Below are 57,671 nucleotides of genomic sequence, written 5' to 3'. Positions count from 1 at the left end.
TATTTTCCGCTCCGCGCAGGTGAAGCCGTCTTTATCGAATCCGGTGATATTCATGCCGCCTACGTCCTGAAGGAAGGCCCTTGCCGGTTCTGTGCGCTCGTCTTCCACCCCGACCTTCTGGCCAGTGCCCAGTACGATACGATCCAGCAAAATGTGATTCTTCCGCTTCAGGAGAAGCGCCAGAGCTTTCCCCGTCACATTACACCCGCTGTTCCCTGGCAGCAGGAGCTGCTGCACCACCTGGAGCGGATGATGGAAGCATATACTAATAAAATGCCCGGATTCGAAGCCTTTATGAAAGGAACGTTGCTCATTATGCTCTCGCAGATTGCCAGTCCGGACCGGTCCGTGAACCACAGCCAGTCAGAGAGCGCTGATTCGACCAAGATCAACCGGCTCAAAAAGGTCATTCTGTATATCCAGGACAACTATCAGGAGCCGATCCGCACCCGCGATCTGTCAGAGCTGATTCCGATGAGCGAGGGCCAGTTCTGCCGCTTCTTCAAAGCTATGACCCGCAAGACGCCCGTCGATTATATCAACTCCTACCGCATCCGCCAGGCGGCTGAACTGCTGCAGCAGAGTGAACGTAAGATATCGGACATCGCCCTTGCGGTCGGCTTCGACAATGTCAGCTATTTCATTAAGGTGTTCCGTAAGGCGATGAAATGCTCACCCTCGGAGTTCCGCAAAGGGGCCGCGCTGGGAGCCATGCAGGGAGCAGGGCAAGGGCAGCTGTATCCGTGAGAGGGCAATTTCCCGGAACCTATGTCTGTTAACAAAAAAAGCAAACACCGCTCCCTTTCTTGGCTGCTGGTGTTTGCCTTACTGGCGTTAATCCCTTACTTTGCCGCGCTGCCGACCTTGCGGATTACCATGAAGCAGGTGCTGTCCGGCAAAGCCGTCTCATTACCGTGCTCATCCATGATAACGACCCGTTCCTGAAGTGCCAGCGTATACCCTTCCTGCAGATAGTGGCGGAACACTTCAATCTGAGCCTGCTCTCCCAGATGATCCCTGATAAACTTCACATACTGCTCGGGTGTAAAATAACCAAACTGCTCCTGGACCTCGTGGACGTAAGCTTCTTCACCCCATGTGTAGGTATATAGAAATTCCATGGCATCGTTAACAGGCATCAGCACCTCCTGCTCACCGACCACCTCATAGTGGATTTTGCGTCCGGCAAAATCCCCGGCATACCGTTCCAGCCACGCCAGGCCGCTCTGTTCCAGAAACCGGATTCTCCGCTGCAATGCCTCCGGTTCAGTCATGATCCCGTCCCGGATAATGATCCTACCGCCAACGGCAAGTACCTCAAATGCGCTTACCAGCGCTGCGGCTACCGTCTCCTGATTGAATTTCACGCCATTCATCGGCACATACGAATACAGTTCATGCAGAATGGATGAGAAAATCACCGTATCCACGCTGCCCGTCTCTACAAAATCCTTCAGGTTCAGAGCATCACCCTGCAGCACCTCCCAGCGGCGGCCCTCACGCTGCTTACGCTGCCGCAGCGCTTCCACTACATTGCTGGAAATATCAATGCCGACCGGAGTAACAGCAGGCATCCGCTCTTCAATCAGATCAAGCAGCACACCGCCGCCCGGGCCGATATCCAGCACCTTGCTGCCGGTGACATAATCCAGAATAACAGTTTTATAATCAGCCGTATCGTTCATCTGGCTCAGGTAGCTATCCTCGTTATGGAAGCGGTCGAATGCGTCGCGGCGCAGATCGAACAAATCGAATAAGAGCAGCACCGCCCGCTCGTACAGCGCTGACTTCTCGGCTTCAATACAGAATTCAATCAGCTTCTCTGCTGCGGGAGAGAATTCAAAGTCAAAGAACACCGTATCCGGCAGATGCCTCTGCCGCCGCAGCCGGTGAATCAGATGGGGATTGCCGGAAGTGCTGTTTCCGGCGGCAATATCCTGCCAACCAAGCTCAGACAGATACTTTTCGATAATCCGTTTCTTATATACGTTGATTTTTTTAACGCCTTTATAGTCATAGTAGATTGAATTCATGATTGCTTCAAAGCTGATATGGTTCAGGCCGCTAATGCCGCTGCCCTGTGCGGCCAGCGCCAGCACTTTAAGAAATTGCTCAAGCGAGAACGTCTGCAGTGCCGACTCCACATACCAGAACGTTACCGGCTGCATGGCTTCGAGCAATGCAGAATCCATTCCCTCCTGCTCCAGTCTGCTCCACTCCGCCGTGAAATCCTCGCCCCGGGAGATTGGGCCGGAGCGCATGCGGTGCAGCCGCTCTTTCATTGGCAACGGAGTGTCCAGACTTCCCGAAGCAATCAGGGCTATCAGCTCCATCACCTCGCTGCGCACCTCCTGCCACAATACCGGCGAGACAGCACCAATGATGCAATGATTCAGCGCAAACAGCAGCCGCTCCATCTCGTCAGAGGTCAGCAGCCCCTCTTCGACCATAACGGCCAGCGGGCGGTTAACACTTGGCGGAACCTCGCCGCGGATCTGCTGGCCGAGGAGGCCATGCGTTTCAATCAGCCGGTGCACAATCAGAATCTTCTCCGCATGCGCGACACCTGCCGCCTTAAGCAGCGCCGCCTGCGGCGCGGAGGCTACAGCGGCTGCATTGCCTCCGGCATGCTGCCAGTACAGCTGCGCTGACCCTATATTATGGGCAAAGCAATTAATGCCTTCCTCCTGCCACTTCCGGCGCTGGCGGGAGGTCCCGCCTTTGGCCGTCTCCGACCAGACCAGCGTCTCTTCGGCTAATTCCTTAATCCAGTAGGACAACGGCAGACTATCCAGCAGCCGCAGACTCCGTTCCACATAGTCCAGCACGGGATTCCGATGGTCCAGCTCCCGCAGCGATTCCACGCGCTCCAGATTGACTATTGGCATTTCAGCCTGAACAATATATTTCAGCCACACAAGCTCCTCCTCAGGCAAATAATCCCCTTCACGGTATGCTTCAATAGCCTGCAACGATTTCAGCATCCTGCACCTCCTGGTATGATAATCTCTTGTTTGAATGGCGAATGTGGATAAGAACCTATTAATACGTAAACGGTCCAATGATTATACAAAAATCGAATGCAAAGGGCCGCCTTCTGAATCGATTGTACACGATTACACTAGATTCAGGAGGCGGCCGCATGGATAAGTCTACCATGTTTCTAACCCTGTTTCAAAAACCACATTACCGTACAGGAGGTTGAATCCTCATTCTTCAATGCCTTGGAAGCTTCCTATCAATCAAGCAAAAAAACAGACCAGACAAAGGTTACTCTGTCTGGTCTGTTTTGTATTTCTTAACCTTAATCATTTCCTGTAAGAATCCTTCAGCAATAGCCTCACTTGGATGAAGCCTGACCGCACGGACTACATTTCGTTGCTGGTCAGCGTCTTCACCCAGACTTCCTCGTCGCCCTCACGTTTCGATTCATGGGATTGTGTCGCTTCCTGTATGTCGCCAAAGCCCCAATAGGTGGCCGGTACATCAGGGAACTGCGGCTCAAGTCCCGTCAGCGGTCCGCGGTACAGCATCCGGTTGATCATCGTTACGGCCTCAACCCGCGTAATTTTCAGGTCCGGCTTGAACGTAGCATCCGGGTAGCCCGACAAGAATTTGCTGTTATAGAGCTGCTCGATGGCATTCGCTGCCCAGTGGCCGCCAAGATCGGTGAAGTGCGCCGAAGCGGGCGCCGTGAGGTCTAGCTTCAGGAACTTCGCCATGACCGCCGCAAGCTCGCCACGCGTCACCGGCGCTTCCGGACGGAAGGTACCGTCCGCATAGCCGCTGAAGTAACCTTGGTTGGTCGCGATCATGATATAGTGCGCCGCCCAGTGGCTGCCCGGCACATCCGTGTATGACTTATTGCCGCTGTGAGCCGCGTTCTCTGTCAACCGGGCGACAATCGCCGCCAACTCAGCGCGTGTCAGGCTCTTCGCCGGCTTAAACTGCCCGTCCGGGTAACCCAGGATGTAGCGTTGATGCTTCAGCTCGCCATACCGGCTTGAGAATACCTTCAGCTTGGCAGAGGATGCTGCTTTTGCCGGCTGTGTCTGGCTGCCGGCAGACAGCGCAGCCGTTACCTCATACTCCTGCTCCGCCTGGCTGAGCTGCGGCCACTTCACTTCAATCCGGTGCGTGCCGCTCTGGTTCGGAGCCAGGGTACCGACAGGCCACGTTACCGTATTGCCGGCTACTGTTCCGCCATCCGCATTTACGACTACCGCGCCTTCCGGCAGTGTCACCGTAACCGTACCGCCGGTCAGTGTTCCGTTTCCAGTCTGGGCGTATTCGACCGTAATGGCCGAGGTCCCGCCCTCTTCAATCAGGTTCCGGTCCAAACGGACTGCCACCACCGGTGTGATGGTTGCATTAACCGGTGAGGAACCCGGGATGGCGGCTGCTCTTATCGGATTCAGCGAGATATCATGGCGGACAATTTCCAAATCCACCGCGATTGTCGGGCTGGTATAGGTCTCATAGCCGGACTTGGTCACAACCAGATAATAATCCGTATGCGGATAGACCATGTAGGCGTATAGACCCTGCGCGTCACTGATTTGCTCAGGGCTCGCGTTGTCGTTAGGTGCAAAGCCCGGGATTGCCGGCAGCGTTACGGGCTTACCGCCCTTGCTGCCGTTGCGCGCTGTATTGGCATAGTACAAGGTCACGTTCGCGCCTTCCACCGGGATTCCCGTCAAGCTGTTCGTAATCGCACCGTACGGGTCGATCAGCTCCTCTGAAATATTCATTTCCCCGTTGGCCGTAACGTTCACTTCGCTCTTCTGGACAATAATCTCCTGTCCAGGCTCGACTTCATAGCGGATCTCCATCACGTATGTGCCGAGCCCCAGCCCTTCGGCGCTGAATACACCGTTCTGCTGGGCCGGGAAGGCCTTAGGTGATCCGTTCTCCAGAATATAGAGACCCGTTGCCGCGTCTTTCAAATACACTTTCGTCTTCTTTACCAGGTCTCCGGATATCGTTCCGGTGCCGCCTGCCGGCTGCTTCATCAGGATGATGCCGGTTGCTGTTTTCGTTGAATCGTAGCTCTCCTGACCGGTACCGCTGACCGAGCCGACTACCGCCGTTTGAGTATATGTCACCGGTGTTAAAACTCCGCCTACATTTACTGTCTGTGTCACTGCGATGGTGTACAGCGCATTGCCCTTCGGCACCGGCAGCGAGTAAGATCCGTCTGCGCCCGTCACCACGGTCTCGTCAAAATCAACGCCAGGTGTAATGATGTTATCGCCGTTTAGATCTAGCGTTACCCGTACATTCGCGCCGGCGACCTTCTCGCCCGCGGCACCGCGGGTGATAACCCCGCTGATGAATGCCGGCTGGAAGGTAACCAGAATATCGTCCTTCGCATATAGTCCTTTTGTCAGGTCAATTGCTTCGGCCTCAACCCGTACTTTCTGCTCCTGATTGGAGGAGAGGTCAGCCGAGCGGTAAGTCGTTGCCGCCCGGCCTTGGGCATCCGTCCGTACCCGGTCAGCTCCAACGAACGTACCCAGGCCTGACGGGACCGAGAACACAACCTCGGTGTCCGGTACGGGTTTGCCGCTACTGTCAGTCAGCACGGCGGTCAGCTCGGTCGTCGAGCGGCCGTCACCGACAATCCGGTCCGGCGAAGCTGTCAGCGCCAGTGAGTGCGCCAGCACCTGAAATCCGTTATCGGCCAGGCGGGTCTCGGCGGGCAGCGGCGTGCCATCGGCCTTAAACGCCTGGAATATTACCGTATAAGAACCTGCGGCCAGCGGTGTGGTAAGCAGATAGCCCGTATTCTCCCACCGTTTGTAGCCGTCCTGAAGGAAGGTAGCAGGATTGGCTAACTCAAGGCTGACAGTGCCGCCTCCGATAATTGCCTTGACCTCATGGGCCGACAGCGGGCTAACGGCCGAGAACTTCAGCGGATAGCCGGGCACTGCATTCACGACAGACGGATCGCCTTCAAGCTTATTGCCGACCCAGCCGTTCAGCGCCTTGTTCATCTGAATCGTCACCTGAACCGGCGGACTACTCTGGCCATCCCCGTCCGTCACGGTGAAGCTGAAACTGTCCGTACCCGATGTAAAGCCCGGGGCCGGTGTGTACAGATAGATATTGCCGCTTTGTAAGGTAAGGGTACCATGTGACGGCTGAGCGGTGATCTGGTAGACCAGTCCGGTGATCGTTTCGCGGTCGGTGCCTTCAAGAATAACCGTTACTGCTCCGGCCCCTTCGTTGAGCTCAACGAGCTGCGGTATAGCCGCAGGAACTCCGTTGGCTGCTGTCACCGTCACGCTCACCGTGGCCGGGTTGGATTCCGCTCCGTCCGTATCCTTAACGGTATACGTGAAGCTGTCGCTGCCGCTGTAGCCAGCGTTCGGCGTGTACGTCACCTGGCCGTTCGCGCCTACAGTAACCGTACCGTGCGATGGCTGCATCTTGATCGCTACCGTCGACGGGTCAAGCCCGTTCTCGGCATCCGTATCGTTCGCCGTTACTGTTACACTTCCCGAGCCGTTCTCGGCTACGGTCAGCGTATCCGCTACGGCGCTTGGCGCCGTGTTCAGGATCGGAGCTGACGTCACCGTCACGCTCACCGTGGCCGGGTTGGATTCCGCTCCGTCCGTATCCTTAACGGTATACGTAAAGCTGTCGCTGCCGCTATAGCCCTCGTTCGGCGTGTACGTCACCTGGCCGTTCGCGCCTACGGTAACCGTACCGTGCGACGCTGGTGTCTTAAGTGTTACCGAGGAAAGCACAAGCCCGTTCTCGGCATCCGTATCGTTCGCCGTTACTGTTACACTTCCCGAGCCGTTCTCGGCTACGGTCAGCGTATCCGCTGCGGCACTTGGCGCCGTGTTCAGGATCGGAGCTGCTGTCACCGTCACGCTCACCGTGGCCGGGTTGGATTCCGCTCCTTCCGTGTCCTTAACGGTATACGTGAAGCTGTCGCTGCCGCTGTAGCCAGCGTTCGGCGTGTACGTCACCTGGCCGTTCGCGCCTACGGTAACCGTACCGTGTGATGGCTGCGTCTTGATCGCTACCGTCGACGGGTCAAGCCCGTTCTCGGCATCCGTATCGTTTGCCGTTACCGTTACGCTTCCCGAGCCGTTCTCGGCTACGGTCAGCGTATCCGCTGCGGCGCTTGGCGCCGTGTTCGGAATCGGAGCTGCTGTCACCGTCACGCTCACTGTGGCCGGGTTCGATTCCGCTCCGTCCGTATCCTTAACGGTATACGTAAAGCTGTCGCTGCCGCTGTAGCCGGCGTTCGGAGTGTACGTCACCTGGCCGTTCGCGCCTACGGTAACCGTACCGTGTGACGGCTGCGTCTTGATCGCTACCGTCGACGGGTCAAGCCCGTTCTCGGCATCCGTATCGTTTGCCGTTACTGTTACACTTCCCGAGCCGTTCTCGGCTACGGTCAGCGTATCCGCTGCGGCACTTGGCGCCGTGTTCAGGATCGTACCCGTAACATTGACGGGGGGCGAAAAGACCCCAAGATCCTTCCACGTCGTAGTATCATTAGTACTTATGCCCTGCGTGCCCGCGATGTCCTGGTTGAAGGAGTTGTCCTGGGCAGCAGTGCCGATAATATATTGCAGAGGGGAGGTAGCAGTCACAGTAATCCCCTTGCCCGCCATTGCCGTATTAATGTCTGCAACCTTGATTTTGAAGGTTACAAAATAATCACTGTCCCCCGAGAAGCTGCTTCCCGCGGCCTGCATCAACGAATAGTTCTGATTAGCGCCCGGCACATAGGAGATAAGCGCAGGATTGATAATGCCCGTCGTGCTGGGCGAGGTATTCGCCTTGTTAGGATCAGCATTATAGATACCGATCTTCCCGTTGTTGTTTGTCGGATTATAAACGCCAAGAAAAAGTCGATACCCCCGTTCCCGTTGGCATCCACACCCACAAACGCAAAGCTTGTAAACTTGTCCTTCTGGGTGCCATCCAGATTGTTCACACGGATCCGGAAGCCGATTTCACCCGAAGCTGAATCATAGTTAACGTAAAAAGGAGGATTGTTCGCATCCCCGACGATGTCTTGCGCTACACTGCCGCTTCCGGTCTGCTGGTCACCGACGTAATCAAACTGGCTGTTTTTAGGATAGACGGTCAACCATCCGTTTCCAGTCCCGGTAAGGTCCAATCAGCTGGCATAGACAGAACGGACCTGGGGCAGGAAGGTCATGGTCAGCAACATGAGGGCCAATAAGGAGATGGCTGCTTTTTTGATAGTTCTAAATTTCAATAGATGACTCCTCTCATATAACATAATAATCAACCCAAAATATGGGATTATACGGACAATTACCCTCCTTTTGATGTCCTAAACTAAAAAAATATAGATCTTTTTACCTATTTATCGAATATATCGACCTATTAGCGTTAAAATTTTAGTATTTTATATTTAAATATTAATTTTAAATTGTTTGGAATGCGGTTAGATATGGAAGCAATTTCGGGGGATGATTACAGGAACCCGCCGTTAATAGGTAATATGGCCTATGAAAGCTTAAGCCGGACTCAGGCAGAGTACCACTTACGGATTAAAGCGGGCAGGACGATGAACGTTTAGGGTACCAGGTTCAGTCTTGATCAGGCCTCTTTTCGCGGGACGTCATCCCGCAACACGCCAAACAGCAAGCTTCCGCTGGAAGCTTGCTGTGGTTTGCTTATCTAATGGCAAAGCAGCTGCTACTCTCCTATTGCTGCCAGCTAAAGATCTACTGGCTACGGTTACTTAGCTGACTTGCTGCTGGCTGCGTCTCCACCGTACCTCCAGCCTACGTGCCGAACCGTTGCCGGTACCCGCACTTGCGGCACAGCTCCTCTACAGCTTCCCTGCGGGAGAAGCCGTAGAACAGATTGTTGGCCCGCTCGCCTTCGACAATCTCGGAGAACGGCCGCTCATGGATGTTGCCGAGATTGATAACCCCCTCGCCATCCAGACAGCACGGCACCACCGTGCCGTCCACCAGCACCGCCGCCTGGCTGCGCAGCGCGTGGCAGAAGCCTTTGCCGTCATCCTCCGGCTCATGCAGTGCCGGCCATTTGAACTCGTGGTCCTGGTTCAGATAGATACGCGGCGCAATGCGGACGCCGCTGCCCGGAACGACCTTCTCCTCAATCTTGAAGTCCAGATTGAACGCCTCCTCCAGCACAGCCAGCGTCTCGCGATTGCGGCTCCGCGTCAGATTGGTCTGGTTGTCCTCCGTCAGATTCCAGAGCCGGAAGGAGATGATGACCCCTTGCGCCGAAGCTTCCTGCACAAAAGAAATAATCTCCTTCAAATACCCCTCCCGGTTCTCCGAGCCTTCGTGCCCGTCAAAGCTGTGCAGGGAGAAATTCATCTGGCGCAGCGCCGGCTTGCCGATAATTTTCGGCCCCGCCTTATGGATCAGCGTTCCGTTGGTCGTGATATTGACCTTGAAGCCTTTGGCATCTGCAATGTCCAGCAGCTCACCAATCTTCGGATGCAGCAGCGGCTCGCCCTTGACATGAAGATAGATATGATTACTGTGCGGTTTAATCTCATCAAGAATAGTACTGAAGGTATCCGGCTTCATGAAGTTCTTCTGCCGCTCGGTTGGCGGGCAGAAGCTGCAAGCCAGGTTGCAGACGCTTGTAATCTCGATGTACACCTTTTTAAAAGTCTTCAAGTGCTGCTCCCCATTTCACTATATATCCGAGGCATAGCGGAGGCCGATCTGCCGTCTCGCTTCCTCCATGATCTCTGCTACCGCCAAGGAATTGGCGTGACTGTTGACAGTGCTCTCACGTTGTCCGTTTTTGAGCAGATTAATAAACTCATACGCTTCATAGTACATCGGCTCGAACACCTGCGGCAGGGTGAGCTCCTCCACCGTTCCGTCGCGGTATTGGATTTTGACCTGGTACGGCTGGTTTATCTTATCAATCACCATCGTCCCGTTCTCCCCCTGAATTTCTGCCGGCAGATAGGAATCGGTAATCTTGGAATGCATCACGACAGCATCCATATGCGGGTAGCGCATCACCATGCTGCCTTCACCGTCCACCCCGGAAGAGAGCATAATGCCCGTAGCCTTTACCGAATCCGGTTTGCCGAATAGCGCCACCATCGGATACAGGCAGTAGATCCCCAGATCCATCAGTGAGCCGTTCGAATATTTCGGGTTAAAAGCATTCAGCACCGTTCCCTGCCGGTACGCATCGTATCTGGACGAGTATTGACAATAGCTGGCGAAATAACGCCGTACTCTGCCCAGCTTATAAAGATTATCTTTAATTACGCCGAAATTCGGCATAAAGGTCGATTTCATCGCTTCCATCAGAAGCACATCATTGCTGCGCGTAGCCTCGATCATCTTCTGCAGCTCGCTGCTGTTGGAGGCAGCCGGTTTTTCGCACAGCACATGTTTGCCGTGATTCATGCAGATCAGCGCCTGCTCGGCATGCATCGAATTGGGACTTGCGATATACACGGCATCCACTTCTCCGCTGGACACCATATCCTCCAGATTGGTATAGATGGCGGCTCCCGCGTATTTGGCGGCAAAAGCAAGGCCCTTTTCCTCTGTACGGGAATATACCGCTGTCAGAATAAATTCCTCATTCTCCAGCCCAGCTTGAATAAAGCGGTCTGTAATCCAGTTGGTGCCTACGACCCCGAAACGAATTGTCATGAGTGATCCCGTCCTTTTTTTAAATATACGACTGATGCCGGATGATTATAAGTTCCTTCTTTTCCCGCGGACACGCTTCCGCTTCTTTGCTGCTCTCTACCTGCTATTTTCTCATTCCGTGATAGGTATGTCCACTTTTCAATCAGAATTTACGACAAATCCTGCAAGCCTATTTATGTGAAAAAAGTAACGATGTTCTGCGGGCCCCCCCGCAGTTACAGGCTAACTCCAGCTATACGACCAAAAAGGCCTCCGTTCTTCTCGAGAAACGGGGCCTTTTGCGTGTACTTTCGTATAGGGTGCAGAAGCAGGTTCAACCGGTGAACATCCCGGCGCTAGTTATCCGTAAAAAGCCTGCAGCTCGCGCACAATCGCCGCCTTGTCATGCTCCACAACCGTCATATGCTGCGGCATCTCGAACAATGCGGAAATTGGCGCCGGGAATTCCTGCTTGATGCCGGTCAGGGCAATCGCTTCATCGAACTTCGCAGGGTGCGCGGTAGCAAAAGTAACCGTCACTTCATCCGGTCCGCCAAAAGCCTCATATGCCGCGATCCCGCAGGCTGTATGCGGATCAAGCAGATAGCTGTATTCCTGCTCATATTTGCTGATTGTTTCGAGGCACTGCTCGTTCTTCACGCCAAGCGCGGCAAAATCAGCCTGCACCTGAGTGAACAGCTCGCCATCCACCGTAATTTTGCCCTCTGCCGCAAGCCCCGCCATATACTCCGAGAGCTTGACCGCATTCTCGTCCAGCAAATAATACAGATAGCGCTCAAAATTGCTCGCCACCTGGATATCCATCGAAGGGCTGTATGTGCTCGTAAAGCCGCCTGGTTTGTATTCGCCGGTCAGCACGAAGCGTTCGAGGATATTATTTTCATTCGTGGCAATGATCAGCTTGTTGATCGGCAGCCCCATCTTTTTGGCCAGGAAGCCGGAGAAAATATTGCCGAAGTTGCCCGAAGGCACGCTGATATTGATCTTCTTTCCGCCGCTGTTCTCGATTTGCAGGTAAGCATAGAAATAATAAACCGTCTGGGCCAGAATACGCACGAAGTTGATCGAGTTGATCGCCCGCAGGTGATATTTGCCTTTGAAGTCCAGATCCGCGAACAGCTCCTTGATCACCTTCTGGCAATCATCGAAGTTGCCTTCGACGGACAGATTCAGCACATTGCTGTCATCCACAGTCGTCATTTGCAGCTCCTGTACCTTGCTCACCTTATTATGCGGATGCAGGATACAGATCTTGATGCCTTCTTTACCGCGTACGCCCTGAATCGCCGCTGCACCGGTATCACCTGAGGTCGCCCCGAGAATATGGATAATCTCGCCCCGCACCTTGGCAATGTAGGAATACAGCTCGCCCATAAACTGCAGCGCCACATCCTTGAACGCGAACGTAGGGCCATGGAACAGCTCAAGCACGTATAAGGAATCATTCACTTTATGAAGAGGTGTCACCTCCGGCGCACGGAAATTGCCGTAGCTGGTGTACACCATTTCTTTGAGATCATCGTAAGGAATTTCATCGTTAGTATAATGGGAGAAAATCTCCAGAAACAGCTCCTGGAAGCTAAGCTTCCGCCATTCCTCCAGCGTGTCCGGGGAAATTACCGGGATCTGCACCGGAACCATCAGCCCGCCGTCATCCGCCAGCCCCATCAGAACTGTATCAATAAAGCCTCTAGCTTCCACATTTCCTCTTGTGCTTATATACTCCATACCTGTCTCATCCTCCTGAACCCCTCTTTATTTACCCTGTGTAGAACGTGAATACCATATATAGAATGTGAACTTAAGAATGTAAACTGAATTCATTCACAAGTTCATCTTACATATTAACACGTTTAAGCGTTAAAGTCCGTTACTTCCGTGTCAACTTTAGTGAAAAAAATGCGGCTGCCGCGCCTCACTTATGCTGAAGCTGCTTCCAGACGGTTTTGTTGCTGTACTGCTTCGCTACGCTGACATCCTCGCCGAACCATTCAGGGGCGGTGAAGCCCTCTGCTTCCTCCAGCGAATCAAATTCAACCTCGATCACCGTAAGCTCAAGCTGAGTGTAAACATCGATTTCTACCGTGATGCCGTTCCATATGGCAGTAGTACGGGTTTTGACCAGAGGCACGGCCTTCACGGCCTCAATCATCTGGTTATATAAACCTTCGGAGATGTCGTATTCGATCTCCTTCCGGCTGATGCCCTTACCGTCCTTGAAGGTGTGCGTGAAGGTAACCTCACCCGAATCCAGATCGGTTATTTTGCGTACCCGCAGCTCCTGCCCGTCCTCAATCGCCAGATACGTCTGGTCAATGCTGTGCCGGGTAAGCACCTTGAGCTGGCCTCCCTCAATCAGTTGCTCCGGATATTCCGGCAGCAGAAACTTCCGTTCAATCTCCATCCCCATGCTGTCCGCTCTCTCCTCTTCGTACGTTCCGTGTATATTTTTATATTATTTATCATCATAGGGGCAGGTCATACGTTAGTCAATCGGTGACGGTGAAACTTGGCGCCCGGGGGACATGGCTGGCAGGTGGGCTGACACATTTAGTTGGATTTTCACCACTTAATCCCATCGTTTTTAGACATTTGTAGGTAGCGTCAAGAAGTTTGTGTAAGAGAGCAGAATGTAACTTCTCGGGTGTTCGTTGGTAAGTGCAGATGTTCTTTGGGGCGGGGGAACCCCGCCCCAAAGAACATGGGGAATTGGGCTACTTCTCTTGCCCTTCACGCACCGGATATCGCGCTTCAAACATCTCGTTCAGTTTCTTCTTTACCTCCAGATCACCAAAGCCGCGAATGACCCGTTCGGCAAAACGTTCATTGTAGTCTATTACATCGAGGTAGACAATTTTCTCTGCCGCATCCATATTGGTGAGACTGTTCATCGGCTTCAGGCGTTTCCGAATTTCCTTATTCATTCGTTCAATCGGATTGGACGTGTAGATGGCTTCCTTTATGAGCGCCGGAAACTTGTAAAAGGTCAACAGCGTTGGCAACTGTTCTTCCCATGACCGCATTTCTTTCGGGTAGAGCTTGCCCCATTTGGCCTTTACCGTGTCAAACGCAGCCCGGGCCAGATCGTGGTCTGCAGCCGTGTAGATCGTCTTCAGATCTTCAATGAACTCCGTTTTGTGCTGAACCCGAATTTTCGGAAAGGTCGAACGCACTTTGTGGACGATACAATGCTGCACATCCGCCTTCGGATAGGTTTCACGGAACGCTGCATCCAGTCCTGGCAGTCCATCAAACACCCCCAGCAAGACTTCCTGGACACCACGGTCGTAGAGGTCTTTGAGCACCTCGCGCCAGCCGTTTGCGCTCTCTTGGCCGCCTACGTAAAAGCCAAGGATCTGGCGGTGACCGTCTTCGTCGATCCCCATGGCGAAATAAACGACTTCTCCGCTCACGGTGCTACGCTTGAGCTTCACATATAAGCCGTCCAGGTAGATGACGGAGTAGCGTTTGTGTAACGGGCGTTTCTGCCACTGGTGAATGTCGTCAAGCACCGTAGCTGTAATGTTGCTGACGGTCGTGGGAGAGTAATGGCTGCCGAACATACTTTCAATGAACCGGGCCACATCTCGCGTTCCCATACCACTTTTGTACATCTGGATGACAGCCTCCTCTAGCCATCCATCTCGCCGCTGGTAGGGCTCGAACAACTGCGTTTGGAAGGCTCCCTGACGGTCCCTAGGAACGGCCAGATCCTCAACATTACCGTATTTCGTGTGCAGATCCCGGGTGTAGTATCCGTTACGGCTGTTGTGATTCCCTGCCTCATCACTGGTCATGAATTGCTGGATTTCCGCTTTCATAATGGACTCCAGATTATCTTTTACAAACTGGGTGACAAGATTTTCAAATAGATTATTTAACATGTTTTCGGGTAGAATAGTCATCGAGTAGGGTTCCTTTCTTGGTGGACTTCGCAATCCCGAGAATACCCTACTTTTTTGTTGCCTGACTAGGCTCCAAATCTTGGTACACAACTTACTTTACGCCATCCATATCCGGTAGCTGGTCCAGAAATAGGCGACGGATTTCCACTTAGTTCAATCAGCAATCCACTGTAGATCATTCTCCTAAAGTAGATAATCAAAATAACTGCGCTTTGTACAACTAAAGTTGTATTTTCCGGCGTTATTCTCGAAATAACTGCACTCTGTGCAACTAAACAGGACTGTTTCGGGAAAAAGGAGCCTTTCTGTCCTTATAAGTGTACGAACTACAGCTATTTCTAAAAACCATGAGCCACCTCTCATTTTAGCTGCAGAAAGTACACTTATTATTAATGTCCGTGAATGGTTTGCAGGTGTCATTACCGAGCAACATATGCCTGGCAGAGAGCATGGAGGCCTCTATTCCGCTGCAATTACTGCATTTAAAAAAAGGGGCATCCCCCCATGGGACGCCCCTCTTCTATATCCGCTTCGCCACAATCCAATGGCAGCAGCTATTGCTTACGCTTCCCCAAGCGGGAACAGCAGTGGCACGACCTTACCAGCGCCGACATCAATCAGCCCAAGGTCCGTGATCTTCAGCGCCGGGCTGACCGGCAGCGAGTGCGTGCTGATCGACATGATCGGGTTGTAATGATCATAGCCCAGCGACTCCATCGCTGTGCGCAGCTCAAGCACGCGTTCCGCCGTCTCTGCCAGCGGCGCTTCGGTCAGGATGCCGCCGACCGGCAGCTCAAGCAGTGCAAGCACCTCACCATCGCAGACGACGCAGAAGCCGCCTTGCGCGGCAATCACTGTATTGGCTGCAAGCACCATATCCCCGGCGTTATGGCCGACCACGAGCAGATTATGATTGTCGTGCGAATACGTGGTTGCAACCGCGCCGCGCTTAATCGTGTCGCCGCCGATCAGGCCGTAGGCACGGTTGCCGTTCTTGCCGTACCGCTCGAAGGTGGCGATCAGACCGTAGCCGCTCTCCTGCCACTGCAGAAGGCCGTCCTTCACTTCAGCCTCCGCATGCTGCTCTTCGGTAAACGTGGACACGTTGTTGACCATCATCACGCGGGCACCATAGCGGCCGTCCGGCAGCTCTGTAGGCACCGCGAAGTCAGCAGCCGCAAGCGGCGCGAGCTGCACGCTCTGGTAGAAATGAGCCGGGAACTGCGGCTCCTGTTCTGTCTGAGGCAGCGGTTGCTTGCGGTCATAGACCTGAGTGCCCCGCTTATAGACCGCCTCAATCGTGAAGCTGCTGAGGTCCGAGAGCAGCAGGTAATCGGCGGTTTTGTTCGGCGCGATCACGCCGCGGTCATCCAGCTTCATGCGCCGGGCCGGCGTGAATGTAGCCGCATAGACCGCGTCCTCCGGTGCCATGCCCATGGCGATGGCCTTGCGGACCAGATGGTCCAGATGCCCGGTCGCTACCAGCGAATCGGTCATCACATCATCGGTCACGAAGCAGAAATGCTCGCTGACCGGATGGTGAATCAGATAGTCGACAACCTCCGGTGTCATCGACTTCTCCTGAATCTCGATGAACATCCCGGCCGCAATCCGTGCAGTCAGGCCCTCAATGCTCTGGTGGGTATGATCGGAATCAATGCCGGCAAAGATCAGCTGATGCAGATCGAGGTCCAGCAGCTTCGGCGTATGCCCCTCGATGACCAGCCCGGGATACTTGCTGCGGACGTGCTGGAGAATCTGGTTGCTTTTGCAATCGGGATCACGAATAACATCGACGAAATTCATCACTTCACCCAGACAGATCATCTGCTCTGTCTCCATCAGCTCATCGATATCGGCAATTTCAATCGATCCGCCTGTAGTCTCCAGTGGAGTCGCAGGTACCGAGCTCGGAATCGCGTAGAACATGTCTACTTTACAGTCCCGGCTGGCCCGGATCATCTCATGGACACCTTCTACACCAAATACGTTAGCCATTTCATGCGGCTCGGGCACAATTGTCGTTACCCCGTGCTGCAGGACGCCGTAAGAGAATGTCTCCGGAGTAATCATTGTGCTCTCAATGTGCAGGTGGATATCGATCAGCCCGGGCACCAGATACTGCCCCTTAGCCTCAATTATCTCTCTAGCCTCGAACGTTTCCGCCCCTAGCTGGCCGACATAGAGAAAACGCCCGTCTTTTACAGCAACATTCGCCGTCTCAAACCGTTTATAGTAACTGTTGTACACTTTAGCGTTCAGTATAAGTTGATCTGTAATCATCATGTCTGCTCCTTATGAAGCGCTACTGCACCAGCACCAGCTTCTCTTTTGGAAAATAAACCGTGACCTGCTGTCCTTGAATGAAAGGCTGCTCCATTTCCTGATTGACGGTGAATACACCGAGTTCCGTCTCCACCTGGTACTGATAGCTGCGGCCGAGATACGTGCTGATCTGCACCGTTCCGGGCAGTGTGTTAAGGGTTGTACCCGGCTCAGGCATAGCAGTAAACAGCTGCAGATCGTCAGGGCGGATGGCCCCGAGCAATCCGGTGTTGCCCAGCCCCTCCGGCCGTTTAGCCGCAAGGAACTTCAGCGCTCCGCGGCTGAGTTCAATGTCTGTACCTTCATCATGTCTGCCCTCAAAAGCAATAAAGTTCCCGAACCCGATAAACCGGGCCACAAATTCGCTGGCCGGATACTTGAAGATGGAGGACGGCTTGTCGAGCTGCTCAATTTTGCCGTTATTCATAACAGCCACCTGATCGGAGATCGAGAAGCATTCCTCCTGGTCATGGGAGACATAGACGGTCGTGATGCCCAGCTCCTGCTGGATGCGGCGGATTTCCACGCGCATGTTCACCCGCAGGTTAGCGTCAAGGTTACTAAGCGGTTCGTCGAACAGCAGCAGATCCGGCTCAATGACGAGCGCCCGGGCAATAGCTACCCGCTGGCGCTGCCCGCCGGAGAGGGCTGCCGGAAGTCTTTTCTCGAAGCCGCCCAGGCTTACAATTTCCAGCATCCGGGTTACCCGCTTCTTGACCTCCGCTTCCTTCAGCTTGCGCAGCCGGAGGCCGAACGCCACATTGTCATAGACCGACAGGTGCGGGAACAGCGCATAGCTCTGGAACACAAAGCCGAAATTACGCTTTTCAACCGGGATCTTGGTGTAATCCTTCCCGCCGAACATGAATGCCCCAGCCTCCGCGTTCAGGAATCCGGCGATCAGCCGCAGCGTGGTTGTTTTGCCGCAGCCGCTGGGACCGAGCAGCGAGAGAAGCTGACCTTTGGCGAGCGACAGATTGAAATCCTCCAGGATCAGACGGTTATCATACGCAACCGATACATGCTCAAGACTTAAAAGTGACATTACGCTCTGCCCCCACTATCATTTAATAGGTTATCGTTTGGTAAAATAGGTGAATCCCATCAGCCGCTCAATGATGAACATCAGCGCTGCCGTCAGCACCATCAGAATGACCGAGATGGCGGCAATCGTAGGATCGAAGTAATTTTGCACATAGGTCAGCATTTGAATCGGCAGGGTACTGATCCCCGGACCGGTCATGAATACAGAAATATCTACGTTGTTGAACGATTCCAGAAAAGCGATCAGAATCGCTGCCAGAATCCCGGAACGGATATTAGGCAGAACCACTTTGAAGAACGTATATAACCTCGAAGCCCCTAGGCTCTGCGCCGCTTCTTCCACCGCGAAATCGAAATTCTCCAGACTTGAAGCGATCACCCGGATAATAAAAGGCAGCATAATCACCGTATGTCCAATGAGCAGTCCGGCGACAATCGGCAGCCCGTACACCACAATCAGATAGCGCAGCAGCGTGAAGCCCAGCACAATCCCGGGAATCAGCACCGGCGACAGAAAAATCGCATTCAGCGTATCCCGCCCGCGGAACCGGTAACGGCTCAGCGCGTAGGCCGCAGGCACACCGAGAAGGAGCGCCAGCAGATTGCCGAGCAGCGAGATGATAATTGAAGTCTTGAAGGTCTCCATAAAGGCGCTGACCTCGAAGATATTCTTGTACCACTTCAGCGAAAAGCCCTCAGGGGGGAATTTCAGGACCGTGCCCGGCTCAAAGGAAGTAATGGAGATAATAACGAGCGGACCCAGCAAAAATATAAAGACCAGCAGCGTGTACAGTGACAGCATGCGGTTCCCTTCCTTCATGTTCTCACCCCTTCGGATTTAAGCGGTTGGCCCAGGCATTCATCAGCCCCACCACCACAAATGTAATAACAATCATAATGACCGCGATGACCGAGGCTGCCTGCCAGTCGTTCAGCGTCATGGCGTTCTGGTACAGGAAGGTGGAGACCACCCGTTCCTTACCGCCAAGCAGCGCCGGCGTTGTATACGCCGTAAGGCTGCCGACAAAGACGAGAATTCCGCCGATGATCAGCCCCGGCACCGTCAGCGGGAAGGTGATTTTGCGGAATGCGGCAAACGGGGAAGCACCCAGACTGCGGGCCGCCCGCACCAGCTCGTGATCCAGATTCTCCATCACTCCAAGCAGAGTGATAATAATCAGCGGCAGGAACAGATGCACCAGACCGATCATCATAGCCGCAGGTGTATAGAGAATGTCCAGGGGCTTCGCGACCAGTCCGGTATTGACCAGAAAGGAATTAATCAGCCCTTTTTTGCCGAGAATAATCATCCAGCTGAAGGATCGCACAACGGGACTGGTCAACAGCGGAAAGATCGACAGGGCCAGCAGAATACTCTTTTTGCGGGCGCTTGCCCGTGAGATATAATAAGCCGCCGGATAGCCGAGCAGCATGCAGACCAGCGTCGTCACCACACTCACCCGGAGTGTAGTCAGCAGGATGCGGTTAAAGTAGCCGTCGCGGAAAAAATGCAGATACCCTTCCAGCGTCAGCTTCCCGTCCTGCACGAAAGTGGAGGCGATGGTCAGCGTAATCGGGACCAGCATGAAGGCCGCCAGGAACAAGAGGCCCGGCAGCAGCAGATATATGGCTCGTTTGTTCATTCTATTGACTCCCGTCCTTCTTCGGCTCTTGGTTCAAGCTGTTCAAGCTATTGCTGTTCAAGCTATTAATGAAGCATTCCAGAAAAGCGGGCGCGTCCACCTCCAGGCAGACAGCGGCATTCGCGGGCTTACCCAGCCGGTCCTGGAAATCACAGACCGTCTGTCCGTCGCATAGTTCGCTGCGGGTTTCCACATCTACGTAGTAATCATGTACGGTGACAAAAGAGCGGTTCAGCGCGACACCTACCGCCAGCGGGTCATGCAGGGCACAGGCCTGAACACCGTTGCGTTCAAAGTAGCGCGTACGATAGTCCGCCGTACTTCTCTCCACATACTCGCGGATGGCCGGAATCTGCAGCTTCTTTATATCATCTGCGCTTAGCAGCGCCCGGCGGGTAACATCCAGCCCGACCAGCGTCAGCCGGGGGAACCCGGCAGCCAGCACCAGCTTGGCCGCTTCCGGATCGACGTACATGTTGTATTCCGCCGTCGGCGTAATGTTGCCGAAGCCCTGCACTACACCGCCCATCACAATGACCTCGGCGGCATGCTGCGTAAGTTCGGGACATTTATGCAGTGCGCGCGCCAGATTGGTCAGGGGCGCGGTCATAATCAGCGTGACCTCGCCAGAATGTGCCTGCACCTGGCGGATGATGAAGTCTTCCGCCAGCTCTGCCTCAGCCTGTTTCGTTACAGTCATATCACCTAGTGCGCCGCCGATACCATCCGAGCCGTGTACACGATGCTCGAACACGCTATCGCGTACCAGCGGCTTGTCAGCTCCGCGGTAGACCGGAATCTGCCCGGACACGCCGAGCAGCTCAAGTATTTTGCAGGTGTTCAGGGTCGCCTGATCCAGCGAGACATTGCCGCTGACCGTGGTGATTCCGACAATGTCGAGCTGTCCGCTTGTCACCGCCAGCATAATGGCCAGCGCGTCATCCACCCCTGTATCTACGTCCAGAATAACTTTTTTACGCGCCGTCATCCTTAGCCGCCAATCTCACGGTTGAAGCGGTCAGTCCACTCCGTAATGTGCTCATTCACGAACGACATATCCAGCTTGCGCAGCTTGCCGATGACATCCGTTCCGTAAGTCACGCCTGCCGCTTCTTCAGCTGTCAGTACTACTTTTGTGTTTACCGGTGAATCCACCTTAGCTTTGGCGGATGCTGTCTGCACTTCCTCGCTCAGCTGCCAGTTGATGAACTCTTCAGCAAGCTCCTTATTGTCGCTGCCTTTAACGACGTTAACAGTATTCATTACGGCATAGGCACCGTCAGATGGTGCTACGAATTTGGCATCAGGCACAGCAGCCTGCAGATCCTTGAAGTACATTTCCATAATCGGGCCGCCGGCAATTTCCTCCTGTCCGAACATGTTCACATACTCGGAGGTCTGGCTGTAATATTTCACAACATTCTTGTCCAGCTCTTTCAGCTTTGTGAATGCAGTATCTTCATTGAAGTCCGCATTGCCTGCTGCAAGAGAGGCCGCATCTACTACCATCGGACCTGCTGTAGCGGTAATTGCCGGCATCGCCAGGTTCTTATCGAACTTCGTCCACAGATCGCTCCAGGTCGTTATGTCACCTTGGGTGAGAGCTGGATTATAGGCAATTCCCAGGCGCCCGATCGTGTACGCAGGGCCATATTCTGGACCCAGCGGCGCTTTGGCGATATCATAAATATTCTGGATATTCGGGATTTTGCTGCTGTCGATCGTTTCGAACAGCCCTTCATTAATCGCCTGCTGCGCATAATAGTCTGACAGATATACCACATCCACATCGGAGCTGCCTTGGCGGATTTTGTTCAGGCGCTCGGCGTTGTTGCCGATTTCCACTACAATTTTCACATTGTGCTCTTTCTCAAACGGTGCATAGACCGATTCTTTGAAGAAGTCCTCCGAGAAGCCCCAGGTGGAAATCACCAACTCCGCCCGGTCTCCCGCTGCTGTAGCTTCCGGTGCAGCCGCATTATTGGTGTTAGTGTTGTTCGTCGCAGCATTGTTTGCGCCGCAAGCGGCCAGCATAGAAGTCAGGGCCAGTGCAAGGCCGGTAGTCATGATCTTTTTCATTAGTAAATAACCTCCCGAATGTAGTCCTAATAGGTATTACAAATCCAGCGTTCATCCGCAAATCCGGCATGTTCTGTCAGTCTCTCATCTAAGCAATCGGCAGCGTAAAACGGATCAGCAGCACCCCCTGTTGGTAATAAACCTCTGATTCCCCTTATTTTTTCATAAAAAAAAGAAAAGCATTCTTGTAGGAACAAGAACACTTTCCTTTGTGTAAACAAAGCAAAAGAGCTACCCCGTTATAAAAGGACGGTCTTCGCTTAAGATAGATCAAAAGCAAAAATCCGCGAATATCATGTTTACATTGTCATTCTCCGGCCAGTATCATGTTCGTAAAAGCCCACTGGGTCGGTGCATCGTAATCCCTGAGCAGAACCTCAATCGTTAAGCCCATTTCTGCTTCAAGTCTTTCCTTGAATCTCTTCTTAAACAGCATCGACATCCGAAAATCCACTTCCTGCTTAAGCTCCGGCGCTTCCCCTTCCAGGGCGGTCGACCGGGGAGATCTGCGGTGCTTGGCGTGAAAGGTAATGACCCGCTGATCGACAGTTACACGGAGCAAGGTCGTCCCGAAACCAAACAATTCCTTGGAGATCTCATTGTAGATCTGGCACATCTTTTTCTTCTGCTCGCTGTTTTCCAGTTCTGCCATGAAACCACCTTCGAAAACAGAATATCGTACAATCACATCGAGATTTATTGCTATTATACATAACTATCGTATTTCCAGCAAGAAAAAAGCTAAATCTGACATGAAAGTAACGCCAAACACGAACATTAACCGTTATTTTATTGTGGATTGATCAGGAAAAACCGTCCCCGTATGCCCATAAAACCTGTATTTTCACCGCTCGGTCGCCATCTGGCTGCATTCGCCAGATTCAAAAGCACTTTTACCCTTCATTTCACCATAATGCCCGATCATAGCGAATTCAAACGCACTAATACCTTTCATTCCACCATATTGTTCAAATGCGCTGAAATCAAAGGCACTTATACCTTTCATTTCACCATATTGCCCTCTTGTGAAATAAAAGAAGCCGGGTTTCCCCGGCTTCCCTCATACCTAAAATTCCCTCTTAAGCTTGTGCCTTCAGATGGAAGCATCCGCTCACATAGTCGCGCTGGATATCCGGCAGCGCCAGCCCGGCCTGCATCAGCCGGTCACCGCCAAAGACCTCACCGCTAGCCACCACCGTGTAGTCGAGGTCCGGATTCAGGCCGCGGACAATAAGCGTCCGGCGCGCCGGATATGGCACAGCCATTACCCGGAAATAATAGACCAGCGCCTCGCGTTGATCGTCCGAGACGAACATCCAAGCTGTTTCATTACCCTCGAACGGGCTTTGCAAGCGGTACAGATTTCCCTGCTGCACAAGGCCGCGGATTTCCTTGTAATTCGCTACCTGCTCTTTAACGAGCTCTTTTTCCTCGTCGGTGAATTTCGTCAGGTCAAGCTCATATCCGAAGTTACCGGACATGGCCACATCCCCGCGGAAGGACAGTGGCGTAACGCGGCCAACCTGGTGATTCGGCACTGCGGAGACATGCGCCCCCATTGCGCTCACCGGATACACCAGACTGGTGCCGTATTGGATCTTCAGACGTTCCGCCGCATCGGTATCATCGCTCGTCCAGGTCTGCGGCATGTAGTAGAGCATACCTGGATCGAAACGTCCGCCGCCGCTGGAGCAGCTTTCGAACAGAATATGCGGGAAGTCCGCCGTCAGGCGCTCGATCAGCTCATATAGCCCCAGCACATACCGGTGGGCGGTTTCTCCCTGGCGCTCCGCCGGCAATTCTGCCGAGCCGATCTCTGTCAGGTTGCGGTTCATGTCCCATTTGACATAGGCAACCGGCACTGTGGAGAAGATTTTGCTCAGTGCACTGTATACGTACTCGCGCACTTCTGCACGCGTAAGATCGAGCACCAGCTGCCAGCGGGCTTCGGTGCGGCGGCGTCCTGGCACATGGAGGCACCAGTCCGGATGGGCGCGGTACAGATCGCTATCCGGCGAGATCATTTCCGGTTCTACCCAAAGGCCGAACTGCATGCCCAGGTCGTTGACCCGCTTCGCCACATCGGCCAGTCCACCCGGCAGCTTGCGCAGATCCTCGGTCCAGTCGCCGAGCGAGGAGTTGTCGGCATCGCGCTTGCCAAACCAGCCGTCGTCAAGCACGAAGAGCTCAATGCCCAGCTTCGAGCCTTCGGCGGCAATGTCCACCAGCTTGTCGGCATTGAAATTGAAGTAGGTCGCTTCCCAGTTATTCACGAGGATTGGCCGTTCCTTATCACGGAATGTTCCTCTCACCAGGCGCGTACGATACAGGCGGTGATACGTCCGTGACATGCCTCCAAGACCTTCATTCGAGTAGACCATAACGACTTCAGGAGTCTGGAAGCTTTCGCCCGGGGCCAGACGCCAGGAGAAATCAAAAGGATTCAGACCCATGCACAGACGTGTATGTCCGAAGGCATCCACCTCGGCTTCAGCCGCGAATCCGCCGCTGTAGACCAGTGAGAAGCCGTACACTTCGCCCTGGTGCTCGTCGGTACCTGGCTTAGCCAGTGCGGCAAACGGGTTGTGCTGATGGCTGCTCATTCCCCGGCGGGACTGCAGCGCCGTTGTGCCCTGTTCCAGCCGTCTGCGGGTCAGGTTCGCCTCACGCGACCAGCCGCCGGAAAGATAGATCAGGTCAAACTGGCTGTCCTCCGGAAAATCAACCGAGGCACTCAGCGCACGCATCAGATCGAGCGGAGCGTTGCCGTCATTAACGAATTCTACTGAACGGGCAATAACATCCGTGTCACGGTATACGGTGTAACGCAAAATAACATTCAGCAACGCGAAATCATCGCGCAGCGTAATTTCCAGCGTATCCGCTTCATCCGGGGACTCCACATACACGGATGGAAGTCCGGCAAGCTGCGGCTTGCCCGGCAGTACACGGTATCCGGTGTATTGCAGCTCCGTAATCCGCGTGCCGTCCTCCAGCTTGACCTGATAAGCCGGTACACGGTAATCGCCTGTGCCGTACTGCGGGTATTCCTGCGGAAGCCGGTCCAGCGCCGTCCCTGCTCCCAGATGCGGCAGGCCGTCCAAATTGCCGTCCTCGCGCAGCTTTTTACCCCAATATACATGCATCGGATAGTTATTGTAGAGACCGATAATATAACTCATACCCTTGCTCTGTAAATGAAATGTTCCCTTGTCTTCCTGTACCCAAATGGCCATAGTCCGGTTCCTTCTCTCCCGAATATTGTTAGTTGTGGTTTAATAGTAGTGTGCAATACGTGTAGCTACCTCTCATCCCTCTATTTCCACCAGTTCGCCTAAAGATGCATCCTGCTTTCGCATCGACCCGGGCCAGGAGCATTAGGCTTCCTTCATATAATCAGCCATCGAGCGGACTTCAAGGCCTTTTGGCGCAGCCGGAATAAAGTCCTGCTCTCCGTTGCCGCGCAGCGAGAACTGCACTGTCTTCGGCTCGCCCGGAAGCAGATCGAAGAAGTTGTCAGAGAAGATGCCTTCCTCTTCCGCCGTCAAATACACCCCTCTGGCCAGCACATCGCTGCTGACCGTGAAGCTTAAGCCGCCGCTGCCCCGTACTTCAGCCACCGTAAGTATCGGCTTATTCAGCTTGATCTCTTTAGCAGCAGCGAAGTAAAGCTCTTTCTGCTCCAGCAGGGAGCCCTCTGCCAGAAGAGAAGCTACCAGCACCACCTGCTTCGGATCATAACCCTCCAGCAATTCCGCAGCCGGCACGGTAAATACCACCGCCGCCGAATCGGCAGCCAGCTGCACGGGCTGATTCCATTCCTTCAGAACCGAACCGCTGAAATCATGCAGCCGGAGCACCAGCTTCCCGGACAGTGTTTCCCGCAGATCGGAAACCGCATGTACCTTCACGTTCTCCCCGTCCATTTCCTCAATGGAGAGCAGAATATCCTTGAAGCTTTTGCGCGCGGTATATTGCAGTGCCTTCCAGCGGCCGTAGTAATCCATCCCTGCCCAGGAAGCTACAGGCCAGCAGTCGTTCATTTGCCAGTACAGGGTACCCATGCAGTACGGCTTGTTTCTCCGGTGGCTTTCAATCGCGACCCTCATGGCCTCCGCCTGAAGAATCTGGCTCATATACAGGAATGACCTGAAATCCTTGGGCTCCGGAAGATAGATGTCCATATATTCTTTAATCAGCAGATTGCCGCGTCCGTTCTTCTGGTGCGCCAGCATCACTTCCGATTCCAGCTCCATATCCGCTTCTTCCGCATAGCTCAGCACAGATTTCAGCTCCGGGAAGGACTGGAAGCCGTATTCGCTCATGAAGCGGCCCACTTTGACGTTATAGTTCTCAAAAGGCTCAATCCCGTGCCATACACCCCAATAATGAACATCCCCTTCGCCTGTAACCCGCGTCGAATGCTGGTCTATAGTATTAGTACGTTCACGGAGCGGGGAGGACGGCCAGTAATCAACACCCGGATGATAGGCTGCTACCGCCTCCGGCAGAATGCGGTGGAAAATCTCCTCGTAAGCTGCCCATAGCGTGTCGCGGATCTCAGAACTGAGCTTTTCCTTCCAGCCCCAGCCCATATTCTCCTCGAAGTGGGCCCAGGCAGAGTCGATCTCATTGTTACCGCACCACAGTGCGATGCACGGATGATTGCGCAGCCGCTTCACATTATATTCAGCTTCCTTACGCACACTCTCCAGGAATGCTTCATCCCCCGGATACATGCTGCAGGCAAACATGAAGTCCTGCCAGACCAGCAGGCCGTATTCATCGCACAAGCGATAGAATTCCTTCTCCTCATAGAAACCGCCGCCCCATACACGCAGCATGTTCATATTCGACTCTACCGCTGAGGCAATCTCATGACGGTAGCGGTCACCGGTAACCTCAGTGATGAAGCTGTCGTTTGGGATATGATTCGCACCCTTTGCGAACACCGGCACACCGTTCAGCTCGAACTGGAATGAGGCACCCTTCGCATCAGGTTTGCGGATAAGCTTGATCTCCCGAAGGCCGGTAGTCACTTCTGCAGTACTTTGTACCGTCCCGTTCTGCAGCAGCTCCGCCTGAAATGAGGTTAATTCAGGCGCCCCGAGTCCGTTACACCACCATAGACGCGGATGATTAATTACCAGCTCCAGTTCCACAGTCTGTATCCCGGCCGCCAGCGCAACTGCCTGCGTCCACTCCTGGCCGTCCGCTATAATCCGCAGCGTTCCTTCCCATACCTCCGGCGCATTCACTTCAACAATTGCCGTCAAACGCGCCTCTTCCTTTTTTATAACGTCCTGACGGATATACACATCCGCAATCGCAGGAGCATTTCGTCCCGTAAGCACCGCTTCCCGCCAGATCCCGCTGGTCAGAAATCTCGGGCCCCAGTCCCAGCCGTAATGATAAGGCGCCTTGCGGGCAAACACGCTAATTCGCTTCTCCTCAAGTCCGCCCAGCTCAGACTGGTCATTGGGTGCGGGCAGGTCATACCCGAGCTGTTCCAGCTTCGGCAGATCCTCACTCACCACGGAGCGGAATTTCACCAGGATCTCATTGTCTCCGGTCCGCAGCAGACCTTTGACATCCACTGTCCAAGCCCGGAACATATTGTCTGCTGAAAGCGCATGCACATTATTCACATACACATCGGCATACGTATCCAGCCCTGCAAAGTTCAACTCCGTAACAGCCAGGCTCTGCCAATCTCCGTCAAGCTGCAGCTTCGTTCTGTACTCCCAGTCTTTCTTATCGATCCATTGCAGCTCATGCTCATTCTTTCCATAAAAAGGCTGCGAAATCAGCCCATTGCGTAGCAGATCGGTATGTACCGTTCCCGGCACCACTGCCGGCAGCCACGCTTCATCCCCGCTAGCCCTAAATTCCCAATTCGTCAAATCAAGCCGTTGTTGAGTCATGAGTCCTCCTAAAAGTTTTGTGAGCTTATGCTTCCTTGAGTCGCTTCGTACAAAACTCGCTTCGAAAGCATACACTTAAGTTTTGTGAGCATATGCATCCTTGAGTTACACTCCAGAAGCATACGCTTAAGTTTTGCTGTCCTCTTCCCCGGAAGCCTACACGCTAATTCACCGGTTTGCACCGCATCCTCAAAATAGCATGTGTACGCTTACTTTTCATTACATTCATTTTGGATTCATTGTACTTTGTTATAATATTGTTAGTAATAAACCAATTATAATCCTACAAAGAAAACAAATAAAGACAATAAATAATAATTGAATACATTTATCCGTCCGAAAAATCGCGTTATAATGTTCATGTAAACGCTAACATTAACACAAAAAGGGGACAATGCAATGAGAAACAAGTTATTTTCGTTATGTTTTGTTATCATTATGGTTTTCTCTCTATCCCTAACAGGCTGTGGTTCGAACAACAATAATAATAATGCAGCCACAACAACTGATGAGCCTGCAGCAACAACAGCGCCAGAGAGCACCGATGCAGCAGCAACCACTGAACCGGCTGCAGCCAGCGGCTCTGACATCAGCGGCAAAATCATTTTCCTGACCAACAGAACCGACATGATCGGCAAAGAGTATGACGAATATTTAAAGCGCTTTAATGAAAAATATCCGAACATCAAGGTTGAATTTGAAGCTTCCCAAACCGACTACAACCAGCAGGCTAAGGTCAGAATGGCCAGTGGCGAGCTTCCTGATGTCATGTTCGTTCCTAACATCCCTAACTCCGATCTGCCAAAATATTTTGCACCACTGGAAGATCTCGGCCTAACCGATAAAATTACGTTTAAAGACTTCAAATCCTATGAAGGCCAGCTGTACGGAATTACCACTGGTAACTCCACTACAGGGATTGTCTATAACAAAAAAGCCTTCGCCGATGCCGGCATCACAGAAATCCCTAAGACCTGGGATGAATTCCTCGCTGCCTGCGAAAAGCTGAAAGCCGCCGGTGTAGTGCCGCTCGCTTCCAACTTCAAAGACAAATGGCCGCTTAACGACTGGGTATACTCCGTTCCCCGGATTATTGCCGGAAACCCTGATTTCCCGAATGAGAAGCTGAATTCCGACACGCCTTTCACAATGGATAACGGCTATGGCAAATCGCTTAGCCTGCTTAGAGAGCTGAATGAAAAGGGCTATCTGGAAAAAGACATCAACTCCACCAACTGGGAACAATCGAAGAAGGACATCGCCTCCGGCAAATTCGCCATGTACTTCCTGGGCAACTGGGTAATCAACCAGGTTATCGGCGCCGGCACCACTTCGGACAATGTAGGCTTCTTCCCGCTTCCTTATGACAACTCAGGCACACTTACAGCTCCGCTGAGCCCTGACTTCTTCTATGCGGTTGCTAAGAACAGCAAAAATGTAGACGCTGCCAAAGCCTTCGTAAAATGGATGATCGAAGATTCCGGATATGAGGATTTTGCCGGATTCATCTCCCCGCTCAAGGGCAAAGAATCCAACCTGGCACAGCTTAAAGAATTCCAGGCTACTGGCGTAGTTCTGCAAGAAGGTACCGTGGATGACGCGAAAGTAACTGAAATCACCAACAAAGCACAGCTCGACCTGCCGGCTATGGCTCAGGAGTTCGTCCTGGCTAAAGATCCGCAAACCGTCTTCGACAAATGGAACAAAGCATGGGCCAAAGCGAAAAAAGACCTCGGCTATTGATCCAATAAACTCGCTGCAGAGTAACTCCGCATAAACTTCGGCGCAAAATGGATTATGCCTTCTCTGGATAATCCATTTTGTCGTCAATCTTAAAGAGAGCTTTTTACGGAAGGAAGGCTGAGAAATGTTCGGGACATTATCCTATAACAAACAGAAGACCATTATTATCGTATCCTTTCTGCTGATTCCGCTGCTGCTTCTGGCAACGTTCACCTATTACCCGGCGATTAAGCTGGTTTACTATAGCTTCACCAACTGGGACGGCTACAGCCCCGAGAAGCCATGGGTCGGCCTGGACAATTACCGCGAGGTATTCAGTAATCCCGATATTTTCAAAGTGTTCACCCATAACTTTGCCTACTTTGTGATGGGGATCGTCCAGAATATCGTCGCCATTTACTTCGCCGTCGTGCTGAGCAGCAAGCTGCGGGGCAAAAACGCCTTCCGGATTATGCTGTTCCTGCCTTACATTATGAACGGCGTCGCAGTGGCCTTCATGTTCGGCTATGTGTTTGACACCACTAACGGATCACTGAATCTGTTTTTAGATAATATCGGCCTTCACCATCTGGCCCAGACCAGCTGGCTCGGTACCGAAGGGCTGGTTAACTACTCGCTGGCATCCACCGGCTTCTGGCGGTTTATGGGCTACAACATGGTTATTTACATCGCCTCTTTACAGGCTATTCCCAAAGATATTTATGAAGCGGCCAAAATCGACGGCGCAGGCTCCTTCCAGACCTTATGGAGAATTACGCTGCCGAATATGAAGCCTGTGATTCAATTGAACCTGTTCCTGACGGTAACTGGCGCACTGGAAGTTTTCGATCTGCCGTTCGTACTGACGAAAGGCGGCCCTGCAGGTGCCAGCGAGACTTACGTGCAGAAAGTAGTCGATACGGCATTTGCTTTTAACAATTACGGGCTGGCCTCGGCAATGAGCATCATCCTGCTCTTCTTTGTCGTCATTGTGCTGCTGGTGCAGCAGCTGGTACTTAACCGGGGAGGAGACAAATAAACATGGCACATACCAAATTTCGCCTTGTAGATTTCATCAAATACATCACGCTGCTGATCGGGGTATTTGTCGTCCTTTTCCCTCCTTATGTGGTCATCGTTAATGCCTTTAAATCTACCGACGAGTTCAACTCCAGCAGCTCCATGGCTCTGCCCAAAAGCTTCCTGAACTTCGACAACTTTACCGCCGTCTTCCAGCGCGGGGGTCTCCTCAGCGGGTTCGGCAATGTGCTTGTGATCATTATAATTACATTGACCCTGAACATTCTGTTTGGCACAATGGTGGCATACGTGCTGGGCCGCTTCTCTTTTAAGCTGAAACCGGTTGTATTCGGAGCTTATCTGGTAGCCACTATCATTCCAAGCATTACCACACAGGTCGCCACCTTTGGCATCATCAAAAATATGGGTCTCTACAACACACTCGGCGCCCCTATCGTGCTCTACATCGGCGCAGACGTGATCCAGATCATTCTGTACCTGCAGTTTATCCGCAACATCCCTTTTGATCTCGATGAAAGTGCCATGGTGGAAGGTGCCTCCCTGTTTAAAATCTACCGTTCGATCATCTTCCCGCTCTTAACTCCGGCAACAGCTACGCTATTGATTCTGAAGACGATCAGCATCTACAATGACATGTACATCCCTTACCTTTATATACCCAAACAAAGCCTTGGCGTGGTAACCACCATTCTCATGCGCTTCCAGGGAGTCAATTCGGGCGAATGGAACCTGATCTGTGCCGCAATTCTGCTGATTCTGCTGCCGACGGTCATCCTGTACTTTTTCCTGCAGCGTTATATCTTTGAGGGGGTAACCAGCGGGGCCGTGAAATAGGGGGATGTGCGGAAAGGATTACTACATTGGTATCATACATCCTGAGTATCCCGCGCAGGCTATGGCTGTTTCTGGCCAACCTGCCGATGGAGCGCAAGCTGATTGTCGTATTCGTCTTTCTTCTTTCCCTGCCGATCACTTATGTCAGCTACCTCTCCTCCCGCTCCACCTTCAATTCGGTGCTGCAGAACTCCACGACGAGCGCGGGGCAAATGGCGGGCAGTGCTTCGGATACCATCGACAGGTATGTCGCCGATTTGAAGAGATATACAGCGCTGCCGCTGTATAATACCGATGTCCAGTTCTATCTGGAGCAGCAGAATACCGACTGGGAAAAGAACACCAGCATGTCGATGTTCCTAAGCTATTTGAACCATACGAAAGACGAGATCATTGCCGTATACTTGGTGGACAAATACGGATCGGTCTTCTATGATAGGGCTCCCGGCATTAATGAACTATTCCCGGAAGAACGGATGGCGCAGTGGCAAAGACTGACCGAAGGGGCCGGGGTAGCTCCTGTTGTGCAAGGCCGTCACTTCATCCGGGTGAACGACAGTGATCACCGGGAAGTATTCAGCGTCCTGCGCACGATTACCTCGGTCAGCTCGCTGAAGCCGATCGGGATGCTCGTCTTCGATATCGACATCAGCCTGTTCAAGGGCATCGCTGAGCCGGTCAATACCGTCACCCAGGGGAATACCCTGATTGTGGACGATCAAGGACAGCTTATCTATGGCGGTTTAAATACAGATCCGCAGAGCCGCGTTCTGCAGCAGCATGATATCCCCCTGCTGCTGCAGAATACGGATCAGGCGGAGGGGCATTTCCAGATTCACTTGGAGGGCCGGGATTATCTGGCAGTATATACTGTTTCCCCAAAGACCGGATGGACGACCATGGTCACCATTCCGCTGGAACGGATCCTTACCCCGGTGCAGAAGACCCGCAATACGCTGATCTTGACGACTTTGGCGATTGTAGCCTTTGCTTTGGTTGTGGCAACATTCATTTCCTATGCGCTGACCAAACCGCTAAAATCGATGGTCCGCCTGATGAAGCAGGTGCAGCATGGCAATCTGGATGTCTGGCTTTCACCCAAATATAACGATGAAATCGGGATGCTCGGCAGCCACTTCAACCGGATGATCATCCGGGTCAAAGACCTGCTTCAGGAAGTGTCGCTTACGGAAAAACGGAAGCAAAAAGCCGATATGCGGGCCTTGCAGAATCAGATCAACCCGCACTTCATTTACAACACGCTGGAATCCATCCGCATGCTGGCAGAGGGCAGTGATGATCCCCGTGTAGCCAGGCTGACTTACCTGCTCGGCCTGCAAATGCGTTACGGAATTGTCCGCAGCGATGAAATGGTAACCATCCGGCATGAGCTGGATCATGTGCGTAATTATCTGCATCTGCTGCAAATCCGCTTCCCGGACAAATTCAGCCTGAATATTGAAGTGCCGGAGGAGTTCCTTCCGCTTCCGGTCATTAAGCTGGTCTTCCAGCCGATTGTCGAGAATGCCGTATTTCATGGCCTGGAGGCTAAGGAGGGCCCGGGTGCCATAATTATTACCGCTTGGGCTGAGGATGGCAAAATCGTATTTTGCGTCAGTGATGACGGTGTCGGCATGGACGAGGGTACCCTGCGGCTGCTAAACAATAACCTGATGAACGGGGCCGATGGCGAAATGTTCGGCATCGGCCTGCGCAATGTAAATGAGCGGATTCGCCTCCATTACGGCAACGCCTTCGGGCTGCGTGTATACAGCGAGCTTGGCCGGGGCACCCGCGTCATTCTAAGAATTGACGACCTCTCGGGCGCCCGCGTTGAGGAATAGTACTATATATGCTGGACTATTAGTCAGGAAAGGGGGATATCCAGATTGCTGCGTATTGCGATTGTAGATGATGAGGTTCTGATCCGCGAAGGCCTGGCCCGGATGATCAGCAAGGAGAGCAGCGCCTTCTGTGTCGTTGGTACTTATCCCGACGGCAAGCATCTGCTGGATGAGCTTCCTTCCCTTCAGCTGGACGTTGTCATTACCGATATCCGTATGCCGCAGGTCGGCGGTCTGGAGCTGATCAGGCGGCTGAAAGCGAGCCACCCGCAGATCCGCTCGCTGCTGATGAGCGGATTCGTTGAATTCAATTATGCCCGGGAAGCCATCCGCAGCTCAGCCGTGGATTACCTGCTCAAACCGATCAACAAAGAACAGCTCTTCGAAGTGCTGTACAGACTGGAGCAGGAACGCAAGCTGCAGCATGACAAGGAAGAATGCCAGCGCTCCGGGCTGCTGCTCTCCCTGCTGCAAATCGAGCAGCCTTCTGCTATTCTTTTAGAGGGTCTGGGTTTACCTCAGCCGTATTTCACGGTCTATGTCCTGAGAGGCGGAACCCGGGAAACGGCCCTAGCCTATGCCGAGCGTCTGCGGCAAGAGAAAGGAGCCTTATTTGACCTTCTGGAGATTCATAAAGGCATTCAGGTATGGGTCCGTTATTCCCCGCAACCGTTAACCCCTGAGGAGCAGCGCGATCTCATAGATTATGTCGGTCCGCCCGGCAGGAATCAGCGCCTGCACATCGGGGTAAGCCGTTCCTATTCCGATCCGGCCAGACTGAGAACCGCTTATCTCGAAGCCAAGCAGGCCTGTGATGCGGGAATTTATAATCCGCAGCCGCTGCATTATGCTGCTATAGAGGAGCTTAATGTTGCGGAGAAGTCTCCAGCCGATCCTTTCGCTCCGTTCCGGGAGCCGCTGATCCATGATCTGCAGATTCTAAATACCGCCGGAGCTCGGGAGTGGATCCGCAAGATGTTCCGCGTGCTTGAAGCGGGGCAGGCCAATCCGGACCTGATTCTCCGCTCCCTGCAGCAGGTGGAGGAAACTGCCCGCAAAGAATTACCGGAATTCGAAGCCGTCTACCGGATAGAGTCCCGCCCAAGGCTGGAGGAGCAGATCAAAGCCTGCATGAGCCTTAGCGAAATGGAAGAGCTGTTCACCACTCCTTTCTCCGCAGCATTAAATGAAATCCGCACCCACCGGCTCGAGATGTCCGGCACGGCGGTGGAAACGGTGAAGCGCTGGGTATCGGCCAATTATAATCAGCATGCTGACCTGAATACGCTCGCGGGTATGGTATTCCTAACGCCAAGCTATCTCAGCAAATTGTTCAAGCAGGAGACTGGGCTCACCCTAACCGACTATATTATTGAAATCCGCATCCGTAAAGCCAAACAGCTGCTGAAGAGTGCCCACGACCTGAAGGTGCATGAAATCGGCACCGAAGTCGGCTATCCCGATCCCGCTTATTTCAACAAGCTGTTCAAAAGAATCGTCGGCGTCACACCGAACGAATACAAACGAATTTCCCTCGTATAAGGAGACCGATATTTTGCAGACACAGTTCCCGGCATCACGGAATAACAATGAGATCCAGGTGTATGAAACTACAGAGCTATATGGTGAAAAGGGACGTTTTCGCGTTCTCCAGTTTTCCGGCGATGCCATTCAGGGTGTGCTTGATCTGGAGCATCCGCGGCGCGTTGTCTTTGAATATCCGCGGGCCATGATTCATTTAATGGAGTGCAATGAGCCCTATTTTCAGGATGTGTTCCTGATCGGACACGGAGTCGGAACGATTGCCGGTTATTTTGCGGAGAAGAGCTTTAGGGTAGCAGAGGTGAACGCTGAAGTCGTAAATTATAGCAGAACCCACTTCGGCTATAATCAGGACAACGTCATGATTGGGGATGGCCGGAGCCTCCTGGAGCATGAGCAAAACGGACGTTATGATTACATCCTGCTGGATGCCTTCACAGCCGCCGGAACCCCGCCGCATCTAACCTCCAGCGAGTTTTTCCGTCTCACCCGTTCCAAGCTCCATCCGCGCGGTGCGATCGTGATGAATCTGATGGGCAGAATTGACAATGACCGGCTGATGAACGCCATCCATACTACACTTAGCGAAGAATACCCTTATGTCAAAGCTTTCGCCCTTCCTGCGGAAGGCTCTGCCGATATCCGCAACATTGTTATTATGGGCAGCGGCAGGCCGATCCGCTATCAAGCCCGGCATATGGCCGGGTTTATTGAGGTCACCCTCGGTCAGGGCCATGTGATCAGAGACTAATAGCGGAGCAGATCAACGGCAATGGATGGCTTGGACTCCCGGCCGGCGTCCCTTGATGAAAGAACATTTGCCAGCGGCCGTTTTGTAGCTTCCAAACCGAGCTGCGCAGCGTCGCTCCCCCCGTTTCTTCGTTCAGAATCCGGTAAGTAGTAAGAGCGGCCGTCTCAGACAACAGATGAAGTTCGAACCCGCTCAAGCTCATCCGGACCTCACCTGCCCCGTCCTCCCCCATTAAATCCTTCTTATACCACACTCTTCCCGAGCTTCCGAATTCAAAAAAATCATCTGCGAGCAGCCCGGACAGCTCCTCCGGGCAGGTCCGTACCTCCGCGCTCAGCAGTTTTTCTTCCAGTTCGCAGATATGCCTCTTGAGCACTGCTTCCTTGTTATCTTCCATAGTAACTTCCCCCCTTCTGCCATAGACTTCCTGCCAGCATGTGGAACCGGATGAAAACCAGTTCGTCTCCTAACAGGCTTGCTCATTCCGTATTTATCCGCATACATTCCCGCAAGTGTACTCTTGCCTGCACAAGCTGAGCCGCCAATCCAGTAGACAGGTTGCGGAAGCATCCAAGAATCCCCTTCCTCTGCTTCAATTTCCATTTCTACTTCTTCTCCTCTGTTGTCTGCTACTCCTGCTTCCTATACCTCTGCGCCAAAATATCATACATTCACGCTGCCCGTCGCCAATTCCAGGCCTGTTTCCCTTTTGTCCGCTTTTTTTGCTAAAATAGAAGAGTCGGCGCATGCTTCGGCTTGAAAGCGCCAGTCACTGAAACGGAGGCATTACCTGTGGATTATATTATTCTGGACATCGAATTCAACGGCCGCAAATTTGCCAGCGAGCATCCTATGGAGGTCATTGAGATTGGAGCCGTCCGGTTAGACGCTTCATTGCAGCTTAAGGATGAGTTCTCCGCCTTAATCAAACCTATATATTTCTCTACCCTGAATTCGTTTATTAAGAAAAAAACCGGCATCCCCCAAGAGGATATCGATGTCGCTGACCGGTTCCCCAAAGTCATTACCGCGTTCCGGGCCTGGCTCGATCAAAGCCCTGACGGCGTTCTGCTCCTGACCTGGGGCGGCGAGGACATGAAACGGATCATTCAGGACATCCGGATGCACAAAATGGACGACGCCTACTGGATGGCGGCAACCTATTTTGATCTCCTCAAAGGGGTGCTGCGTGCACGCGGACTCAGCAATGACATCAGCGTTGAAGGTGCGATGGCGCTGTTTGGGCTTGAGCCTTCCGGCTCCGCCCACCGGGCGCTAGACGATGCCAAGATGACTGCAGAGATTTTCCGTGCAGTCTTCCCGGAGCTGGACTTTGAGCGGTCCCAGCACTATGTGGACACCTTCTCCAATGCCAGAGAGCGCAAAACGGTCAAAATTGCGATCAAAGCCATGACCTCGCAAAAAATCGTCCCCACCTGGGAGCTGGTTGCCGAGCACTACTTCCCGGGTGAAGACGCTTTGGCCGATCCCCGCAAAGCGGCGGAACTGCAGGCCTATTTTGCAGCACAGCTGGGCAAGAAGTAATCTATAGCTTTAGACGGTATGGATAGCGGCAGTTTTCCAGTTGGGGTTTCCCCGCGGGGACTGCCGCTTTTTCGTATCTTTTGCCTATCTGATACTAAAGATGGTAACAATAAAAATAGCGTTTGACATTGCCGTTACGTGAAGGTGTAGAGTGGTCTTGTAAGCAGCAGCTTACCGGCGGGATGAGCAGTCATACAGAGGAATCTAACGCTGAGAAACTGTTACAGGAGGCAGTCATTATGGAATATACCGTACAGAAGCTGGGGGCGCTTGCGGGGATCAGCACACGGACGCTGCGTTATTACGATGAGTTCGGACTTCTGAGGCCTGCAAGAATTAACTCCTCGGGATACCGTATTTACGGCCAGGCTGAAGTAGATCTGCTGCAGCAGATTCTGTTTTACCGCGAGCTCGGCCTAACCCTGGAGGCAATCAAGGAAATCGTAACCTCACCGTCCTTTGACAGTGCACAGGCTCTGCGGGAACACCATGAGAAGCTGCTTCAGCGGAGGAATCAGCTGGATGAGCTGATTGCGAACGTCGAGCAGACACTGGCCCAATCAGAAGGGAGAATGACCATGAGTAATGAAGAGAAATTCGCAGGCTTTAAGCAGAAGCTTATCGACGATAACGAGCAGAAATACGGACAAGAGGTCCGGGAGAAATACGGCGGGGAAGCCGTAGAGAAGTCGAACCGCAAGCTGAGCAATATGACGGAAGAGCAGTACACTGCCCTTCAGCAGCTCGAAGCAGACATGTTCGAGTCACTGGAGCAGGCGATGGAGGAAGGCGATTCTGCCAGCGAGCTGGCGCAAAAAGCCGCTGACCTGCACCGCCAGTGGCTCAGCTTCTACTGGGACACTTACACGAAGGAAGCCCATGCCGGAGTTGCCCAGATGTACGTGGATGATGAGCGGTTTACCGCATACTATGACAAGGTCCGTCCCGGCATGGCCAAGTTTCTGAGGGATGCCGTTCATGTGTATACCGGGACCGGGCAAGAGTAGACCAGATTTCAGCTTCAGGGTTCACCTGCCCTTATTATAGGGCGTTCTTTGACCATGAAGCGGCAGCGGCAGCGGACATTCGCTGCCGCTCTTTTGTATCTAAGCTTCCGCCTCTTCCTCCATTTCTTTGTAGTATTGAATCTTGCCCTCAATCTTCCCGAGATTATCGCCGAGCTTCTGCATCTGCTGCTGGACCCTGCTCTGATGGGCCTCCAGCATCAATCGTCTCTCATGGACGGTGGAGAGACCCTGGCTGCGCAGATCGGAATAACGCTTCATTTCCCGGATTGGAATATCCAGCTCCCTCAGAATGACCAGAAACTGAACCCAAGACACATCGGCCTCGGAATAGGCACGGTATCCCTGTTCATTCCTGGACACGCCCTCCAGCATGCCTACCTTCTCGTAATACCGCAGCGTATGCGCGGATAGTCCCGTTAGGCGGGACATTTCCTGAATCGTAAGTAACTTGTTCATGCTGAAATCATACCACAGCAAATGAACAGTTGCATTAGAGCGCGCTCTAAGCTGTACTCTGTGTGTAGAGCATAAAAATTTTATATAAACGGAGGTTTACTTATGACTACAGAACGTTATAATCGCGGTTGGGAAAAGCTGATGGAGGTGGATGGTACCGGGGGAGCCAAAGTGATTGAATCGTTGAAAGACATCTCTCCCGATTTAGGACAATTTGTAATCGAGTTTGCTTTTGGCGATATTTATACCCGTGATGGGCTGGATTTGCGGCAGCGCCAACTGATCACCATCTCCTCACTCACCACTCTCGGCGGCTGTGAACCACAGCTTAACGTTCACATCAATGCTGCGCTTAATGTAGGACTCTCTCCTAAACAAATAGTAGAAGCCATCCTGCACTGCGCGCCTTACGCCGGATTTCCGCGTGTGCTGAATGCAACCTTTGTGGCTAAGGACGTATTTAAGTCACGGGGAATCACGGTGGAGGATCAGCAAAAAGACAGCTCCGACTGATGGAGCTGTCTGTATTCTCCCGGTTTATTCAAGACTCAAGGCTCACAGGCTGCGGTGCAGCAGCTCCAGCACTCTGCGCAGCTCTGTTACCGCTACCTGGCCCGGAGCCGAGGGCTTGTGTGCTGCACCAAAGGTCAGCGCCGAGCCGAAGATTTCTCCGGCCAGGCGGCTTATTACCCCTTCTCCGGCCATGGACATCGTAATGATGGGACGGTCCGCATATTGCTCCTGCATCTTATTCGTTGCTGCCAGCAGTGTCAGCACATCCCCCGGACTGCCCGGCATAACGGCAATCTTCGGCAGATCGCCTCCAAGCTCCTGTGCCCTGCACAGCCGGGAAACAATCTCCTCTTCGGACGGCGTTCCCTCAAAATCATGATTGGACAGGATTACGAACACCCCGCAGGCATGGGCAGCCGCAATTAAATCACGTACGACAGTCTCCTCGTTGAACAGCTCCACATCGATAATATCGACCCAGCCGCTCTCAGCGGCCGCTTTATTGAGCTGAATATAATATTCGGTGGAGATCTCCTTCTCCCCGCCTTCCCTGGCGCTGCGGAACGTGAAGATCAGCGGAATGTCCGGCAGAATGGACTGAATCCGCTCCAGTGCTTCCATAACTGCTGCGATATCGTCCACTCCGGCCCAATAATCGCTCCGCCACTCGACTACATCCGGTGCGAGAGCTTTCAGCGCCTCAGCCTCTTTTTCCAGTTCAGCCAATGTGCCACTAACCAGCGGTACACAGATTTTAGGTATTCCCTCACCCAGCGTTACATTTTTAACCGTTACAGTACCGCTCATTATGTTCAGCTCCTTATGTATCTCAATATGCTTATAATATACCTTAGGCTCCGGCCGATTCCTTGAGGAGCTGTTCAACCTCCGCCAGCTGCGGCAGTGATGGAATTGCCCCGTGCTTGCCTACCGCCAGCGCACCGACAGCATTAGCGAAACGGACGGCTTCCGCAAGCGTTTTTCCGGAGGTCAGCTGATAGGCCAGCGCACCGTTAAAAGAATCTCCGGCAGCAACCGTATCCACGGCTTGTACCGGAAATCCCGGAATGTGCTGGCTGCCGGTATCATTCACAATCAGTGCCCCTTTGGCACCGAGCGTAACGATTACATTCGCTACGCCTTTTTGCAGCAGAATCCGCGCGGCCTTCCCGGCATCCGTGATGCTGTTCACTTCCATTCCCGAGAGTATGCCTGCCTCCGTTTCATTTGGAGTCAGGTAGGCCACATGCTGTAACAATTCATCGTTAAGGGCGCGGGCCGGGGCAGGGTTGAGAATCACCGGGATCCCATAGCTATACGCCATAGACGCAGCCTGTTCACACATACGTAGATCCGTTTCCAGCTGCATGACCACCATTTCCGCTTGGCTGATAACCGGTGCCAGTGCTGCGATATCCTCACGTCCCATTTCAAGATTCGCCCCAGGCACAACGATAATCCGGTTCTCCCCTTCTTCATCCACTACGATGGAAGCTACACCTGTAGCCTGGGTTTCACTTTGCCCTATATACTGCGTATGGACCCCCTCGTGCCGCATGACCTCAAGCAGTTCACGGCCAAAACCATCCTTGCCCACTCTGCCGATCATCGTCACCTCTGCGCCAAGACGGGCGGCGGCTACAGCCTGGTTAGCCCCTTTTCCGCCTGGAGACAAGGCAAAGGCCTGTCCAAACAAGGTCTCTCCGGCCTCAGGAGCCCGGCTTGTGCGCACGACCATGTCCATATTCAGGCTGCCAATTATCACGATTCCCAATCTTTTCACCATCCTACACTTGTTACTCTCTATCTTACTCGGATTTCCCCGGATTAATCAAACGATGACGTGATCTATTTCTATCCTTATACGCTAAAAGACACGGCAGTATCTGCCGTGCCTTAGCAAATATTGAAATGTACTACTCTTCGTAGATAACTACTGATTGGGATACCGGCTCCCATTTGACAGTGGCCTTCAAGGCTTCACTGACAAAGCGGGCAGGCACCACAGTATTGCCCTTAACGATGGCAGGCGTCACCTGGAGAATGATTTCCTGACCGTTGACATATGCAGTCTTCTTATCGATAAACAGCTTCACGGTAGTCCCTTCCCGGGTCATGGTAACAGAGCGATCCTTCGCGTTCCAGACCACCTCAGCCTGGAGGGCCTCCGCAATAGCCTTGAACGGTACTAAAGTAGTTCCGGCTTTAAGAATTGGAGCAACTGCTGAGGTAGACTCTTCGCCGTTAACATACAGCTTTATCCCGTTTTGACCGGTTTGTGCATACAGCTCACCAAGCTTTTTGTATGAATTCAGATTCTTGACATTGGCCAAAATAGCTTCCTTCTGAACATACACTGCGTCAGTTACACTTCCCCGCTCCTTCAGCATATCCGCAAGTGCCGACAGCGCAGCATCCTTATCTTGAATGGCCTCCAGCTCAGCTTTCATTTCCGGTGTCAGCTCAGTATTATATTTGGTCAACAACAACCCGGCTATAACAGCCCCTGCCGGCTTGTCCTTCACATTTTCAATGGCATTCAGAAGCCCTTTATATCCATTATGACCCTTGTTTTCATATGTAGCATATGTAACAGAAGTAACGCTCTCTTTAGCCTTTTCATTGCCCTTCTCTTTTTCCTTTTCTTTCGCTTTGTCGGCTGCAGGTGTTGCAGCAGGTGTTGCAGCAGGTTTCACAACAGCTTCTTTAGTGCTGTTACCGTTGCTGTTACCCTTTCCGTTACCGTTTTCAGATTTTGCCAGTGCCGCTCCCGACATCATGCTGACTGCCACAAGACAGCTTGCAAAGATACTAAGGAATTTTTTCATGTGTTCGCGTTCCCCCTATGCTGTGATGTATTTCATCATATATTTCGGTTGCCGTCCTCCGCCTGATGAGCAAAAATGAATATTTGGGAGGTTTTGCTCAGTCCGGAGCTTGTGATACTCCCCTGGCACTAGCCAAGGATACCTACTTTGTGCAGTCCCGGCTTACGGAATCTGTATGCTTTTCCAGGTCGAGTTGTTTTTCAAACTTCGCTATGCTTTTGTTCAGCAAATGTGCTAGAATAGATGTGCAATCGCTTCCAGGGAAAGCTTCACTGTTTTGAGCAAACGTTTGCACCTTAGATGTAGCTTACAGCAACACCTGATTCCAAACTAATTCGTATTTAGGAGGCTTATCAAGTGAACCAGAACAAATTACCGTCTGTCGCTTATTTCAGCATGGAGTATGGCTTGCATTCCGACTTCAAAATGTATGCCGGCGGCCTGGGCATCCTTGCTGGAGATTACATCAAAGGTGCAAAGGACATTGGTGCCCCAATCATCCCTATCGGACTGAAGTGGAAGCAAGGCTACACGGACCAGAAAATTGATGCGAATGGCAATCCCTATGACTCTTACCACAATTATGTCTATGATTTTCTAGAAGATACAGGGGTTAAGGTTACTGTAAAAGTCAGAAAAACCGATGTGGTCTGCAAAGTGTGGAAAACCGAGCAATTCGGCAATAGCCCCCTTTACCTGCTTGATACGGATATCCCGGAGAACAGTGATGCCTGGATTACCGGCCAGCTGTACGGCTGGTTTGGTGAAGAACGGATCGCACAGGAGATTGTGCTCGGCATTGGCGGGGTGAAGGCAATGCGTGCGCTGCAGATTCCGATCGATGTCTATCATTTCAATGAAGGCCATGCTGCGCTGGCTGCAATCGAGCTAATCCGTGAGAAGATGTCCGGCGGCAGCACCTTTGAAGAAGCCTGGAAAGCGACACGCGAAGAAGTTGTGTTCACAACCCACACACCGATAAAGGAAGGCAATGAGACCCATCCGCTAGACCGTCTGGAGTACATGAGTGCCTTTAACGGCTTAACCCGTGACCAAATGGAGCGGATCGGCGGTGAACCGTTCAACATGACCGTGGCCGGCCTACGCCTGTCCCGGATCTCCAATGCCGTTGCCCAGCTGCACGCCGATACTGCTAATAAAATGTGGAAAGAGGTTGCCGGCAGATCGGAAATCATCGGCATCACCAATGCCATTCATACCCCTACCTGGGTAGACGAACGGATGACCCGCGCCTTCGAGGAAGGCGGCGATCTATGGGCTACACATCAAGAGATCAAGAATGAACTGATCGGCTTTATTGAGGAGCGTTCCGGCATTGCCTTGAATCCCGACAATCTGCTGATCGGCTTCTCCCGCCGTGCCGCACCTTACAAGCGCAGCGACCTGATTTTCTCCCAGCCGGAAGTGATCGAGCCTTACCTGAGAGACGGCAAAATCCAAATCGTCTTCTCCGGCAAAGCCCATCCGCTGGATGACAACGGCAAAAAAATCGTCAGCAACCTCGTCGCTATGATGAAGAAGTATCCGAAGAGCGTAGTTTTCTTGGAAAACTACGACATGACGATCGGTGCACAGCTGACCCGGGGATCCGACATTTGGCTCAACAATCCGCGCAGACCGCTGGAAGCGAGCGGAACCTCCGGAATGAAGGCTGCGATGAACGGGGTGCTGAACTGCTCCATCCTGGATGGCTGGTGGCCGGAAGCCTGCATTGACGGGGAGAATGGCTGGCAGATTGGCGACGGTTTTGAAACTACTGATTTCGCAGTGCTCGACAAGCATGACAGCGACGCACTATATGATACCCTCCTGAACCGGGTAGTCCCGACCTTTTATGAGAACCGTGATAAATGGGTAGAAATGATGCACAAGAGTATCGAAACTACCCGCACCGAATTCGCAAGCAAACGAATGCTGGATGAATACTACAACAAAATGTACATCAAGGGTTAAGCCAGTATTACCGAAAATTTATTAAACGATCCTGAAACTCCATGATTGTCCGGAGATCTGTCTCATTACCAGCCTTTCCTCTGCTTTGGCGGAGGGAAGGCTCTTTTATTGTTAATTAAAATAATTATAAAAAAGGATTGATTTTCATTAAATTTTTGTTATTATAGAACTTATACTAATTCTAAATTCAAATCCTATACCGAGGTGAGTGTATTCATGAGTCAAAGCAATAACAAACTTACAACAAGCTGGGGCGCCCCCGTAGGAGACAATCAGAATTCAATGACAGCAGGTTCCCGTGGACCCACTTTGCTGCAGGATGTTCATCTGCTCGAGAAACTGGCCCATTTCAACAGAGAACGTGTTCCAGAGCGTGTCGTTCACGCCAAAGGGGCCGGTGCTCATGGATATTTTGAGGTTACACAGGATTTGTCCCAATATACCAAAGCGGCCTTCTTGTCTGAAGTAGGCAAGCGCACCCCTATGTTTATCCGCTTTTCAACCGTGGCCGGTGAGCTGGGTTCTGCCGATACTGTGCGCGACCCGCGCGGTTTTGCCGTTAAATTTTACACTGAGGAAGGCAATTATGATCTTGTCGGCAACAATACGCCGGTTTTCTTCATCCGAGATGCGATCAAGTTCCCGGATTTCATCCATACCCAGAAACGTCATCCGCAGACTCACCTGAAAAATCCGAACGCGGTGTGGGATTTCTGGTCATTATCGCCCGAGTCGCTGCACCAGGTTACCATCCTGATGTCAGACCGCGGTATTCCGGCAACGCTCCGTCATATGCACGGGTTCGGAAGCCATACGTTTAAGTGGGTTAATGCCGAGGGTAAGGCTGTGTGGGTGAAATATCATTTTAAAACAGAACAGGGTGTAAGAAATCTGGATGTCAACCTGGCGGCACAGCTTGCTGGTGAGAATCCGGATTATCATACCGAGGACTTATTTAACGCCATTGATAAAGGCGATTTCCCGGCATGGAGACTGTGTGTGCAGATTATGCCGGAGGAGGATGCGGATACGTACCGGTTCGATCCTTTTGACGTAACCAAGGTCTGGTCGCAGAAGGATTATCCGTTGATTGAGGTCGGCCGCATGGTACTGGACCGTAATCCTGAGAACTATTTCGCAGAAGTTGAGCAGGCCACCTTCTCCCCAGGTTCATTCGTGCCCGGAATTGAAGCATCACCCGACAAAATGCTCCAGGGGCGCCTGTTCGCTTATGCCGATGCCCACCGTTACCGGGTAGGTGCCAACCACAACCAGCTGCCGATTAACCGGCCTGTCGCCGAGGTGAACAATAACCAGCGTGACGGTGCGATGAATTCCACCAGCAATGGCGGCGGGTCCGTCTACTACGAGCCTAACAGCTTTGGCGGTGCTACAGAATCTCCGCAGCATAAGCCTGCAGCTTTTAAAGTTTCCGGCCAGGCAGACAGTGTGCCTTACGATCACAACGATCATTATACACAAGCTGGTGATCTGTACCGTCTGCTGAGTGAAGAGGAACGTGCCCGGCTTGTCCAGAATATCGTAGGGGCCATGACACCTGTGGAATACGATGAGATCAAAATCCGCCAGATCGGCCACTTCTACAAAGCTGATCCTGAGTTCGGGCAGCGTGTGGCTGCCGGACTTGGATTGCCTGTACCTGCAGCTGAATAAAAAGCTTCCAATAAAAATCCCCGGGCTCGTAGCCCGGGGATTTATCGATTTTAAAAGCAACTCTACTGATAAAGCCCCACCCACTGCTCCAATTGAAGTTGAAGCTCCGCTCTGGCCGACAGGGGTTCGAGAATCTCCGCATTGGGGCCATATTGCAATATCCATTTCATGAACTCATTAGCATTGTTAACAGTCACTTCGAACAGAAGACTGCCGTCCTGCCCATCGCTCATCCGTGGATGAACAAATAATTCTTCTTCCTTAATGTAGCGCGCCACCTCAGGAGAAAAGCGCACCTTGAACCTTATGTATTTATTCCCGCGGTTAATCGACCAGGTATGCTTCAAATAACTTCTAATATTAAACCCGCTTTTGTCAAAGCATGAGTCCGTGACCTCAACCTGCTGAAACCGGCTCATACGGAAGGTACGGACGGCCCCCTTAACATGACAGTACCCAATAAGATAAAATCGCTGGCCGCGCGGAATTAAATAATAGGGATCAATTTCACGTTCTGTTGTGGTATTGCGTGACTGAGAGTGATAAATAGTCCGGATGCTCCTTTGTTCCAGAATCGCTCCGATAATCGGCTGCAGGAAATTCCGGCTTTCTTTGCGGTAAGCCGGTTTCCCCATTTGAATAATATCCGCAATGTTCTCCAGAATTCCATTCTGCTTAGATTTCTCTTTCAGATGTGTGCCCATAACCTTGTCATAGGCGGTGTGAAAACCCGGGGGGATTTTGTCCGGATTCAGCACTGAGGGCAAAAGGGAGAATGCCAATGCCTCCTGCTCAGAGAAATCCAGCGGATATTGAAAAAACTTTCCCAGGAACCTGTAGCCGGTCCCCCTGCCTTCATTTGTAACCGGGGCAAAATGGCTGATCATATCAAGATCCCTGTAAATCGTCCGGAGGGCCACATCACATCTGAATGCAAGATCGGTGGCTGTAATTCCGGGATTAGACTGGATCGCGTTGATAATTTTGAAGATTCGAATTACTTTGTTGGTCATGCGGTATGCTCCTTGGCTTCATGTATTCAATGCGGATAATTATGTAAATATAATATATCAGCTACCGGCACTCCCGCTGTCACTAAATACACGTCTTTACTCAGGTCTCAATACTTTCTACCCAGCCTTTTACCGAAAAAAAAACAAAGAAAGAGCTGCGGATAATCCACAGCTCTTTCTTTGTTTATGAAGCGGGTGATGGGAATCGAACCCACGCTATTAGCTTGGAAGGCTAAAGTTCTACCATTGAACTACACCCGCAAAATATAAAATCGGGATGACACGATTTGAACATGCGACCCCCTGGTCCCAAACCAGGTGCTCTACCAAGCTGAGCTACATCCCGTAATACAGTGGTTCATCTTGCTAAAAATAAATGGCGCGCCCTAAGAGATTCGAACTCCTGACCTTTTGATTCGTAGTCAAACGCTCTATCCAGCTGAGCTAAGGGCGCAAAATCTATATGGAGCGGACGACGGGAATCGAACCCGCGACCCTCGCCTTGGCAAGGCGATGCTCTACCGCTGAGCCACGTCCGCAAAAACATGGTGCGCGTGAAGGGACTTGAACCCCCACGTCGTGAAACGCCAGATCCTAAGTCTGGTGCGTCTGCCATTCCGCCACACGCGCACACTTTGTGAGAAAATGGTGAGCCATGAAGGACTCGAACCTTCGACACCCTGATTAAAAGTCAGGTGCTCTACCAACTGAGCTAATGGCTCTTATACATAATGGCTGGGGATATAGGAATCGAACCTATGAATGACGGAGTCAAAGTCCGTTGCCTTACCGCTTGGCTAATCCCCAATATTTATAATTAGCAAGTTCTACGGAATCGGGTGGATACTCTATACTTCGAGATATAGGATGCACAATCCCTGATACCTTAATACCATTTAAAAATGGCGGAACCGACGAGATTCGAACTCGCGATCTCCTGCGTGACAGGCAGGCATGTTAGGCCAACTACACCACGGTTCCAGGATAAAGATTTTGGGGTCCCCGGAAAGTAATCGGAATATGCTACAAAGCATTTCTTCACTTTTTGGGGATGTATTGCGGGGGCAGGATTTGAACCTGCGGCCTTCGGGTTATGAGCCCGACGAGCTACCGGGCTGCTCCACCCCGCGTCAGTAAAAGTATATATTCTCTTGAGGCCCCCGGAAAGCATCCGGAATCCTCTACAAAGCTTCTGCTTCACTTTGTGGGGAATTTATGGTGGAGGCTGAGGGGTTCGAACCCCCGACCCTCTGCTTGTAAGGCAGATGCTCTCCCAGCTGAGCTAAGCCTCCATGATATGACTCGTATGGGATTCGAACCCATGTTACCTCCGTGAAAGGGAGGTGTCTTAACCCCTTGACCAACGAGCCATGCTGTTAACAATGATACAAAAGCGAACGGAGAGAGAGGGATTCGAACCCTCGAGACGCTTGTGGCGCCTACACGATTTCCAATCGTGCTCCTTCGGCCAAACTCGGACACCTCTCCAGATGGCTCCCCGAACAGGACTCGAACCTGTGACAACTCGATTAACAGTCGAGTGCTCTACCAACTGAGCTATCAGGGAAAATGGTGGGCCTTAGTGGACTCGAACCACTGACCTCACCCTTATCAGAGGTGCGCTCTAACCAGCTGAGCTAAAGGCCCTTTTCATATGCCTATTCAACTAATAAGGGCAAAAAAAATACCACAGAGTGTGTGGAAATTTCCGCTTGGCGGCGTCCTAGTCTCCCAGGACCCTTCGGTCCAAGTACCATCGGCGCTGGAAGGCTTAACGGTCGTGTTCGGGATGGGTACGCGTGGAACCCTTCCGCTATCGCCACCAAACGGCAGGCTTAATCGCCTGAAAACTGAATCCGAAACGAAAATGCGTTTGCCCTTCTTACGGGGCCCCCGGAAAGTATTCGGAATCAGCTTCGTCAGCCTCTTCTTCACTTTTTGGGGTAGCTTTTGGATAAGCCCTCGACCGATTAGTATTGGTCAGCTCCATGCATTACTGCACTTCCACCTCCAACCTATCTACCTCGTCGTCTTCAAGGGGTCTTACTAGTTGGGAAATCTCATCTTGAGGGGGGCTTCACGCTTAGATGCTTTCAGCGCTTATCCCGTCCGTACGTAGCTACCCAGCCATGCTTCTGGCGAAACAACTGGTGCACCAGCGGTACGTCCATCCCGGTCCTCTCGTACTAAGGACAGCTCCTCTCAAATTTCCTGCGCCCACGACAGATAGGGACCGAACTGTCTCACGACGTTCTGAACCCAGCTCGCGTACCGCTTTAATGGGCGAACAGCCCAACCCTTGGGACCTACTTCAGCCCCAGGATGCGATGAGCCGACATCGAGGTGCCAAACCTCCCCGTCGATGTGGACTCTTGGGGGAGATAAGCCTGTTATCCCCAGGGTAGCTTTTATCCGTTGAGCGATGGCCCTTCCATGCGGTACCACCGGATCACTAAGTCCGACTTTCGTCCCTGCTCGACTTGTAGGTCTCGCAGTCAAGCTCCCTTATGCCTTTGCACTCTTCGAATGATTTCCAACCATTCTGAGGGAACCTTTGAACGCCTCCGTTACTCTTTAGGAGGCGACCGCCCCAGTCAAACTGCCCGCCTGACACGGTCCCCGTACCCGCTTAGGGTACTAGGTTAGAACCTAGATACGATCAGGGTGGTATCCCAACGGCGCCTCCGCAGAAGCTTGCGCTCCTGCCTCTACGGCTCCCACCTATCCTGTACAGATCGTACCCAAATTCAATATCAAGCTGCAGTAAAGCTCCATGGGGTCTTTCCGTCTTGTCGCGGGTAACCTGCATCTTCACAGGTATTAAAATTTCACCGGATCTCTCGTTGAGACAGCGCCCAAGTCGTTACGCCATTCGTGCGGGTCAGAATTTACCTGACAAGGAATTTCGCTACCTTAGGACCGTTATAGTTACGGCCGCCGTTTACTGGGGCTTCGGTTCATAGCTTCGGGTTGCCCCTAACCACTCCCCTTAACCTTCCAGCACCGGGCAGGCGTCAGCCCGTATACTTCGCCTTGCGGCTTCGCACAGACCTGTGTTTTTGCTAAACAGTCGCTTGGGCCTTTTCACTGCGGCCCCCTCGGGCTATTCACCCTACCGAGGCACCCCTTCTCCCGAAGTTACGGGGTCATTTTGCCGAGTTCCTTAACGAGAGTTCTTCCGCGCGCCTTAGAATTCTCTTCTCGCCTACCTGTGTCGGTTTGCGGTACGGGCACCTTCTCCTGGCTAGAGGCTTTTCTTGGCAGTGTGAGATCATGACCTTCGCTACTATAATTTTCGCTCCCCATCACAGCCCAGCCTTACGATGTGCGGATTTGCCTACACACCAGCCTCACTGCTTAGACGGACATCCATCAGTCCGCGTCACTACCCTCCTGCGTCACCCCATCGCTCATAGCGGATTACGGTGGTACAGTAATTTCAAACTGTTGTCCTTCGACTACGCCTTTCGGCCTCGCCTTAGGTCCCGACTTACCCTGAGCGGACGAGCCTTCCTCAGGAAACCTTGGGCTTTCGGCGGATCAGATTCTCACTGATCTTTTCGTTACTCATACCGGCATTCTCACTTGTGTACTCTCCAGCGCTCCTTACGGTACACCTTCAACGTATACACAACGCTCCCCTACCCCAGATGCAAAGCATCTAGCCATAGCTTCGGTGGTGTGTTTAGCCCCGTTACATTTTCGGCGCAGAGTCACTCGACCAGTGAGCTATTACGCACTCTTTCAATGGTGGCTGCTTCTAAGCCAACATCCTGGTTGTCTGTGCAACTCCACATCCTTTCCCACTTAACACACACTTGGGGACCTTAGCTGATGGTCTGGGCTGTTTCCCTTTTGACAATGGATCTTAGCACTCACTGTCTGACTCCCGGCAAGAAGTAAATGGCATTCGGAGTTTGACTGAGCTTGGTAACCCTTGCGGGCCCCGCACCCAATCAGTGCTCTACCTCCACCACTCCATTCACCGAGGCTAGCCCTAAAGCTATTTCGGGGAGAACCAGCTATCTCCGAGTTCGATTGGAATTTCTCCGCTACCCCCACCTCATCCCCGTATTTTTCAACATACGTGGGTTCGGGCCTCCAGTGCGTGTTACCGCACCTTCACCCTGGACAGGGGTAGATCACACGGTTTCGGGTCTACGTCCACATACTTAGTCGCCCTATTCAGACTCGCTTTCGCTGCGGCTCCGGCTTCTCACCTTAACCTTGCATGTTAAACGTAACTCGCCGGTTCATTCTACAAAAGGCACGCCATCACCCCTAAAACGGGCTCTGACTTTTTGTAAGCACACGGTTTCAGGTTCTATTTCACTCCCCTTCCGGGGTGCTTTTCACCTTTCCCTCACGGTACTGTTTCACTATCGGTCGCCAGGTAGTATTTAGCCTTAGCAGATGGTCCTGCTGGATTCATACGGGGTTTCACGTGCCCCGCACTACTCGGGATCCGTCTCGGAGAGAACACAGTTTAGGTTACAGGGCTTTTACCTCTATCGCGGGCCTTTCCAGACCTCTTCACCTACCATATTCCTTTGTAACTCCATGTGAGACGTCCCACAACCCCAAGGGGCAAGCCCCTTGGTTTAGGCTGTTCCGCGTTCGCTCGCCGCTACTAACGGAATCACTATTGTTTTCTCTTCCTCAGGGTACTTAGATGTTTCAGTTCCCCTGGTCTGCCTCTACACACCCTATGTATTCAGGTGTGAGTAACTGCGAATTACCACAGCTGGGTTTCCCCATTCGGACACCCCCGGATCAAAGCTTGCTTACAGCTCCCCGAGGCAGTTTCGTTGTTCGCCACGTCCTTCGTCGGCTCCTGGCGCCTAGGCATCCTCCGTGTGCTCTTATTAGCTTAACCCTGCGTTTTCCGTTAGGAAAATCGCCAGCATTGCTATAATTGAAACTTGTTTACACAAGTTCAGCTTAAAGAATGTTCTAAAACGCAAATTCGTTTCGGTATCCAGTTTTCAAGGATCAAGGTACTGCTGAGAGCTTAAACTCTCAAAACTGACCAACGAGTGAGTAACAGGCCTAAACCTGAGTTTTGGAAGTTATACTTCCGATTTGAATGTTCTCATTGCAGAGAACGATTCTCCATAGAAAGGAGGTGATCCAGCCGCACCTTCCGATACGGCTACCTTGTTACGACTTCACCCCAATCATCTACCCCACCTTCGGCGGCTGGCCCCCTTGCGGGTTACCCCACCGACTTCGGGTGTTGTAAACTCTCGTGGTGTGACGGGCGGTGTGTACAAGACCCGGGAACGTATTCACCGCGGCATGCTGATCCGCGATTACTAGCAATTCCGACTTCATGCAGGCGAGTTGCAGCCTGCAATCCGAACTGAGACCGGCTTTGGTGGGATTGGCTCCGCCTCGCGGCTTCGCTTCCCGTTGTACCGGCCATTGTAGTACGTGTGTAGCCCAGGTCATAAGGGGCATGATGATTTGACGTCATCCCCACCTTCCTCCGGTTTGTCACCGGCAGTCACTCTAGAGTGCCCAGCTTTACCTGCTGGCAACTAAAGTCAAGGGTTGCGCTCGTTGCGGGACTTAACCCAACATCTCACGACACGAGCTGACGACAACCATGCACCACCTGTCTCCTCTGTCCCGAAGGCCGCCTCTATCTCTAGAGGATTCAGAGGGATGTCAAGACCTGGTAAGGTTCTTCGCGTTGCTTCGAATTAAACCACATACTCCACTGCTTGTGCGGGTCCCCGTCAATTCCTTTGAGTTTCAGTCTTGCGACCGTACTCCCCAGGCGGAGTGCTTACTGTGTTAACTTCGGCACCAAGGGTATCGAAACCCCTAACACCTAGCACTCATCGTTTACGGCGTGGACTACCAGGGTATCTAATCCTGTTTGCTCCCCACGCTTTCGCGCCTCAGCGTCAGTTACAGCCCAGAAAGTCGCCTTCGCCACTGGTGTTCCTCCACATATCTACGCATTTCACCGCTACACGTGGAATTCCACTTTCCTCTTCTGTACTCAAGCCATCCAGTTTCCAGTGCGACCCCAGGTTGAGCCCAAGGTTTAAACACCAGACTTAAATAGCCGCCTGCGCGCGCTTTACGCCCAATAATTCCGGACAACGCTTGCCCCCTACGTATTACCGCGGCTGCTGGCACGTAGTTAGCCGGGGCTTTCTTCTCAGGTACCGTCACTCCGGTAGCAGTTACTCTACCGGACGTTCTTCCCTGGCAACAGAGCTTTACGATCCGAAAACCTTCATCACTCACGCGGCGTTGCTCCGTCAGGCTTTCGCCCATTGCGGAAGATTCCCTACTGCTGCCTCCCGTAGGAGTCTGGGCCGTGTCTCAGTCCCAGTGTGGCCGTTCACCCTCTCAGGTCGGCTACGCATCGTCGCCTTGGTGAGCCGTTACCTCACCAACTAGCTAATGCGCCGCAGGCCCATCCCTTAGTAGCAGATTGCTCCGCCTTTCATCCTTCCCTCAGGAGAGGAAAGGAATTATCCGGTATTAGCTACCGTTTCCGGTAGTTATCCCAGTCTGAGGGGTAGGTTGCCTACGTGTTACTCACCCGTCCGCCGCTAAGCTTACCCCGAAGGATAAGCTCCGCTCGACTTGCATGTATTAGGCACGCCGCCAGCGTTCGTCCTGAGCCAGGATCAAACTCTCCAAATTGGTATTTAGAAAGAGCGATTGCTCATTTTGAAACATCTGACGAGAATTTGCATTCTCTAATTTTGGATCTCACCGAGGTGATCTCCAGATACTCACTCGTTGTTCAGTTTTCAAAGATCAAGCTCGTTGTCAGTGACCATCAGCTCGTCACCAGCAACTTTTATAATATATCACATTCAGCCGTTCAATGCAAGCTCTTTTTTTAATTTCTTTTTTCGAGCTCGGCGTTGATGTTTCGCGGCCAGAAATAGAATATATCATGTATAAGAAAACAATGCAAGCTTTTTTTAGTTTTTATTTTCACTACCTTCTTTCTGCCTCATCAGCAACTTCATTCGGTAATTACAGCGCGACCTCTAGCTTCCTCTTAGGAGTTAAGTTGAAGTATTTGAGCAGAAATGCTTACAACATTCCGTTTGTAACAAGGGGTAACCGAAAGTGTATTGCACCTTTCCCGCAGTACTTCATTTCACTTAGGCTCATTTTGGACCCCAGGCCATGCCTAAAAGCAGACTGCACCAATGTATCAAAATAGATCGGAATGGACATAGTAACGGCAGTTCTGACTAGACTATGCTCACAACCCTTAGGAGGCAGACCGGTATGGACACGCATGAATTTGTACAGAAGTTTCAGGAGAATCAGCGGAAGGCCGAGAAAAACAAACGCCGGGGTAAAGGTTCCCCGGAAGCAAGACTGGCTACTAAGCAGCACGGCACAAATAAATAAACGGGGGCTAATCATTTACCACGTGAAACATTTACACCGTTAATTCCCGCTAAAAAAGCAGCAGCCTGTTCTGTGAATCAGAACGGACTGCTGCTTTTCGTCTTCTAAAAATATCCGCGTACCGCCGGGTTATTTTCCCAGTTTTGCTACGTTTACAGCTACCTTCTCCAGCTTCGCTTTGCTCAGCGACTGATCCGGCGAGCTTAGGGTCACATATCGGTCATCCAGCTTGAAGGTCAGCATCGGGATCTCCGAAGGCGTATACCATTTGGCGCTTGTTCCATTCGCCAGCTTCACCGTAGTTCCGTTATAGTCATACGAGTAATCTCGCGGAGAAACATTCACACGCATATGCTTGAACAGGAAGGACACACCGTCTTCACCGCCGCCCACGCTTACAAAGCTGTCTCCGCTGATCATTTGTGCCGGTGCATAGGCCGTTTCAAAGCCCTGATAATCTGCGAACGCTTTGGTGATCTGTTCTTTTTGCGCGGCAGTATAATTTATCGGAGCTAAGGTGATGGCCGAGCCGTTATCCGGTACCGGAGTGCCCGAGCCGCTTCCGAGAACGACCTGATTGGCCGAAGCGTTGAAGGTTACCGGTACATTCAGGGCATCCGCCAGTGCGCGGACAGGAAGATAAGTAGTGTTGTTATAGGTAATCGGAGACAGTGTTTTACCGTTCCCGTCTACCGGTGTATATGCAGCTCCGTTGACCTTGAAGCCGATGCTGTGATTCAGATAGGCGCTGATCTTCTGCAAATTGGTTCCTGCATACACACCAGCCGAGCCTGTAACTGCCATTCCGAACACCATCGTTGCTATTATCATCTTTTTGCTTTTCATTAAATATCGTCTCCCTTATCGTGTGTTGGTTGTTTGTGTTGTTCTTTGCTATAAATCAATTTAACCATGAACTTATTTCTAACTTGTATCCGGATTGTAAAGAAGCATTTCAAAACCCATACAGCAACAGCCCGGTCCATTCTCCAAAGGAGGATGGACCGGGCTGTTCTGGATAAGGCTCTGAATTAACGGCTGCGGGAGACAGCAGTCTTATAGACCTCTGTATACAGGATTTCTCTAAATGATTGAAACTCGTTTAGACGGATGGGCCGGGGATACGTCATAATGCGCAGCGGCAGATCGGGCTGTCCGGTACGCAGCGGGGGCTGGACGTAGTCATAGGGATTCAGGTGGAAGCCCAGCCGCTCATAAAATCCGATTCTGCGCTGCTCCAGCTCTCCAACCGGCGGCTCCACCTCCAGCAGCACCGGCTTGTCCGAACGGGCAAGATAGCTGTTCATCAGCTTATAGCCGATTCCGCTGCCGCGCGTAGCCGGGTTCACGGCGATATGCTCCACAAAACGAAGCAGCGGAAACTCCCATGCTGCTAAGAAGCCAATGATCCGGCCGGAAGCCTCCTGCTCGGTAAAGATCCGGTAGCTGGGATTGTCCAGCAAAGCCTTCTGGTCGCCGTAGCTTCTCATCTCGCTGACAGGAAATGAGGCTTCCATAAGGATATAGATTTCATCAAAGTCTGAAGGATGCATATAGGCCTCCTCTCTTATTTCAGATTGGACAGCTCATTCGCCGTACTGGCAACATGCTCATACGCACGGCTCAGCTCCTGCATCGCCTGGCCCTGATGCTGCGAAAAGCCCATAATGCCCTGAATCGACCGGTCCATCTGCAGGATAGCTTGCTTCATCCCGGCCAACTGGCTCTGGATATTCTGCACAAGCGAATGGCTGTCATTAGCCAGCTTGCGGATTTCTGTCGCTACTACGCCGAAGCCCCGGCCTTGCTCGCCTGCCCGGGCCGCCTCAATCGCAGCATTAAGCCCCAGCATATGGGACTGATCGGCAATCCGTTTGACGGAGGACAGAATTTCAAAGCTGCTCTCGATATCACGCACCATCGCTTTGGAATGGCTAACCAGCTCATCCAGACGCTCCGTCACGCCATGCGCTGAGCGGGTCACTTCTTCTGAGGTTGCAGTCATTTCCTGAACAAGGGAAGACAGCTCCTGTGCCCCGTCCTGAAGGGCTGAAGTCCGGTGCGTGGACACCATGGCTGCAATGACGCCAACTACTGCCCCATTCTCGATAACCGGCACCGCTGAAGAAAGGTAAGGCACTCCAAAAGCCTCGGCCCCCCGTTCTTCACGCTGCACCGTTCCAGTCTCAAAAGCCCTGTAGGAAACGGTTCCTTTGAATTTCTCCAGCGGAGCGCCTACAGGAACCCTAAGATCAATCTGCTGACCCGGGAGATAAGCCACCACTTTCTCGGTATCTGCCAGCACCATAGCAGCATCCTCCGGATACGTCAGCTGGATTACACTAAGCATGTCCTGCAATTGTTGAATTTTATTCACTAGCATGGGTCATCAACCGCCTGTTCCATAAATATAGAATATGAACTGATTATAGCACTCCTTTTTTTCAAAAATTGCTTTAATGTACTTGTAAAAATATCCATTTTGAGAACTAGTTAAAATCACGTTTAAACCGCAGCTCAAGCGCTGCGTAATAGGCTGATGAAACAACCGGCTGCGCTCCCCGCAGAATTTCTTCCATGTAATACACGGGCGGAGCGCTTTCGGCTTGTTTGTTCACCACTACAAAAGTTACCGCCGCATGGATTGTCCCATCCGTAAGCTGCACAGGCACAACAGCAGGCCGGTATAAGCCTTCTGCCACACCTTCCCGCACATACAGATAATTAACTAGACATTCCGGTGTTATCCGGTACACCTTACCTTCCGTTCTGCCGCCGGTTTCCACCAGATCCGCCCGTCCCCCATCGGCAAGGGGCAGAGTAAAGGCTACTTGAAAGCCCTCCGCCACACCGCAGCCCTCTACCCTGGTGAAATCGGCTTCCCTTCCGGCCAGCTGAATACGCCGCAAGTCCATGCAGCTCCCATAGGCAAAATAGAGCAGCTCCAGGCTATCCTTCAGCCGGTACAGCTTCCAGTCTCCTTCCGGGATTGCGGCATATTGCTGCGTGTGCCTGTACACATAGACCCAGGCTCCGGTCTCACCGGTGTCGGTTGTTACCTCTGTTACTACCCGCTCATAATCATTCCGCGCATCGCCGGGTCCGTAATACTCCTCCAGCTCATCAAGCCGCTGCAGTACTTCCGCGGTCACTTCGTAGAGTTCACCGGCCACAGTACCTTCCGTCTCCAGCAGAACCGGATAGCCTGATCCCGTATCGGCCAGTGTTCCCTTTACTTGCGCCAGCAGCGCGAATAACTTGCTGCCCCCCAGCAAATCATGATACTGTTCGCCCTGCCGCAAGGTACCATACACAAATACTTTTTCCATAGTGGCCTTCCTCCGCCTGCATAATGCCTTTTCTGCATTATATCAAAAGAGTCACAAAACCTTCTTTAATGATATTGCTGTGAATTAGCATCTGGTACTAATATAACATGCTATACTATACATTAGTTGCAACCATCACGATTATATAGGAGAGGTACATTTGGACAATCAGCGCTTCATTGCACCTGAAATCTACAATCTGACTTCGGAAATGGAACAGCATCCTCCGGATAAGATTGCGCTTAAATGGCTTCATGAGAACGGAAACTTCGAGGAAATCACCTATGGTGCGCTGCTCAGCCAGGCCAACCGGCTTGCCGGAGGGCTTGCCAGTCTGGGACTTCATAAAGGCGACCGCGTGCTGGTCATGGTTCCGCGCCGCATCATCGCTTACGTCATCTATCTCGCCTGCCTCAAGCTGGGACTGGCCGTTATTCCTTCTTCCGAAATGCTGCGGGCCAAGGATTTGTCCTACCGCCTGCGGCATTCCGAGGCCAGAGCGGTCATTGTCTGGTCCGAGGTTACCGGTGAAGTCAATAAAATCACGGAAGACCTGCCGGCTCTCGACTACCGCCTGTCGGTATCGGGAAACAAGGAC

The 57,671-nt window shown here is 52.3% G+C and carries 41 protein-coding genes, 14 tRNA genes and 3 rRNA genes (2 of these 58 cut by a window edge); 14 read left to right on the top strand and 44 right to left on the bottom strand.

Features of this window, described 5'->3' with window-relative positions:
• Positions 1–747, top strand: the 3' portion of a protein-coding gene (locus JRJ22_RS03490) for an AraC family transcriptional regulator (RefSeq protein WP_206103249.1). It extends 183 nt beyond the left edge of the window; 747 of the gene's 930 nt are visible here — the last part of the coding sequence; the start codon falls outside the window, past its left edge; it ends in the stop codon at positions 745–747.
• 95 nt (positions 748–842) lie between these two features.
• Here the strand turns inward: JRJ22_RS03490 and JRJ22_RS03485 are convergent, their stop codons facing one another.
• The 17 genes from JRJ22_RS03485 to JRJ22_RS03405 form a co-directional block, all read right to left on the bottom strand.
• Positions 843–2,984 carry a class I SAM-dependent methyltransferase gene (locus JRJ22_RS03485; protein WP_206103248.1) on the bottom strand — a complete coding sequence of 714 codons (2,142 nt, stop codon included), beginning with the start codon at positions 2,982–2,984 and terminating at the stop codon, positions 843–845.
• 384 nt (positions 2,985–3,368) lie between these two features.
• Positions 3,369–7,718, bottom strand: coding sequence for a cadherin-like domain-containing protein (locus tag JRJ22_RS03480; RefSeq protein WP_232381150.1), 4,350 nt, complete (start codon positions 7,716–7,718; stop codon positions 3,369–3,371).
• A 1,065-nt stretch (positions 7,719–8,783) separates the two neighbouring features.
• Complete coding sequence (locus JRJ22_RS03475) at positions 8,784–9,659, bottom strand: radical SAM/SPASM domain-containing protein (RefSeq protein ID WP_206103246.1); 876 nt, start codon at positions 9,657–9,659, stop codon at positions 8,784–8,786.
• Between the two features lie 18 nt (positions 9,660–9,677).
• Positions 9,678–10,664: a Gfo/Idh/MocA family protein gene (locus JRJ22_RS03470; RefSeq protein WP_206103245.1), complete on the bottom strand. Its 987-nt coding sequence runs from the start codon at positions 10,662–10,664 to the stop codon at positions 9,678–9,680.
• A 339-nt stretch (positions 10,665–11,003) separates the two neighbouring features.
• The gene (gene thrC, locus JRJ22_RS03465) at positions 11,004–12,392 is read right to left on the bottom strand and encodes a threonine synthase (protein WP_206103244.1); all 1,389 of its coding nucleotides are present in this window, start codon (positions 12,390–12,392) and stop codon (positions 11,004–11,006) included.
• A gap of 187 nt (positions 12,393–12,579) precedes the next feature.
• The gene (locus tag JRJ22_RS03460; RefSeq protein ID WP_206103243.1) at positions 12,580–13,074 is read right to left on the bottom strand and encodes a CYTH domain-containing protein; all 495 of its coding nucleotides are present in this window, start codon (positions 13,072–13,074) and stop codon (positions 12,580–12,582) included.
• A gap of 304 nt (positions 13,075–13,378) precedes the next feature.
• Positions 13,379–14,569: an IS256 family transposase gene (locus tag JRJ22_RS03455; protein WP_206103242.1), complete on the bottom strand. Its 1,191-nt coding sequence runs from the start codon at positions 14,567–14,569 to the stop codon at positions 13,379–13,381.
• Between the two features lie 561 nt (positions 14,570–15,130).
• Positions 15,131–16,852, bottom strand: coding sequence for an adenine deaminase (locus JRJ22_RS03450; protein ID WP_206104960.1), 1,722 nt, complete (start codon positions 16,850–16,852; stop codon positions 15,131–15,133).
• Between the two features lie 22 nt (positions 16,853–16,874).
• On the bottom strand, positions 16,875–17,939 hold the full coding sequence (locus tag JRJ22_RS03445; RefSeq protein WP_206103241.1) for an ABC transporter ATP-binding protein: 1,065 nt from the start codon (positions 17,937–17,939) through the stop codon (positions 16,875–16,877).
• A gap of 30 nt (positions 17,940–17,969) precedes the next feature.
• Positions 17,970–18,758: an ABC transporter permease gene (locus tag JRJ22_RS03440; protein WP_206103240.1), complete on the bottom strand. Its 789-nt coding sequence runs from the start codon at positions 18,756–18,758 to the stop codon at positions 17,970–17,972.
• Between the two features lie 4 nt (positions 18,759–18,762).
• Positions 18,763–19,581 carry an ABC transporter permease gene (locus JRJ22_RS03435; RefSeq protein WP_206103239.1) on the bottom strand — a complete coding sequence of 273 codons (819 nt, stop codon included), beginning with the start codon at positions 19,579–19,581 and terminating at the stop codon, positions 18,763–18,765.
• 1 nt (position 19,582) lies between these two features.
• Positions 19,583–20,569: a nucleoside hydrolase gene (locus tag JRJ22_RS03430; RefSeq protein WP_206103238.1), complete on the bottom strand. Its 987-nt coding sequence runs from the start codon at positions 20,567–20,569 to the stop codon at positions 19,583–19,585.
• A 2-nt stretch (positions 20,570–20,571) separates the two neighbouring features.
• Complete coding sequence (locus JRJ22_RS03425; RefSeq protein ID WP_206103237.1) at positions 20,572–21,660, bottom strand: ABC transporter substrate-binding protein; 1,089 nt, start codon at positions 21,658–21,660, stop codon at positions 20,572–20,574.
• Between the two features lie 307 nt (positions 21,661–21,967).
• Positions 21,968–22,312, bottom strand: coding sequence for a DUF2294 domain-containing protein (locus JRJ22_RS03420; protein ID WP_206103236.1), 345 nt, complete (start codon positions 22,310–22,312; stop codon positions 21,968–21,970).
• A gap of 192 nt (positions 22,313–22,504) precedes the next feature.
• On the bottom strand, positions 22,505–22,666 hold the full coding sequence (locus JRJ22_RS03415) for a hypothetical protein (RefSeq protein WP_206103235.1): 162 nt from the start codon (positions 22,664–22,666) through the stop codon (positions 22,505–22,507).
• A gap of 73 nt (positions 22,667–22,739) precedes the next feature.
• Positions 22,740–24,896 carry an alpha-galactosidase gene (locus JRJ22_RS03410; RefSeq protein WP_206103234.1) on the bottom strand — a complete coding sequence of 719 codons (2,157 nt, stop codon included), beginning with the start codon at positions 24,894–24,896 and terminating at the stop codon, positions 22,740–22,742.
• A 141-nt stretch (positions 24,897–25,037) separates the two neighbouring features.
• The gene (locus JRJ22_RS03405) at positions 25,038–27,584 is read right to left on the bottom strand and encodes a beta-mannosidase (protein ID WP_206103233.1); all 2,547 of its coding nucleotides are present in this window, start codon (positions 27,582–27,584) and stop codon (positions 25,038–25,040) included.
• A 399-nt stretch (positions 27,585–27,983) separates the two neighbouring features.
• On the opposite strand from JRJ22_RS03405, the gene JRJ22_RS03400 reads away from it, so the two are divergent.
• From JRJ22_RS03400 to JRJ22_RS03375, 6 genes are all read left to right on the top strand, one after another.
• Entirely contained in the window at positions 27,984–29,327 is a 1,344-nt protein-coding gene (locus tag JRJ22_RS03400; protein WP_206103232.1) for an ABC transporter substrate-binding protein, read from the top strand.
• A gap of 124 nt (positions 29,328–29,451) precedes the next feature.
• Positions 29,452–30,345 carry a carbohydrate ABC transporter permease gene (locus JRJ22_RS03395; protein WP_206103231.1) on the top strand — a complete coding sequence of 298 codons (894 nt, stop codon included), beginning with the start codon at positions 29,452–29,454 and terminating at the stop codon, positions 30,343–30,345.
• Positions 30,346–30,347: 2 nt separating this feature from the next.
• Entirely contained in the window at positions 30,348–31,181 is an 834-nt protein-coding gene (locus tag JRJ22_RS03390) for a carbohydrate ABC transporter permease (protein WP_206103230.1), read from the top strand.
• A 26-nt stretch (positions 31,182–31,207) separates the two neighbouring features.
• Entirely contained in the window at positions 31,208–33,025 is a 1,818-nt protein-coding gene (locus JRJ22_RS03385) for a sensor histidine kinase (RefSeq protein WP_206103229.1), read from the top strand.
• Between the two features lie 45 nt (positions 33,026–33,070).
• On the top strand, positions 33,071–34,567 hold the full coding sequence (locus JRJ22_RS03380; RefSeq protein WP_206103228.1) for a response regulator: 1,497 nt from the start codon (positions 33,071–33,073) through the stop codon (positions 34,565–34,567).
• A gap of 13 nt (positions 34,568–34,580) precedes the next feature.
• Entirely contained in the window at positions 34,581–35,318 is a 738-nt protein-coding gene (locus JRJ22_RS03375) for a spermidine synthase (RefSeq protein ID WP_232381018.1), read from the top strand.
• Here JRJ22_RS03375 and JRJ22_RS03370 read toward each other — a convergent pair.
• On the bottom strand, positions 35,308–35,715 hold the full coding sequence (locus JRJ22_RS03370) for a nuclear transport factor 2 family protein (RefSeq protein WP_206103226.1): 408 nt from the start codon (positions 35,713–35,715) through the stop codon (positions 35,308–35,310). The genes JRJ22_RS03375 and JRJ22_RS03370 overlap by 11 nt on opposite strands.
• A gap of 395 nt (positions 35,716–36,110) precedes the next feature.
• Between JRJ22_RS03370 and JRJ22_RS03365 the strand changes: the two genes are divergently transcribed.
• Both JRJ22_RS03365 and JRJ22_RS03360 read left to right on the top strand, forming a co-directional pair.
• Entirely contained in the window at positions 36,111–36,863 is a 753-nt protein-coding gene (locus tag JRJ22_RS03365) for a 3'-5' exonuclease (protein ID WP_206103225.1), read from the top strand.
• A 239-nt stretch (positions 36,864–37,102) separates the two neighbouring features.
• Complete coding sequence (locus JRJ22_RS03360) at positions 37,103–37,870, top strand: MerR family transcriptional regulator (protein WP_206104959.1); 768 nt, start codon at positions 37,103–37,105, stop codon at positions 37,868–37,870.
• Positions 37,871–37,969: 99 nt separating this feature from the next.
• Here JRJ22_RS03360 and JRJ22_RS03355 read toward each other — a convergent pair whose 3' ends face one another.
• Positions 37,970–38,347 carry a MerR family transcriptional regulator gene (locus JRJ22_RS03355; protein ID WP_232381017.1) on the bottom strand — a complete coding sequence of 126 codons (378 nt, stop codon included), beginning with the start codon at positions 38,345–38,347 and terminating at the stop codon, positions 37,970–37,972.
• A gap of 102 nt (positions 38,348–38,449) precedes the next feature.
• Between JRJ22_RS03355 and JRJ22_RS03350 the strand changes: the two genes are divergently transcribed.
• Complete coding sequence (locus JRJ22_RS03350) at positions 38,450–38,860, top strand: carboxymuconolactone decarboxylase family protein (protein WP_206103224.1); 411 nt, start codon at positions 38,450–38,452, stop codon at positions 38,858–38,860.
• 42 nt (positions 38,861–38,902) lie between these two features.
• Here the strand turns inward: JRJ22_RS03350 and aroD are convergent, their stop codons facing one another.
• The 3 genes from aroD to JRJ22_RS03335 all read right to left on the bottom strand — a co-directional run bounded on the left by aroD (position 38,903) and on the right by JRJ22_RS03335 (position 41,688).
• Positions 38,903–39,667 (bottom strand): type I 3-dehydroquinate dehydratase, encoded by a 765-nt coding sequence (gene aroD / locus JRJ22_RS03345; RefSeq protein WP_206103223.1) that lies wholly within the window; start codon positions 39,665–39,667, stop codon positions 38,903–38,905.
• 43 nt (positions 39,668–39,710) lie between these two features.
• Entirely contained in the window at positions 39,711–40,625 is a 915-nt protein-coding gene (gene rbsK, locus JRJ22_RS03340) for a ribokinase (protein ID WP_232381149.1), read from the bottom strand.
• Between the two features lie 151 nt (positions 40,626–40,776).
• On the bottom strand, positions 40,777–41,688 hold the full coding sequence (locus JRJ22_RS03335; protein ID WP_206103221.1) for a copper amine oxidase N-terminal domain-containing protein: 912 nt from the start codon (positions 41,686–41,688) through the stop codon (positions 40,777–40,779).
• Positions 41,689–42,045: 357 nt separating this feature from the next.
• On the opposite strand from JRJ22_RS03335, the gene glgP reads away from it, so the two are divergent.
• Together glgP and katA are read left to right on the top strand one after the other, a co-directional pair.
• Positions 42,046–43,662: an alpha-glucan family phosphorylase gene (gene glgP / locus JRJ22_RS03330; protein ID WP_206103220.1), complete on the top strand. Its 1,617-nt coding sequence runs from the start codon at positions 42,046–42,048 to the stop codon at positions 43,660–43,662.
• 216 nt (positions 43,663–43,878) lie between these two features.
• The gene (katA, locus tag JRJ22_RS03325) at positions 43,879–45,336 is read left to right on the top strand and encodes a catalase KatA (RefSeq protein ID WP_206103219.1); all 1,458 of its coding nucleotides are present in this window, start codon (positions 43,879–43,881) and stop codon (positions 45,334–45,336) included.
• Positions 45,337–45,398: 62 nt separating this feature from the next.
• Here the strand turns inward: katA and JRJ22_RS03320 are convergent, their stop codons facing one another.
• From JRJ22_RS03320 to JRJ22_RS03235, 18 genes are all read right to left on the bottom strand, one after another.
• Positions 45,399–46,349: a helix-turn-helix transcriptional regulator gene (locus JRJ22_RS03320; RefSeq protein ID WP_206103218.1), complete on the bottom strand. Its 951-nt coding sequence runs from the start codon at positions 46,347–46,349 to the stop codon at positions 45,399–45,401.
• Between the two features lie 190 nt (positions 46,350–46,539).
• Positions 46,540–46,610 (bottom strand) — tRNA-Gly (locus JRJ22_RS03315).
• Between the two features lie 11 nt (positions 46,611–46,621).
• Positions 46,622–46,695 (bottom strand) — tRNA-Pro (locus JRJ22_RS03310).
• Positions 46,696–46,726: 31 nt separating this feature from the next.
• Positions 46,727–46,803: transfer RNA gene (locus JRJ22_RS03305), tRNA-Arg, on the bottom strand.
• 10 nt (positions 46,804–46,813) lie between these two features.
• Positions 46,814–46,888, bottom strand: a tRNA-Gly gene (locus JRJ22_RS03300).
• Between the two features lie 7 nt (positions 46,889–46,895).
• Positions 46,896–46,979, bottom strand: a tRNA-Leu gene (locus tag JRJ22_RS03295).
• A gap of 16 nt (positions 46,980–46,995) precedes the next feature.
• Positions 46,996–47,071: transfer RNA gene (locus JRJ22_RS03290), tRNA-Lys, on the bottom strand.
• Positions 47,072–47,081: 10 nt separating this feature from the next.
• Positions 47,082–47,156, bottom strand: a tRNA-Gln gene (locus tag JRJ22_RS03285).
• Positions 47,157–47,252: 96 nt separating this feature from the next.
• Positions 47,253–47,330, bottom strand: a tRNA-Asp gene (locus JRJ22_RS03280).
• A gap of 75 nt (positions 47,331–47,405) precedes the next feature.
• A tRNA-Met gene (locus JRJ22_RS03275) sits at positions 47,406–47,479 on the bottom strand.
• A gap of 86 nt (positions 47,480–47,565) precedes the next feature.
• Positions 47,566–47,641 (bottom strand) — tRNA-Val (locus JRJ22_RS03270).
• A gap of 6 nt (positions 47,642–47,647) precedes the next feature.
• Positions 47,648–47,719 (bottom strand) — tRNA-Glu (locus JRJ22_RS03265).
• Between the two features lie 28 nt (positions 47,720–47,747).
• Positions 47,748–47,837, bottom strand: a tRNA-Ser gene (locus tag JRJ22_RS03260).
• Between the two features lie 3 nt (positions 47,838–47,840).
• Positions 47,841–47,916 (bottom strand) — tRNA-Asn (locus JRJ22_RS03255).
• Between the two features lie 3 nt (positions 47,917–47,919).
• Positions 47,920–47,996 (bottom strand) — tRNA-Ile (locus JRJ22_RS03250).
• A 63-nt stretch (positions 47,997–48,059) separates the two neighbouring features.
• A 5S ribosomal RNA gene (gene rrf / locus JRJ22_RS03245) occupies positions 48,060–48,176 on the bottom strand.
• Between the two features lie 123 nt (positions 48,177–48,299).
• A 23S ribosomal RNA gene (locus JRJ22_RS03240) occupies positions 48,300–51,225 on the bottom strand.
• 242 nt (positions 51,226–51,467) lie between these two features.
• A 16S ribosomal RNA gene (locus JRJ22_RS03235) occupies positions 51,468–53,015 on the bottom strand.
• Together the 16S, 23S and 5S rRNA genes with 14 tRNA genes alongside form the textbook arrangement of a ribosomal RNA operon.
• A gap of 603 nt (positions 53,016–53,618) precedes the next feature.
• Between JRJ22_RS03235 and JRJ22_RS03230 the strand changes: the two genes are divergently transcribed.
• The gene (locus JRJ22_RS03230) at positions 53,619–53,744 is read left to right on the top strand and encodes a DUF4023 family protein (RefSeq protein ID WP_206103217.1); all 126 of its coding nucleotides are present in this window, start codon (positions 53,619–53,621) and stop codon (positions 53,742–53,744) included.
• Between the two features lie 129 nt (positions 53,745–53,873).
• Here JRJ22_RS03230 and JRJ22_RS03225 read toward each other — a convergent pair whose 3' ends face one another.
• The 4 genes from JRJ22_RS03225 to JRJ22_RS03210 all read right to left on the bottom strand — a co-directional run bounded on the left by JRJ22_RS03225 (position 53,874) and on the right by JRJ22_RS03210 (position 57,073).
• Positions 53,874–54,590, bottom strand: coding sequence for a stalk domain-containing protein (locus JRJ22_RS03225; RefSeq protein WP_206103216.1), 717 nt, complete (start codon positions 54,588–54,590; stop codon positions 53,874–53,876).
• A gap of 185 nt (positions 54,591–54,775) precedes the next feature.
• Positions 54,776–55,297 carry a GNAT family N-acetyltransferase gene (locus JRJ22_RS03220; RefSeq protein WP_206103215.1) on the bottom strand — a complete coding sequence of 174 codons (522 nt, stop codon included), beginning with the start codon at positions 55,295–55,297 and terminating at the stop codon, positions 54,776–54,778.
• Between the two features lie 14 nt (positions 55,298–55,311).
• On the bottom strand, positions 55,312–56,121 hold the full coding sequence (locus tag JRJ22_RS29410) for a methyl-accepting chemotaxis protein (protein ID WP_269751868.1): 810 nt from the start codon (positions 56,119–56,121) through the stop codon (positions 55,312–55,314).
• Positions 56,122–56,233: 112 nt separating this feature from the next.
• Positions 56,234–57,073, bottom strand: a complete 840-nt coding sequence (locus tag JRJ22_RS03210) for a gamma-glutamylcyclotransferase family protein (RefSeq protein WP_206103213.1) — start codon at positions 57,071–57,073, stop codon at positions 56,234–56,236.
• A 211-nt stretch (positions 57,074–57,284) separates the two neighbouring features.
• On the opposite strand from JRJ22_RS03210, the gene JRJ22_RS03205 reads away from it, so the two are divergent.
• Positions 57,285–57,671, top strand: the 5' end (the start) of a protein-coding gene (locus JRJ22_RS03205; RefSeq protein ID WP_206104957.1) for an acetate--CoA ligase. The gene runs 1,155 nt beyond the window's last position; the window shows 387 of its 1,542 coding nt (coding positions 1–387); it begins with the start codon at positions 57,285–57,287; its stop codon lies off the right edge, out of view.

This window comes from Paenibacillus tianjinensis, from assembly GCF_017086365.1.
GTDB classification, from domain to species: Bacteria; Bacillota; Bacilli; order Paenibacillales; family Paenibacillaceae; genus Paenibacillus_AQ; species Paenibacillus_AQ tianjinensis.
The sequence above is the reverse complement of the archived record's forward strand: the minus strand, read 5'-3'. Positions and strand labels throughout refer to the sequence as shown.

Bases quoted from the DNA above. Each gene is read 5' to 3' on its own strand.
- JRJ22_RS03210 (WP_206103213.1), bottom strand. From the start codon at position 57,073: ATGGAAAAAGTATTTGTGTATGGTACCTTGCGGCAGGGCGAACAGTAT.
- JRJ22_RS03425 (WP_206103237.1), bottom strand. From the start codon at position 21,660: ATGAAAAAGATCATGACTACCGGCCTTGCACTGGCCCTGACTTCTATG.
- JRJ22_RS03220 (WP_206103215.1), bottom strand. From the start codon at position 55,297: ATGCATCCTTCAGACTTTGATGAAATCTATATCCTTATGGAAGCCTCA.
- JRJ22_RS03320 (WP_206103218.1), bottom strand. From the start codon at position 46,349: ATGACCAACAAAGTAATTCGAATCTTCAAAATTATCAACGCGATCCAG.
- JRJ22_RS03355 (WP_232381017.1), bottom strand. From the start codon at position 38,347: ATGAACAAGTTACTTACGATTCAGGAAATGTCCCGCCTAACGGGACTA.
- JRJ22_RS03405 (WP_206103233.1), bottom strand. From the start codon at position 27,584: ATGACTCAACAACGGCTTGATTTGACGAATTGGGAATTTAGGGCTAGC.
- JRJ22_RS03335 (WP_206103221.1), bottom strand. From the start codon at position 41,688: ATGAAAAAATTCCTTAGTATCTTTGCAAGCTGTCTTGTGGCAGTCAGC.
- JRJ22_RS03360 (WP_206104959.1), top strand. From the start codon at position 37,103: ATGGAATATACCGTACAGAAGCTGGGGGCGCTTGCGGGGATCAGCACA.
- JRJ22_RS03420 (WP_206103236.1), bottom strand. From the start codon at position 22,312: ATGGCAGAACTGGAAAACAGCGAGCAGAAGAAAAAGATGTGCCAGATC.
- JRJ22_RS03350 (WP_206103224.1), top strand. From the start codon at position 38,450: ATGACTACAGAACGTTATAATCGCGGTTGGGAAAAGCTGATGGAGGTG.
- JRJ22_RS03390 (WP_206103230.1), top strand. From the start codon at position 30,348: ATGGCACATACCAAATTTCGCCTTGTAGATTTCATCAAATACATCACG.
- JRJ22_RS03485 (WP_206103248.1), bottom strand. From the start codon at position 2,984: ATGCTGAAATCGTTGCAGGCTATTGAAGCATACCGTGAAGGGGATTAT.
- thrC (WP_206103244.1), bottom strand. From the start codon at position 12,392: ATGGAGTATATAAGCACAAGAGGAAATGTGGAAGCTAGAGGCTTTATT.
- JRJ22_RS03440 (WP_206103240.1), bottom strand. From the start codon at position 18,758: ATGAAGGAAGGGAACCGCATGCTGTCACTGTACACGCTGCTGGTCTTT.
- JRJ22_RS03230 (WP_206103217.1), top strand. From the start codon at position 53,619: ATGGACACGCATGAATTTGTACAGAAGTTTCAGGAGAATCAGCGGAAG.
- aroD (WP_206103223.1), bottom strand. From the start codon at position 39,667: ATGAGCGGTACTGTAACGGTTAAAAATGTAACGCTGGGTGAGGGAATA.
- JRJ22_RS03435 (WP_206103239.1), bottom strand. From the start codon at position 19,581: ATGAACAAACGAGCCATATATCTGCTGCTGCCGGGCCTCTTGTTCCTG.
- JRJ22_RS03410 (WP_206103234.1), bottom strand. From the start codon at position 24,896: ATGGCCATTTGGGTACAGGAAGACAAGGGAACATTTCATTTACAGAGC.
- JRJ22_RS03225 (WP_206103216.1), bottom strand. From the start codon at position 54,590: ATGAAAAGCAAAAAGATGATAATAGCAACGATGGTGTTCGGAATGGCA.
- JRJ22_RS03415 (WP_206103235.1), bottom strand. From the start codon at position 22,666: ATGAAAGGTATAAGTGCCTTTGATTTCAGCGCATTTGAACAATATGGT.
- JRJ22_RS03445 (WP_206103241.1), bottom strand. From the start codon at position 17,939: ATGTCACTTTTAAGTCTTGAGCATGTATCGGTTGCGTATGATAACCGT.
- JRJ22_RS03480 (WP_232381150.1), bottom strand. From the start codon at position 7,718: ATGCAGGCCGCGGGAAGCAGCTTCTCGGGGGACAGTGATTATTTTGTA.
- JRJ22_RS03455 (WP_206103242.1), bottom strand. From the start codon at position 14,569: ATGACTATTCTACCCGAAAACATGTTAAATAATCTATTTGAAAATCTT.
- JRJ22_RS03470 (WP_206103245.1), bottom strand. From the start codon at position 10,664: ATGACAATTCGTTTCGGGGTCGTAGGCACCAACTGGATTACAGACCGC.
- JRJ22_RS03400 (WP_206103232.1), top strand. From the start codon at position 27,984: ATGAGAAACAAGTTATTTTCGTTATGTTTTGTTATCATTATGGTTTTC.
- JRJ22_RS03460 (WP_206103243.1), bottom strand. From the start codon at position 13,074: ATGGGGATGGAGATTGAACGGAAGTTTCTGCTGCCGGAATATCCGGAG.
- katA (WP_206103219.1), top strand. From the start codon at position 43,879: ATGAGTCAAAGCAATAACAAACTTACAACAAGCTGGGGCGCCCCCGTA.
- JRJ22_RS03370 (WP_206103226.1), bottom strand. From the start codon at position 35,715: ATGGAAGATAACAAGGAAGCAGTGCTCAAGAGGCATATCTGCGAACTG.
- JRJ22_RS03395 (WP_206103231.1), top strand. From the start codon at position 29,452: ATGTTCGGGACATTATCCTATAACAAACAGAAGACCATTATTATCGTA.
- JRJ22_RS03430 (WP_206103238.1), bottom strand. From the start codon at position 20,569: ATGACGGCGCGTAAAAAAGTTATTCTGGACGTAGATACAGGGGTGGAT.
- JRJ22_RS03450 (WP_206104960.1), bottom strand. From the start codon at position 16,852: ATGATTACAGATCAACTTATACTGAACGCTAAAGTGTACAACAGTTAC.